45 protein-coding genes and 1 pseudogene (1 of these 46 running past the window's edge) are annotated in these 57671 nt (G+C 47.0%); 31 read left to right on the top strand and 15 right to left on the bottom strand.

Annotated features, from left to right (window positions below):
* From M2137_RS11800 to M2137_RS11785, 4 genes are all read left to right on the top strand, one after another.
* A protein-coding gene (locus M2137_RS11800; protein WP_280766646.1) for a TonB-dependent receptor crosses the window boundary here: on the top strand, positions 1-1461 show its 3' portion. 1434 nt of this gene lie to the left of the window's left edge; only the last 1461 of its 2895 coding nucleotides appear in the window; its start codon lies beyond the left edge, outside the window; its stop codon occupies positions 1459-1461.
* Positions 1462-1995: 534 nt separating this feature from the next.
* Positions 1996-3555 (top strand): HAMP domain-containing sensor histidine kinase, encoded by a 1560-nt coding sequence (locus M2137_RS11795; protein ID WP_280766645.1) that lies wholly within the window; start codon positions 1996-1998, stop codon positions 3553-3555.
* Between the two features lie 4 nt (positions 3556-3559).
* Positions 3560-4291 carry a response regulator transcription factor gene (locus tag M2137_RS11790; RefSeq protein ID WP_280766644.1) on the top strand — a complete coding sequence of 244 codons (732 nt, stop codon included), beginning with the start codon at positions 3560-3562 and terminating at the stop codon, positions 4289-4291.
* 170 nt (positions 4292-4461) lie between these two features.
* The gene (locus M2137_RS11785; RefSeq protein ID WP_280766643.1) at positions 4462-7977 is read left to right on the top strand and encodes a M12 family metallo-peptidase; all 3516 of its coding nucleotides are present in this window, start codon (positions 4462-4464) and stop codon (positions 7975-7977) included.
* 113 nt (positions 7978-8090) lie between these two features.
* On the opposite strand, the gene M2137_RS11780 is transcribed toward M2137_RS11785, so the two are convergent.
* The 7 genes from M2137_RS11780 to M2137_RS11750 form a co-directional block, all read right to left on the bottom strand.
* Positions 8091-8429, bottom strand: a complete 339-nt coding sequence (locus M2137_RS11780) for a T9SS type A sorting domain-containing protein (RefSeq protein ID WP_280766642.1) — start codon at positions 8427-8429, stop codon at positions 8091-8093.
* 81 nt (positions 8430-8510) lie between these two features.
* Positions 8511-9425: a ribonuclease Z gene (locus M2137_RS11775; protein WP_280766641.1), complete on the bottom strand. Its 915-nt coding sequence runs from the start codon at positions 9423-9425 to the stop codon at positions 8511-8513.
* Positions 9426-10058: 633 nt separating this feature from the next.
* The gene (locus tag M2137_RS11770) at positions 10059-11291 is read right to left on the bottom strand and encodes an acyloxyacyl hydrolase (protein WP_280766640.1); all 1233 of its coding nucleotides are present in this window, start codon (positions 11289-11291) and stop codon (positions 10059-10061) included.
* Positions 11292-11383: 92 nt separating this feature from the next.
* On the bottom strand, positions 11384-13078 hold the full coding sequence (locus tag M2137_RS11765; protein ID WP_280766639.1) for a beta-xylosidase: 1695 nt from the start codon (positions 13076-13078) through the stop codon (positions 11384-11386).
* Positions 13079-13171: 93 nt separating this feature from the next.
* On the bottom strand, positions 13172-15154 hold the full coding sequence (locus tag M2137_RS11760; RefSeq protein WP_280766657.1) for an OmpA family protein: 1983 nt from the start codon (positions 15152-15154) through the stop codon (positions 13172-13174).
* Between the two features lie 40 nt (positions 15155-15194).
* A complete protein-coding gene (locus tag M2137_RS11755) occupies positions 15195-16415 on the bottom strand; it encodes an S-adenosylmethionine:tRNA ribosyltransferase-isomerase (RefSeq protein ID WP_280766638.1) in 1221 nt (406 codons plus the stop codon).
* 590 nt (positions 16416-17005) lie between these two features.
* Positions 17006-17596 (bottom strand): TIGR00730 family Rossman fold protein, encoded by a 591-nt coding sequence (locus M2137_RS11750; RefSeq protein WP_280766637.1) that lies wholly within the window; start codon positions 17594-17596, stop codon positions 17006-17008.
* Positions 17597-17749: 153 nt separating this feature from the next.
* Between M2137_RS11750 and M2137_RS11745 the strand changes: the two genes are divergently transcribed.
* Entirely contained in the window at positions 17750-19465 is a 1716-nt protein-coding gene (locus M2137_RS11745) for an AraC family transcriptional regulator (protein ID WP_280766636.1), read from the top strand.
* A 30-nt stretch (positions 19466-19495) separates the two neighbouring features.
* Here M2137_RS11745 and M2137_RS11740 read toward each other — a convergent pair whose 3' ends face one another.
* The 3 genes from M2137_RS11740 to nhaC are packed head-to-tail and all read right to left on the bottom strand — an operon-like array spanning position 19496 to position 22625.
* Positions 19496-19939, bottom strand: coding sequence for a copper resistance protein NlpE (locus tag M2137_RS11740; RefSeq protein WP_280766635.1), 444 nt, complete (start codon positions 19937-19939; stop codon positions 19496-19498).
* 57 nt (positions 19940-19996) lie between these two features.
* Positions 19997-21190, bottom strand: a complete 1194-nt coding sequence (locus M2137_RS11735) for a dicarboxylate/amino acid:cation symporter (protein ID WP_280766634.1) — start codon at positions 21188-21190, stop codon at positions 19997-19999.
* Positions 21177-22625, bottom strand: coding sequence for a Na+/H+ antiporter NhaC (gene nhaC / locus M2137_RS11730; protein ID WP_280766633.1), 1449 nt, complete (start codon positions 22623-22625; stop codon positions 21177-21179). The genes M2137_RS11735 and nhaC overlap by 14 nt, the downstream gene beginning before the upstream one ends.
* A 583-nt stretch (positions 22626-23208) precedes the next feature.
* Here nhaC and M2137_RS11725 point away from each other — a divergent pair.
* From M2137_RS11725 to M2137_RS11645, 17 genes are all read left to right on the top strand, one after another.
* Positions 23209-23763, top strand: a complete 555-nt coding sequence (locus tag M2137_RS11725; protein WP_280766632.1) for a Pvc16 family protein — start codon at positions 23209-23211, stop codon at positions 23761-23763.
* 3 nt (positions 23764-23766) lie between these two features.
* Positions 23767-24432, top strand: a complete 666-nt coding sequence (locus tag M2137_RS11720; protein ID WP_280766631.1) for a hypothetical protein — start codon at positions 23767-23769, stop codon at positions 24430-24432.
* A gap of 15 nt (positions 24433-24447) precedes the next feature.
* The gene (locus tag M2137_RS11715) at positions 24448-25995 is read left to right on the top strand and encodes a phage tail sheath C-terminal domain-containing protein (RefSeq protein ID WP_280766630.1); all 1548 of its coding nucleotides are present in this window, start codon (positions 24448-24450) and stop codon (positions 25993-25995) included.
* Positions 25996-26034: 39 nt separating this feature from the next.
* Positions 26035-26487: a phage tail protein gene (locus M2137_RS11710; protein ID WP_280766629.1), complete on the top strand. Its 453-nt coding sequence runs from the start codon at positions 26035-26037 to the stop codon at positions 26485-26487.
* A 3-nt stretch (positions 26488-26490) separates the two neighbouring features.
* Positions 26491-26970: a phage tail protein gene (locus tag M2137_RS11705; protein ID WP_280766628.1), complete on the top strand. Its 480-nt coding sequence runs from the start codon at positions 26491-26493 to the stop codon at positions 26968-26970.
* Positions 26970-27134: a hypothetical protein gene (locus tag M2137_RS11700; RefSeq protein WP_280766627.1), complete on the top strand. Its 165-nt coding sequence runs from the start codon at positions 26970-26972 to the stop codon at positions 27132-27134. Before M2137_RS11705 ends, M2137_RS11700 begins: the two co-directional genes overlap by 1 nt.
* Entirely contained in the window at positions 27131-27769 is a 639-nt protein-coding gene (locus M2137_RS11695; protein ID WP_280766626.1) for a hypothetical protein, read from the top strand. Before M2137_RS11700 ends, M2137_RS11695 begins: the two co-directional genes overlap by 4 nt.
* Positions 27770-27777: 8 nt before the next feature.
* Positions 27778-29547 (top strand): type VI secretion system tip protein VgrG, encoded by a 1770-nt coding sequence (gene vgrG / locus M2137_RS11690; RefSeq protein WP_280766625.1) that lies wholly within the window; start codon positions 27778-27780, stop codon positions 29545-29547.
* 95 nt (positions 29548-29642) lie between these two features.
* Positions 29643-29942 carry a PAAR domain-containing protein gene (locus M2137_RS11685; protein WP_280766624.1) on the top strand — a complete coding sequence of 100 codons (300 nt, stop codon included), beginning with the start codon at positions 29643-29645 and terminating at the stop codon, positions 29940-29942.
* A gap of 18 nt (positions 29943-29960) precedes the next feature.
* Positions 29961-30356, top strand: coding sequence for a GPW/gp25 family protein (locus tag M2137_RS11680; RefSeq protein WP_280766623.1), 396 nt, complete (start codon positions 29961-29963; stop codon positions 30354-30356).
* Positions 30357-33659, top strand: a complete 3303-nt coding sequence (locus M2137_RS11675) for a hypothetical protein (RefSeq protein WP_280766622.1) — start codon at positions 30357-30359, stop codon at positions 33657-33659. It abuts the gene before it with no gap.
* Between the two features lie 11 nt (positions 33660-33670).
* Positions 33671-34366: a hypothetical protein gene (locus tag M2137_RS11670; RefSeq protein WP_280766621.1), complete on the top strand. Its 696-nt coding sequence runs from the start codon at positions 33671-33673 to the stop codon at positions 34364-34366.
* A 156-nt stretch (positions 34367-34522) separates the two neighbouring features.
* A complete protein-coding gene (locus M2137_RS11665; RefSeq protein ID WP_280766620.1) occupies positions 34523-35923 on the top strand; it encodes a hypothetical protein in 1401 nt (466 codons plus the stop codon).
* Entirely contained in the window at positions 35920-38085 is a 2166-nt protein-coding gene (locus M2137_RS11660) for a contractile injection system tape measure protein (protein ID WP_280766619.1), read from the top strand. The genes M2137_RS11665 and M2137_RS11660 overlap by 4 nt, the downstream gene beginning before the upstream one ends.
* Positions 38086-38310: 225 nt before the next feature.
* Positions 38311-38790 carry an LPXTG cell wall anchor domain-containing protein gene (locus M2137_RS11655; RefSeq protein ID WP_280766618.1) on the top strand — a complete coding sequence of 160 codons (480 nt, stop codon included), beginning with the start codon at positions 38311-38313 and terminating at the stop codon, positions 38788-38790.
* Between the two features lie 12 nt (positions 38791-38802).
* On the top strand, positions 38803-40593 hold the full coding sequence (locus tag M2137_RS11650) for a DUF4157 domain-containing protein (protein WP_280766617.1): 1791 nt from the start codon (positions 38803-38805) through the stop codon (positions 40591-40593).
* Between the two features lie 2 nt (positions 40594-40595).
* Positions 40596-41933 (top strand): ATP-binding protein, encoded by a 1338-nt coding sequence (locus M2137_RS11645; protein WP_280766616.1) that lies wholly within the window; start codon positions 40596-40598, stop codon positions 41931-41933.
* Here M2137_RS11645 and M2137_RS11640 read toward each other — a convergent pair.
* The 4 genes from M2137_RS11640 to M2137_RS11625 all read right to left on the bottom strand — a co-directional run bounded on the left by M2137_RS11640 (position 41896) and on the right by M2137_RS11625 (position 44549).
* Complete coding sequence (locus M2137_RS11640; protein ID WP_280766656.1) at positions 41896-42495, bottom strand: ribonuclease HII; 600 nt, start codon at positions 42493-42495, stop codon at positions 41896-41898. The genes M2137_RS11645 and M2137_RS11640 overlap by 38 nt on opposite strands.
* A 12-nt stretch (positions 42496-42507) precedes the next feature.
* Positions 42508-42933 carry a VanZ family protein gene (locus M2137_RS11635; protein WP_280766615.1) on the bottom strand — a complete coding sequence of 142 codons (426 nt, stop codon included), beginning with the start codon at positions 42931-42933 and terminating at the stop codon, positions 42508-42510.
* Between the two features lie 14 nt (positions 42934-42947).
* Positions 42948-44162, bottom strand: coding sequence for a cysteine desulfurase (locus M2137_RS11630; RefSeq protein WP_280766614.1), 1215 nt, complete (start codon positions 44160-44162; stop codon positions 42948-42950).
* Between the two features lie 108 nt (positions 44163-44270).
* Positions 44271-44549: a hypothetical protein gene (locus M2137_RS11625; RefSeq protein ID WP_280766613.1), complete on the bottom strand. Its 279-nt coding sequence runs from the start codon at positions 44547-44549 to the stop codon at positions 44271-44273.
* Positions 44550-44569: 20 nt separating this feature from the next.
* Between M2137_RS11625 and M2137_RS11620 the strand changes: the two genes are divergently transcribed.
* The gene (locus M2137_RS11620) at positions 44570-45628 is read left to right on the top strand and encodes a BF3164 family lipoprotein (RefSeq protein WP_280766612.1); all 1059 of its coding nucleotides are present in this window, start codon (positions 44570-44572) and stop codon (positions 45626-45628) included.
* Positions 45629-45982: 354 nt separating this feature from the next.
* On the opposite strand, the gene M2137_RS11615 is transcribed toward M2137_RS11620, so the two are convergent.
* Positions 45983-46993 carry a winged helix-turn-helix domain-containing protein gene (locus M2137_RS11615; protein ID WP_280766611.1) on the bottom strand — a complete coding sequence of 337 codons (1011 nt, stop codon included), beginning with the start codon at positions 46991-46993 and terminating at the stop codon, positions 45983-45985.
* Positions 46994-47382: 389 nt separating this feature from the next.
* Here M2137_RS11615 and M2137_RS11610 point away from each other — a divergent pair.
* The 8 genes and pseudogenes from M2137_RS11610 (at position 47383) to M2137_RS11575 (ending at position 57397) form a co-directional block, all read left to right on the top strand.
* Positions 47383-48282, top strand: a pseudogene (locus M2137_RS11610) (DUF1573 domain-containing protein).
* A 354-nt stretch (positions 48283-48636) separates the two neighbouring features.
* Positions 48637-48984, top strand: coding sequence for an NVEALA domain-containing protein (locus tag M2137_RS11605; RefSeq protein ID WP_280766610.1), 348 nt, complete (start codon positions 48637-48639; stop codon positions 48982-48984).
* Positions 48985-49037: 53 nt separating this feature from the next.
* Positions 49038-50120, top strand: coding sequence for a hypothetical protein (locus M2137_RS11600; protein ID WP_280766609.1), 1083 nt, complete (start codon positions 49038-49040; stop codon positions 50118-50120).
* A gap of 331 nt (positions 50121-50451) precedes the next feature.
* A complete protein-coding gene (locus M2137_RS11595; RefSeq protein ID WP_280766608.1) occupies positions 50452-52314 on the top strand; it encodes a hypothetical protein in 1863 nt (620 codons plus the stop codon).
* A gap of 8 nt (positions 52315-52322) precedes the next feature.
* Complete coding sequence (gene lepB / locus M2137_RS11590; RefSeq protein WP_280766607.1) at positions 52323-53210, top strand: signal peptidase I; 888 nt, start codon at positions 52323-52325, stop codon at positions 53208-53210.
* A gap of 421 nt (positions 53211-53631) precedes the next feature.
* Positions 53632-53955 carry an NVEALA domain-containing protein gene (locus M2137_RS11585; RefSeq protein WP_280766606.1) on the top strand — a complete coding sequence of 108 codons (324 nt, stop codon included), beginning with the start codon at positions 53632-53634 and terminating at the stop codon, positions 53953-53955.
* Between the two features lie 227 nt (positions 53956-54182).
* Complete coding sequence (locus M2137_RS11580) at positions 54183-55223, top strand: BF3164 family lipoprotein (RefSeq protein WP_280766605.1); 1041 nt, start codon at positions 54183-54185, stop codon at positions 55221-55223.
* Between the two features lie 203 nt (positions 55224-55426).
* On the top strand, positions 55427-57397 hold the full coding sequence (locus M2137_RS11575; RefSeq protein WP_280766604.1) for an O-antigen ligase family protein: 1971 nt from the start codon (positions 55427-55429) through the stop codon (positions 57395-57397).
* Positions 57398-57671: the final 274 nt, after the last annotated feature.

Below are 57671 nucleotides of genomic sequence, written 5' to 3'. Positions count from 1 at the left end.
ACCTATTATGCCAATCGGGCGGATGATCTGCGCGATGAAAAGATAAAGAACGATGTCAATGGAAGCAACTTCCGGGCGTATGTTTCTTGGGTGGAACCTTTGGGACGTAATAACTTTATCCAGTTGACCTATAATATCAGCCGTCAGCAACAGGAATCGCTGAAGAATGTTTACGTATTGGATGACTTTGGCAACTATACGGTGATCGATACGGCGCAAACACAAAACTATCGGAATGACTTCCTGACCCAACGTGCCAGCCTAAGCTTTAAGGCTATCCGGGAAAAGTATAATTATACGATCGGGTTTAATGTCGATCCTTCGAATAGTAAGAGTGTGAATTTCATCGGTGACTCCATCCTTTCGGAAGTGAAACAAAGCGTAGTGAACTTCTCGCCGACGGCACAGTTCCGTTATAACTTCAGTCGTCAGTCTAATTTGCGAATCGATTACGACGGAAGAACCTCCCAGCCGAGTGTTGCCCAGTTGCAACCGGTGCCCGATTACTCCAATCCGCGTAATGTAGTACAGGGTAATCCGGATTTGAAACCATACTATACCAACCAGTTCCGTGTGACATACCAGACATTCCAGCAGGAAAGCCAGTTTACCATGCGTGTGATGGGAGGCGGGAATTATGTGGTGAACAATATCTCTTCTTATGTGATCAACGAGAACGACGGAAGCGGTAACAAGACAACGACCTACCGCAATATGAACGGTAACTATAGCGGCGACCTGACATTGATGATTAATACCCCGCTGAAGAACAAAAAATTCTCGATCAACTCCATGACCCGTGGTTCTTTCAACAACAGAACCACCTATATTGGCGATAAAGTATGGTCGGATGATATGAATTTCACCATTGTCGACAGCAAGAATAAAAATACAAATCTTCAGATTATGGAAAGAGCTGGTATCGATTTCCGCTCTTCTTTCCTGGATTTGGGTGTGAATGGCTCGATCAACTACCAGAAGACGAAGAATACGTTGGAGACCAGCAATAATCAGAATCAGAACATCTACAATTATAGCGTCGGAGGCAACACTACGATCTATTTGCCGGCCAATTTCAAAATCGAAAGTGATATCGCCTGGCGGACAAGCACGGGTTACACCGATGGTTATGATACGGACGAACTCTTGTGGAATGCTTCTGCTTCTTATTCTTTCCTGAAGGGAAATGCGGCAACGCTTCGCTTTAAGATGTACGACATTCTGCAACAGAGAAGCAATGTGTCACGTACCGTAACGGCTAACTACACGCGTGACTCGCAATTCAATACGATAGGCAGCTATTTCATGGTTCATTTCATCTACCGCTTCAATATCTTTAAAGGCGGTGCTACGATGGATGATTCGCGTCCGGGTCGTGGACAGGGTGGACCGGGTGGACATGGCGGCGGTCGTGGTGGCTTTGGTGGTCCTCCTATGGGAGGCGGCGGTATGCCTTTCTAATAAAAAATAGAAAAGCCCGGTATCAGCAAAGTGATACCGGGCTTTTTTATAACACAACTATTCACCTGAAGCATTATAAAACGATCGAACGGGATGCAAATGCTCCAAAACTGCCATTGCGTCAGTCGATACGATGGCCACAAAACAGTAGAAACAGTAAAAACAAGGTGTAAGCAACAGACCGAATTTTCTAAGTAAATGGGGTAGTTGCACTTACATTCCGGTTTGTTAAAAAGTGTTTCTCCCGGGAGTTTGTCTCCAAAGTCCTACCTTTTCTCCAACATTCTCCTGCCGAAATATCAAAATGACATTTCGGCTTCTTTACAAAAATCCGTTTTTATCTTCTCGAAAAAGATTTTTTTATGACAAAATGGCGGAATGAGTAATTAGAGAATAAAACCCTAATTGTCTGCGATAAAAGATCGGAAAAACAGGCTTAATTAACATTTGAACCCCTCAAATTTTACTTTTTTTGTGTGAATATTAAACTAAAAGGAGCTTAATTTGTTTTGTTAAAAAGAGATTCGAAAAAGAATGAGGAAGTCAACGATATGGTTAGTAACAGGCGTAATGGTTTTCACCTTTGCGATGTTGCTTTATATGCAGGTAACCTACATTGCTGATATCACCCGGATGCGAGGCGAGCAATTCAACGAAATTGTGAAGAAAAGCCTGAACCAGGTGTCGAAAAACCTTGAAAAAGACGAGGCGAACAAATACCTGTTGGAAGACATGGAGTTGCAGCATTCCCACCTGCAGAGTTCCTCCTTGGACACAAGGAATGTGGAACAGATCATTATGCAATACAAAATACGCCAGGAGGAGGAAGGCATTGTGCAGAAATTAGAATTCAATGCGATTGCCAGCCAGAAAACAGATCCTCTCTCTTCGTTATCTACCCGCCAGCAACAACAGCAATCCGGCCATAACATCGTAAAGACATCTGCCGACCTGCAGCGGGAATATGCCCGCCGTTATTTGATCCAGTTGGAACAACTTCGCGAGGTTGCCCGGGATATGTTGCATACGGCCAACCTGAAACCTATTCAGGAAAGGGTCGACTTCAAACAGTTGAACAACTATCTGCGAACCGAGTTTGTAAACAATGGGCTAAATATTCCTTTTGTCTTTCAAGTGATCAACAAAGACGGCAATCCGGTATATCAGAGCGGGGAAATGCAGCGACAGATCAATGCTTCGGATATGGTAACCACGGTGTTGTTCTCGAACGACCCTCCCTCCCGGCAGAATTGGCTACGTGTTTATTTCCCGACCAAACAGGATTATATCCGAAGCCAGGTGCAGTTTATTGTGCCGTCGTTTATCTTTCTGTTCATCCTGCTTGTCACGTTTACCTTCACCCTCTTTATTATCTTCCGTCAGAAGAAATTGTCGGAGATGAAGAACGACTTTATCAACAATATGACGCACGAGCTGAAGACGCCGGTATCGACCATTTCGCTGGCGTCGCAGATGATGAAAGATACCGATATCACCAAAAGTCCGGACGTATTCAAGCACATCTCCGGTGTAATTGGTGACGAGACAAAACGCCTGAGCTTCCTGGTGGAAAAGGTATTGCAGATGTCGCTTTTCGAAAAGCAGAAAGCCAGCCTGAAACTAAAAGAGATCGATGCAAACGATCTGGTGGCGGGCATCGCCAATACGTTTGTATTGAAAGTGGAAAAATATGGCGGCACATTGGATATCGATCTGCGTGCAGAGGAGTCGGCTATTTATGCCGATGAGATGCATATCACCAATGTGTTGTTCAATTTGATGGATAACGCAGTGAAATACCGCCGACAGGATGTGCCGCTGAAGCTGATGGCGCGTACCTGGAACGATAATGGGCGGCTGTTGATCTCGGTGGAAGACAACGGGATCGGCATCAAGAAAGAACACCTGAAAAAAGTGTTCGATCGGTTTTACCGGATCCCAACCGGCAACGTACACGACGTGAAAGGCTTTGGATTAGGCCTGGCGTATGTGCGTAAAATGGTAGAAGACCACAAAGGCACGATCCGTGCCGAGCAGGGCGCCGGCAATGTTGGAACGAAATTTATTATTACTTTACCTCTTATAAAAAGTTAGACTTATGGAAGAAAAAATCAAGATCTTCTTTTGCGAAGACGACGAAAATTTAGGAATGTTACTCAGGGAATACCTGCAGGCTAAAGGGTATGTTACGGATCTTTTCTCCGATGGAGAAGCGGGATATAAAGGATTTACCAAGGGCAAATACGACCTTTGTGTGTTGGACGTGATGATGCCGAAGAAAGACGGCTTCACCCTGGCGCAGGAAATCCGTTCTATCAATCCGGATATACCCATCATCTTCCTGACGGCAAAGACCATGAAAGATGATATCCTGGAAGGATTCAAACTGGGAGCCGACGACTATTTGACAAAACCATTCAGCATGGAAGAGCTGCTGTTGCGTATCGAAGCGATCCTTCGCCGGGTGAAAGGAAAGAAAATGAAAGATATTCCTTTCTACAAACTGGGCGAATTCCTGTTCGACACACAGAAACAGACACTGACAATCGCTGACAAAGTGACGAAACTGACCACCAAAGAATGTGAACTGCTCAGTCTTTTGTGTGCCCATGCGAATGAGATACTGGAACGCAATTACGCCCTGAAGACAATATGGGTCGACGATAACTATTTCAATGCGCGCAGCATGGATGTGTATATCACCAAATTGCGTAAGCTCCTGAAAGAAGATCCGGGTATTGAAATTATCAATATTCATGGAAAGGGCTATAAGCTGATCACGCCTACCGGTGAAGACCAAGCGCGCGAAGAGGGCGTACAGGTGTTGTAAAAAAGAATATTTATCTATATTATCAAAAGGATGCCACACAATGGCATCCTTTTTTTGTGACTATGCTGCTACTTTTCTTTATATTTACGCCCAAATATGTAACATAAAGGGAGTCTCTATGGGTGAGATATATAACCTATCCCTAAATACTACCGCTATTAATACAAATAATGATGAATACTAATCTTCTCATTTTAGCCTTACGAATGAAGCTTGTCACAAAAACATGGAATTTAGGATTGTTCGTCTTCCTATTGATTTCCCAGGGATTGTTTGCTCAGCAAACGATAAATATCAATAAAGAAAGTAGTGGTCTGAGAAGCACCGGACAGCTTATGCCGGAACAAGCGGGCAATTATGCTTTAGGCAAACCGAAACAGGCACGTCTGTTTGACATCAATCCGCAGTTAAAGTCGCTTACTTCAGATAATAAAGGTGATATTCTGTTGCTCGACCTATTCGAAGACAAACAGTTTCGCGCTTCGGTTGAGCAGGTGACGCACGGTTATAACGGGATAACCGGCATCACAGCCAAGGTAGAAGGAATGGATTTTAGCTATTGCTATATCTCTGCCTCGGACGAGGGAACACTGATTCACGTGGATCTGGTAGAAAAGAATGCCTATTATATAGCTACCACAAATGCTGAAGGTGGTTATTTGCGTGCGTATAACAAAGAGGAATTAAACAAACAGCGGTTGGCCTGCCAGTCCGTTTTGCCTCCCGAACAGCCTGAAGTCATTTCATTCGAGCCACAGCAAATAAGTAATAGTCCACTTCAGACAGCCGCCGGTTTGACGACACGGGCTGATGAGTTGGAGGAGGTAACAATCAATGTGATGGTTGTTTACACGGAAAAAGCAATGCTATATGCTAAGACCCAGGAGGAGGCGAGTATTGAGAATATGATAACCTTAGCTATGCAAAAGGCAAACCAGGCATCGATTAATTCAGGAATTGGAATTATCTTCAATTTGGTGCATAGTTACCAGACCGATTATGTGGAGGTAAATAATAGTGCTGATTTGAATCATCTGACGAGTCCGACTGACGGAAAAATGGACGAAGTGCATCCTCTTCGAAGACAGTATGGAGCCGACTTGGTGATGTTTGTGCCGGAAGTTGATTTCACCGGAGGAGTGGGGTGGCTTATGACTAGCACGATAGGTAACCCGGCGTATGGCTTCGCCCTCTCACGCGTGCAGCAATTGAGCTGGACAACGACCATGGTGCATGAGATGGCGCACAACATGGGGTGCGGCCATCATAAAGATCAATCGAAACAACCCGGGCCGGGGCTTTATGATTATTCAAGCGGCTGGAAAGGAATTATCAATGGACAAAACCAATGTACGATCATGACCTATGGTAATGCTTATTATTGGGATGGTATCACCTCTTATGAAGAAATTCCTTATTTCTCCAGTCCGGATATTGACTATCAAGAATCAGGCGTCTATATCGGGGATGCCCAAACGGCTGACAACGCCCGGACACTTCGCCAAAACAAACATGCAACGGCGACTTATAAGACGTTGATCCGCAACACCCTATTGACCGATCTGAAGGTAGACGGTGTAACGATAGAGGGATTTGACCCTGATAAGGCGACCTATACCTATCGAACGGAAAAGGATACAGTCACCATAGAGGGCATCTCCTCTTCTACAGTAAAAGGCAATATCACAAAGGCCTATTTAGACCATGGGAATAATGTGTTTACCCTTTCGGTATCTTCTGCGAATAAGTATTACGGGAAAACCTATCAAGTGATCGTTAATCGCGTAGCAGTCGCTTGTGATTCCTCTCCAAGTGATCCCTCTTTTTCTGATAATGTGACTGCTCCTTCGGGAGATGATGACCTGAATCTGGACATGAAAGCGGGAACTCTTACAAAGCAAAGCCCTTATATCATAAGCTTAGTGGAAGGTCTTACTCCTATTTATGTGAGGGAAAATAGCTCGTCGACTAATTGTCACACCTATTCAAACGGAGGCAATTTTAATGTCTACTGGAAAGAATTAAGAATCAAAGTAACAAAAGATGGGAATTATACCTTTACCGGTAACGATAACCTTATCATGACACTGTTTAGTACCGAAACACCTTCTTGTACAGGCTTTCTTGACTCTTCGGGCTACTGGACAGGAAGCTCCAGCACCAGCACCGGTTATGGAAAAAGCGTTACGGCATCATTAAAAGCAAACACGACCTATTATCTGCGTATAATGCTCTATTCTCAGCCGACAACTCAATTTCGGATCACAGCATCCGGTCCCGGCACTTCGTATGCCGAAGCAGCCACTCCTGATGGAATGAGTTATACCTATATTGCCGTGGATCAGTCGGATAATAAGATTAAAAAACATAGTCCTACCGCTGATTTCAGGACTTTGCCGAACGGCAGCTATACGATATACGGTGTCCCCTATTCGTATGGAAGCCAGGCGAACAGCTTTATCGGGAAAACAGTAAGCGAGATTCAAAACTCCGCTTGCGTAATTCTTAGCCGTACTTCTATCAATATGACTGTTTCTGATCAACCCCCAACCTATGGAGTCAGTATAGGCAGTTTTGCCGGAGGAAGCGTCCGGGCTGCTTCGCCCGGTTCATCCAATGGTTCGGCTGTGCTTGCGGGAGAAACCGTGACCTTGACCATCAGTATCACCGACGGATATCAGTTGGATTCCATTGCCGCGTATAAGACCGGAAGCCAAGCTACGGGTGTATCGTTAAGCGGTTCAGGCAATCAGAATGGCGCAACACGCACATTCACCATGCCTAAATATGGCGTAACAGTCACTGCACTCTTTACGAAAACGCAAGAAAAACAGGATGAAGAAGCCGTTGAGGCGGCCGTTGAGGCGGTCGAAGGAGGCACCTATCGCGTGGCACAAACCGCCGGCAACACGGAAGAATCCCTCCGGACATGGCTTGTCAATACACTGAATAACCTATTTGGCAGTTCGCATAAGGTGGAGTTCCGTTCGTCGGGATCGTCCATGGTGGGGAATGTAGAGATACTCTCTTTCTCACCGGCCGTAGCCGGCACGAAAGAGTCTCCGGCAGGGCGTAACGGTTCGTTTACCTATACCGTTACCCTGATGCTTGGCGCCACCACGCTCTCTACGGAAACGACCTCAGGGACTATCCTGGCTATTCCTTATACTGAGACACCCGAAAAGCGCATCGAACTCTCCCTATTGAACGAATTGACGGTGCATATCCTGAACAGCGGCAACGTGGCGACCGGCGAACTGACCTTAGCTCTTTCCGGTACGAACGCGGATGTGTTCACGCTTCCGTCGGCCACCGTTGCCAGCCTGGCTATTGGCGCGGAAACAGATGTGACTCTTTCCGTAGATGATGATTTACCGATCGGCACCTATAAGGCGACCTTGACGGTTAGTGCTGAAGACCTTACCGCTGTGTCGCAGGCGATCACCTATGTTTCCACAGGAACAGCCCTCGATGGCTCGCAGGCGGAAACACTGAAGGCTGGCGTGCAAAGCGGCACGTTGTATGTCAGCGGATTGACCCCAGGTCAACCATGGAGTGTCTATATTATTTCAGGAATCCTTATCCATCATGGCTTGGCAGAAAGAGGGGAAGAAAGCATAACCCTTCCCGCCCGTGGTGTTTACATCATTACATCCGGCGATAACCGCATGAAAGTAGTTTATTAGAGCAAAACGGATCGATCCATATACTAAAAAGCCCCGACCATCATATTGGCCGGGGCTTCTTGTATCTCTTTATTGTTTGTTTTTCTATCAGAAGTGAATCGCTTGCCTCCTCTTTAGTGAATCAGCATTTTTCGCACAAAGGCGGGACCGATTCGTACCATATAGATTCCTTTTTCCAGATTTACATAGTATTCCCCCGATGGTTCTTTCATCTCTATTTCCTTCACCTTGGTGCCAACCACACTGAATATTTCCATCTTACTTCCGACAGGGGCGTTCGAAACGGAAATGCGGTTCTCGCTGACGGATATTTTAGGTTCATCCTTTTCTTCTTCAACTGTGGTGACATTTTGGGGTACAGCCACACCGGCGTCTGTTTTCTTTTCCTGTGCGGAAAGCCAAACGCCCGTTTGCAAAAGAAGCATTATGCCGATACAGTATACTATTCTCATCTTCTCGCCGCTTTATGCAAATGTAGGAAGATTTCCTCAATTGAGAAACATTTTGCGATTATTTCACGGATGGTAATGCAATCAAATGGGAATAACCATTCCCTCGTTTCCGGCAAGCGTGTCGGGGAAGATTTCCCGGGCCTCCGACAATAGTTGTGACATATCGTCGTAGCGCGCCGAATAGTGGCCGATAACCAGCTTTTTCACCTGGGCCTGCCGGGCGATTTCCGCCGCTTGCCGGGCTGTCGAGTGGTAGGTTTCCCTGGAGCGCGCCAGGTCTTCTTCGCCAAAAGTCGCTTCATGATATAAAAGATCGACCCCTTCGATCATCGGTATGATCTCTTCCGAATAGGCCGTATCGGAGCAATAGGCAAAACTCTTGGGACGAACGGCCGGGCGGGTCAACCGCGCATTGGGAACGACAGTGCCATCGGGCGTAACAAAATCGGCTCCCTGCTTTATATCCTTCATCATGCGCACCGGTACCTGATAGAAGTCCGTCATTTCACGAATGATATGCGCCTCCTTCTGTTTTTCTCGGAAAAGGTATCCACAGCAGGGGATTCGATGCTTCAGGGGAATGGTGTACACCTGTATGGAGCGATCCTCCATAATCAGGGCATGCTTAAACGGATCTACCTCCCGAAAGACTACTTTATACGGCAGGTGATGGCAGAACTGTGCAAGGACAGGAGTCAGATAGTCATTTACATCCCGGGGACCATATACGACCAGGTCTCCTATGCGTCCCAGCATTCCCAGCGTAGAGATCAATCCGGGCAATCCGAAACAATGGTCGCCATGTGCATGGGTGATAAAAATATGATTCAGCCGATTGAAACGGATGTGCATACGTCGCATCTGAAGTTGGGTGCCTTCCCCGCAGTCTATCATGAAAAGCTTTTCCCGTAGCCGGACGATTTGTGAAGAGGGCAGGTGGCGGGTCGTAGGCAGAGCAGAACCACAGCCCAGAATGTGCATATCGAAATCAGTCATGTATTCGTCCTCTCTTTGCCTGCAAAGTTACATAAAAACTTCTTTTTGGCAGGTACAAAATAAAAAACTTCCATAAAATGAGGCATATTCGCAAAGAATGTCTATATTTGTCCACAAATAGAATTATAATGCAAAAAAAGATTTACCTACCTTGTGTAAGTAAATTTTATAATATGAACCTTAACTAACTTTTTCTTTTTGTTTAAAACGGTTAAATGTGGAAACGGCCAGGCGTGAGCTTCGCCGTTTCTTTTTGTTTTCCCCCTATTTAAAGTGCTCGCAACCGTTTCGATTGGCAAACTACCCCCCTTACCATTCCTCTAAGTATATGACAAAACATTCATAACCTTCTTCCAATCCACGCTATTGTATGGTGTCAACTTTTATAGTAAACAGTGGCAAAAAGTGACAACCAATTTCAGGATAAGTCACAATTTCCCGCCAGATTTCTATCGTCGATGGGCTTCGACAGTACTGTCGAGGCGCATGGACAGAACTGTCGAAGGGCATGGACAGTACTGTCGATGCCCATCGACGATAGAATTTCCAGCGAACTAAAAAGGTTTACACGTAGTAAGCGAAGCAAAAAGCAGGGTAAAATGAGAAAGGGGGGCATTCCGGAAGGGGGTGATTTTAGCGCGGATTAGCTTCTCTTCGCTCTTTGATCGGCTTGCCGGGAATGGTATATCCAATGCTCCAATAGATATATTGCGCTTTACTAAACCGAGCCGCCCGGATGCCAAATGTCCCGAATATGTTCTCCTTTAGGTAGGCCTTCACCCCTACGATCTGATAGAAACGGAAGTCATAACTGTTGCCATGCAAAAGGTTGTATCCCAGATTGCAGAAAAAGGAGTGATGTGGGTAGGTCACTTCCCCCCGGAGAGAGATGCCCAATGAAAGCCTTTCGAAAAAGGAACCAAAGCGGATACGGTCGTAATATTTGCCATCCTCGGGGTGTTGCTGGCGCCAGGCGTGTGCTCCCGAGCTTTCATCATAGACAAACTCAATGCTCGGTCCCCAGCGGTATTTATAATTATTGGTGTACAAAGCCGAGAAGCTCAATCCGAATACTTTGAAGTTTTTGTCAATCAAACGGCTTGGCAGGTTCGTGCCAAGCGTATCCATCCAGATCTGTCGGGTGGTGGAGGTAAACGTAAGGTCGTAATTGAAATGCTCGTCAACCGGAGGCGGTGTCAGGTTCTTGTTGACAGACGGTTTTTCTGCATCATCCTGTAACTTATAAATCACCTCGATAAACGGAGCCGCCATGTTCAATCCTTTATTGGGCAATTGTTGTGCTCCGTTCGAGAAATGGGAAATGCCCAGGCCGTAACGCAGATCGACCCGCTTGGAGAGGGAGGTAGTCATATACAAGCTGGCGCCCACATGAATATTGACCGCCGACCCCAAGGCGATATTGTCCGGATTATCAAAGGCATCGTATGCTCTCCAGTTGAACGACATACCCAGGTTCAACTCGAAACCCAGCCAGGTTTTCCGGCTGAAATCCCGGATCCGGGCTCCTTGAAACAGATAAAGCGAAAAGGGATAACCCAGGGCTTTTTTATGGAAAAAGCGAGCTCCGTATAAGCCAATGCCATAGTAAGGCATCCCGTAAGCCACATCTTCCCAGCTGTCTCCCGAAGAGGAAAAACCATACTTCAGCGACAAAGCGCTATAAGCCGGCACCTTGTTTCCCTCTTTGATATAGGCATTGGTAGGAAGCACCACGCCTCCCATCGCATTGATGGCCAGAAATTGCGGGTCTTTTTTCTTGGTAAGGCTATCAACAATAGCCTCTTCCGCCAGCAGACCGCCGGCAGAAAGAAGCAATATCATCACCCATATACATTTTTGCCACATTTTATTTTTCAATAAGTAACGAGGCAAAATTAGTATTTTACACGCAGGTTGTGAAGCTATAAGCCTGTTTTAATTGGTTTGGATTGAATATATCACCAGGAAAGCGTAATAAGTGATACTCCCTGCCGTGGCAAGTCGAACACCACATCGATTCCTCCTCCCGACACGTTTCGCCATTCCGGCGACGAACACATCTGCAACTGGCCGCTGCGTTCCAGTAGAGCGTATTGCTCAGGCGTTGGATTCTGAGGTTCTCCCATGGCTTTCCACGCTTCATACGAGTTGCTGAACTTATCATCTATCCGGTAGTGATTCACCCGGACGTTTTTGCCTTTCAGTCCTTTTATATCCAGTTGAATATGAGCTGCTGCCGCTTTGATATCGTCATCGTGATAATTCCATACCATCACTGCTGCACTATGTTCATCTACACTGGCCAGGGCGTTTACGTCGGGCATCTCCCGCACGCTCTTCTGAGTCATCTCCTCTGCTGAAAGGGGTGCGGATGATTTTACGGCAACCAGGTCGCCTTTCATCATGCCGAACATACGGAACACATTCAACACGGGTTTATCCACCCCATTAGTCGCCAGATCCCGGAAGCCGGCAAACCACGCCTGGTCTTCAAACTCGAACGACCACGACACTGCTCCCAGGAAATTGACGCCGTATTTGCGAGCCAGTTCGTACTTGCGGGCAAAAGCGGCTGCCGTATAACTGGAATACATCGTGCCGTTACGGTAGGCATTCTGCGGATGGAAATCAATCGAACACGCGGCACATCCTTCCGGATCCGATTCACCAATAATAATGGGCAGATGCTTCAACTCAGGGAATGAGGCGACTATCTCAAAGCCGCTGGCTACGTTTAATAATTGGCGGCCGATATTCATGCGCACTTTTCCTTCTACCACACGCGGACTGCCTTTCGCATGAAAGCCGATATAGTCGAGCGGAGAGCCGGTTTTGCCGGTAGCATAGTTTTTCCCACGCAGGCAATGCTCTAAGAATTTCCGCAAATACTCGCTGGCCTTTTGGTTACTCGGATCTGTTGTGTGCGGGCCTCCGATGCGGGCGCGGGGGAAGGCTTTCTTCAGTCCGTCAGCCGCGTAGTCATACAGCATGCAATACTCTTCGAAGCTCCCCTGCCAATAACCGATATCCGGTTCATTCCATACCTCCCAATACCAGGAAGCCACCTCCTCTTCTCCATACTTTTCTACCGTATGCTTCACCCACTGATAGACCAGTTCACGCCATTTGTTGTAATCTTTCGGAGGATGCGTCCAGCCGGTAAAGATATTATTATAGGTACGCGACGGATGCCAGTCGTGCTGATAGGGCTGAGGGTTGACCGACAACGCCTCCGGCATAAAACCAATTTCCACCAAAGGCTTCATGCCTCGGGCGAGATAGGTGTCAAAGATGCTGTCGATGATGGTCCAGTTGTACACCGGGTTGCCCTGACTGTCTTCGGTATAGGCATTGGTCGATCCCCATTTCAGGGCAGCAGTGCCGTCGCCCGTCGTTAACAGGTTATGAGCGCGGACAAAGACTGGCGTATAGCTCAGTTCAGCCAGTTCGGTCAATAGTTTTTTACCATCCTTCATATAGGTATAGTTGGGTTCGTCATACCCAAACCAGGCCCAGATAGGACGCATCGGTTCGATTCTTTCTTGCAGATCGACCTCAATCGCTACCGATTGGGCGGCTGAATAGAAAGAGGCACTAAATAAAATACTCACAATAAACAGAGACTTGACAAAGGTAGTTTTTAGTTTTTCCATATCGCTATTTTATTAGTAGTCACACGATAACGCAACTAAGATACAGATTTACACTATATAAAACCGTTTGTTAAGTTTTTTTATCAGATAAGATCAAAACAGGTTATAATTCGTACGCACCACTTTAAATTCAGTTCGTCGATTGATCTGGTCGGCTATCTCCTGTTGTTCCGGGGTAAGTGTAAGGATAAACTCTTCGGTCAGTACTGTTCCCTCCTGCAGGAAGTCGTAGTTTTCTGCCATTCGTTTCGTGATCTCCTTGGGGGTGGTTTTGCCATATCCTTTGGCTTCCAGGCGTTCTTTGTCGATTCCTGCGGCAATCAGATAGTCTACGACCGATTGGGCGCGGCGCTGTGCCAGTCCTTCGTTATAGGCTTCGGTTCCTTTGCGGTCGGTATGGGCGCGCAGTTCGATGGTCACATTCGGATTATCATCCAGCATCTTGATCATCTCGTCCAACGCCTCTTTGGATTCAGGACGCAAGGTAGCTCGGTCGAAATCGTAAAATATGTTTTCAATAACCACCGGTTCATGGAGAGGTGAAAGGAAAAAGTCAACGATATAGGTCTCGTTCTCCTCCTCCGGCCCGGTCTTTAGTTCGAAATTCTGATTGAGATAGCCCCGCGCACTGGCCATCATCACATAACTGATGTCGCGTTCCAGCTCCACACGGTAGCTTCCGTCTTTGCGTACCGGCACACGCACATTCAAGCCGTCGCGCCCTACGATACGGATCACTGCCTCTTCGATCGGATACTCCTCCACATCCAACACAAAACCTTCGATCAATATGGTCACTGTCGGGTATTCAAACGAATAAAGGTGGTCGTAGCCCCGGGCATCGTTCCGGTTCGAGCTGAAGAATCCCCGCTCCTGCCGTCCGGCAAAGGTGATTCCGAAGTCATCCGCCATCGAATTGACCGGATATCCCATATTCTCTACCGTCCATCGTCCGGTGCTGTCTTGCGTGGCTTTGAAGAGATCCAATCCGCCCATGCCCGGATGTCCGTTGGAGGCAAAATAAATCGTAACCGAATCACGCACATAGGGAAACATTTCGTCGCCCGGCGTATTGATATCCGGCCCCAGGTTTTCCATCGGCCCAAAGCCTGTTCCAATGGCTCGTGCCCGGAAAATATCCTTGCCTCCGTAGCCACCTACGGCATCAGAGACGAAATAGAGATACTTCCCATCCGGTGAAATGGCCGGATGAGCCAGTGGGGTGACCGAGTCTTTCACCAATGCCACCTTCTCGCCTTTGCCCCATTGCGCGCTGCTTCGCTGTGAACGGTAGATCTCCGCCGTACGCGCATCGATCGGGTCGCTGGCACAGTAGGTGTAATACATGGTACTTCCATCCGCCGTAAACGAAGGGGTTCCCTCGTCGAACTCAGTGTTCACGCCTCCCTCCACAGGGATAGGCGCCAACCAGTTGCCGTTTTCATCCTGGGAAATTTCGTATAAATCGTTGCTGTTTGTGCCGGTAATAGCGCTTATCTGCTGATTTTCTAACGCCTTATTCGGACGGGAAGAGGCGAAATAAAGCTTGTCATAGTTCTCTCCCGTCAGCATCGGGCTGAACTCACCCCGCCGCGAGTTAAACTTATCCATCCGCTTCACCGTGTAACGGGTCGGGTTCTTCCGCATCTCCGGCGCCAGCTGGCTGCCTTTCAACCCGTTTTGTGCCAACAGATGGTCGGGGTAGCCGGTCAGGTATTCATTATAATACTTAATGGCTTCGTTGTATTTTCCCTCTTTCTGGTACATCTGCCCCAGGCGGAGATAGACCACACTGTCGGGATAATTATAGCGCAACGCGTTCATATAAGCGCCGGATGCCCGCGGCGTGTAGTTGATCAACCGGTTGCACTCCGCCATCCGGAAAGCCACATAGGCTCTGAGGTCGCGCTTTTGGGAAGATGTTTTCTGATAGACCTTGCGATAGATGGCCGCGGCTTCGTAATATTCCCCGATCGCCTGCTTCTCTTCGGCATCGCTTAATTTGGCCGTTTTGCAGGAAAACAATAACGAACCCAAGAGGAAGAAGAGTAGATAATATGACAAACGCGTTTTTATCATGACTAATTAACGCAGGAAATGATTGCTTATTGCCTTATTATAAGAGTAAAGAACTATCACCGTAACTCAGAAAACGGAAATCCTTTTCAAGCGCATAGTCATAGATGCTTTTCCAATCGCCCCCCACAAAAGCGGAGATAAGCAACAGGAGCGTGCTCTTAGGCTGGTGAAAATTGGTGATGATCCCACGTACGACATGAAACTGATAGCCCGGAGCAATCATGATCTGCGTGGCGGTGATCAAGCGGTCGCTTCCTGTCCGATCCAGGTAATCCAAGACATATTGCAACGCCTCCTCGGTTGTCAACCGGTTGGCCTCCTCGCGGTAGGGCATCCATTGATCGACCACCAGCGAATCCGCGTCGGCATCCGGCGTAGCGGCCAATTTCGTGCCGATGTAATAGAGGCTCTCCAATGTCCGGACGGAGGTAGTGCCGACGGCAATGACATGTCCGATGTTTTGTTTAATATGTTCGATGGCTGTGCGGGGAACGGAGATAAACTCCGTATGCATCTCGTGATCGGCAATCGTTTCGCTCTTCACCGGTCGGAAGGTACCGGCTCCGACATGCAGGGTCAACTCTTCGCGTCCGAAGCCTTTCCGGTCGAGATCAGCCAATACCTCGGGCGTGAAATGAAGCCCCGCGGTAGGCGCTGCCACCGATCCTTTGATGCGCGAATAGACCGTTTGGTAGCTATCCAGGTCGCTCTCCTCGGTTTCCCGGTGCAGGTAGGGAGGAATAGGCAACACACCCGCTGCGTCCAACAGATCGGCGAAAGTACAATCGGGATGATCCCAGGCAAACTCGATCTCGTGCGTATCGCCATACGTCGCTTTCTTTTCGGCTGTAAGTATGACCTTTTCACCATCAATAAGGATCTCACGCGTCAATAAACCCTCTTTCCATTTCTTCAGGTTGCCTACCAAGCATATCCAACTACAACGTTCCCGCTGCTGAAAAATCATCGCATAGTCGCGCGGCTCGGCCGGCTCTAAGCAAAACACCTCCACCCGGGCACCCGTTTCCTTCCGGAAAAGCAGTCGTGCCTGTATCACCCGGGTATTATTAAACACCAACAACGACTGGGGAGGCAGGTAATCGGGTAGGTTTTTGAAAACGGTTTCTCCCACCTTTCCCTCGTTGAAAAGAAGCAGTTTGGACTCGTCCCTTTTCGCTAAAGGGAACTTAGCGATACGTTCATCCGGCAACGGATAATCGTATGCATCAATAGGTATAGCCTGAATATCTGACAGCATAATTCAATAAGAATAGGAGGGCAAAGATACGGAAAGGTGAGGGTATATTCAAATCGGGAAGAATTTGAAGGTTTGTAGAAAGCACTATCTTGGCTCCCCTTCTTAGAAAAGAAGGGGGGGACCATCGCTTGCGATGGTGGGGTAGTTTGATGTATTAAGTTTGACGCATTAAAATCACACATTTGTTCTGTTTTGTGTATTTGTAACTATCAAGAAATAGGAAAAACATTTATCAAGAATTCAAACTACCCCACCGCTGCAAGCAGCGGTCCACCCCCTTCTTTTCTAAGAAGGGGAGCTTTTGGATACTTATTTCGGTATACCCTGTATCTTCCAATCTTCCTAAATTCGATCAACGGCAATCGTTGAACAACTCCCTGAAGGCATACGAAATATTAACAATAGTTAAAATGCTTCTTTTTCCACTCAAACCCCAACTTACGATTTGTAATTTCGGCGGGAGTTTACGCGCAAAAAGGCGGGACTTTGGAGACAAACTCCCGGGAGAAACATTTTTTAACGTATGGGTTTGTAAGCAAAAAGACGATTTTGCTTAAAATCTTTCATTTTAACAATTCTGTTTATCCGGACTATATCGCGGCGATTTTTCGTTGTCCTTTATCCCATAACGGCATGGAGTAGATCAGGTCTACTGCCTCCTCCGGGGTTTCGGCAACCGCCCACATCGTTTGATGCTGCGGACGCATAAATTGCTCGTCGACGGCGCGTTGCAGCATAGCAATCAAGGGGTCGAAATAGTGATTGGTGTTGAGGATCACAATCGGATTCAGGTAGAGCCCCAATTGCTTCCAGGTGATGATCTCCAGGAGCTCTTCCAGTGTGCCGCAACCTCCGGGCAGGGCAATAACGGCATCCGACAGGTCGGCCATCGTCTGTTTGCGCTGGTGCATGGTCTCCACCTCGATCATCTCCGTCAGGTGAGGGTGATGCCAGTTCTCCTTTACCATAAAATGGGGGATCACCCCGGTCACGCTGCCTCCGGCTTTCAAGGTGGCGTCGGATACCGCCCGCATCAAGCCGATAGAGCCGGCTCCGTTCACGACACGCAGCGTCTGCCGTCCCAACAACTCGCCCAACCGGGCTGCCGCTTCAAAATAAACCGGATCGATTTTAGTACTCGACGCGCAATAGACACAGACAGTTCTTATTTCTTTTATCATAATTATTGTTTACCGGCCGCTTGCCGATTTATTATAAACGTTTATTGAAGAACCAAAAGTAGAAAATTTGATTCAAAAGTGAAAGAAATCCAATTTCAGCGTTTATCTTTGTATGGTAGACCAATTGAATTGCAATTTACTCTTAACAAAGTGATGCCTGCTCGTAAACAACATATATACGTATTCCTGTTTCTATGGAGTATCCTCTTTTCAGCTTGTGAAAAAGAGAAAGTAGAAAACAGCCTGGCTCACGAAGCGTTCAACCCGGAGGAATTCCGGATCTACCAGAACGAGCTTCTGCCGGACTCTCTACTCCCCCTTGTTCTTGAAAAGAATAAACAGGCCAATGAAAATCACGATTTGGCATTAGAAATGATGCTGACCAATATCTTAGTCAACCGTTCGATGTTGAGTGGCGAGTATGAAGAAGGGTTAGGCCTTGCTAATCATTTTTTGCAGGGAGTGGTCCAAAAGGGAGATTCTTCGGCTATTTACCAGGCTTACTATAACGTTGGCAGGCTGTATTACGGCCAGGGATTGGCAGATATGTCGCTCGACTATTTCCTGAAAGCAGCTCAATACCCGATGACTGAAAAGGAGAAATGCCGTATTTATTACGCTATCGGGGAGGCATCGCGAAGCAGTAACACCGTTGAAGGGGTTAATTCCGAAGAATACTACAGCAAATCGGAAGAGATCGCCCATTCTCTCAACGATGCCGCCATGATAACGATCTCCTGCTTTGGGCAATCTCAGGTCTATTACGCCGGATTCGACGCCTACAAAGATATGCATCTCCCTATGAGTAAAGGGAAACGCGACAGCCTGCTTTATAGTACTGAGCTGTTGAAAAAGGGGTTGAGCTATGATCCGAATGCTAAAATATCACGCGCTGCGCTTGGGTTGAATTATTGTGCGTTGAAGGAATTGGACAAAGCGTGGGAGCATATTGAATACAGCGTGACAGAGTGCTTGAAAATACCGGATCAGACCCCTATCGGTCTGAATATTCTATCTTCCTATTATATCTGTGCCGGCCGCTATGATGAGGCCATTGCTACGTCGGAAGAATCGTACGCTTTTGCTGAAAAAAGAAATAAAAAGGGCGATATGTGTAATTCCGCCAGCCAATTGTATTATGCCTATAAGTATAAAGGAGATGCCCGGAAAGCGCTGGAGGCGCTGGAAACGGAGAAGCGGCTGGTAAAAGAGATTGAGAGCGCGGAGCGTTCTTTGAAAGTGATCGCCGGACAGATCGAGCACAATACGCGGTTGAAAGAAGAAGAGCTTTACCTGGCACAGGTCAAAGAGACTTTTTACAGGAGAATCAATCTCTTATTGTTTTCTGCCTGCCTTCTGTTCCTTCTTCTTCTTGTCTTCATTATCCGGTTGAATAATAAAAACCGCCACGCCTACAAGGAGTTGGTGAAGAGAAGCCGGGAATGGGCCGCCTACAACCACCCCCTACCCATAAGGGAGGAAAAAGAATCAGCAACCGAGCAACAACCACCCACGGAAAACGACCGGGATATCATTCAAGCTACCCGGGAACGAATCGTTCAGGATGAATTATATAAAGATCCTACACTCACTTTGGGAAGTATTTCCAAGTTGTTAAGCATTAAACGCACCACTCTTTCCCAGGCGATCAATCGGTCGACCGGGAATAACTTCAACTTTTTTATCAATGAGTTTCGTGTAAAAGAGGCCATCTTCCTGATGGAATCGGATAAAAATCACCCCCCTGCCAGCCGTATGTCCATGGAAGAAATTGCCTTCGATTCCGGATTCAACGACCGGGTTTCATTCTATCGTGCCTTTAAAAAGGTAACAGGGCTCTCACCTACCGATTTCCGAAAAAACCTGTAAGAGCCTGTTTTCTCCATTTTTTGTCTGAAATTACTGTTTCCGGAGGATATAGAGATCCGCCAGATCGCCGGTGATGCGTTCACCTTTTTCGTCGAGGGCGATCAAGCTGTTTTCACCTACCTGATATTGATCCCTGCTGTCGTCGTTCAGGATAATGATATTACCGGAATCATTCCAGCGATAAGCACCAGAGTCTTCAAAGGTATTATCTTCCTTACCCAGATAGACCCTTTTTCGTGTATATTGATCACCGGTCAAGGTAATCTCCACCTCTATGCCGGAGCAATCCGCACAAGGCATCGTTCCCGTATAGGTGCCTTCATAGTCTAAGGAGTTTCTGGAATTGTGTACATCAGCTACTACGGCGCTTTTCTCTTCAACAGGAGCCGCCTCTTTCTTTTTACTGTTACAGCCGGTCAGAGTAAACACAAACAAAGCGGCTGCCATTACTAAAAAAACACTTTTTCGTTTCATAATTCTTCTTGTTTCTATGTATAACAATAGAAAGGATGTTTTGGTTGCAATCACACTTTAGGCTGGAGACGAGGGAGACGAAGGAGCGTTGTTTCCGGCAATCTTATCTACCACCACGGCAATCGCGCCGTCGCCCGTCACATTACAAGCGGTTCCAAAGCTATCCATGGCGATATAGAGGGCTATCATCAGGGCTTGCAGTGTTTCGTTAAAGCCGAGCATGCTGTGCAATAATCCCAAAGCCGCCATAATGGCTCCACCCGGCACACCCGGAGCCGCTACCATGGCAATACCCAGCATCATAATAAATCCGCTGAAGCTCATCAGCGAAACCGGTTCGCCCGCCATGATCAGGATGGCCATGGCGCAGGCAACAATCTTCATGGTGCTGCCCGCCAGGTGGATCGTGGCGCATAAAGGCACGGTGAAAACGGCAATACTCTCGCGTACACCGTTCTTGCGTGTCTGTTTCAGCGTGACCGGGATGGTGGCTGCCGACGATTGGGTGCCCAAAGCCGTTGCGTAAGCCGGCAACATGGTGCGAAGCAGGCGGAAAGGATTCTTCCCGCTGACGCCTCCCGCGATCAGGAACTGGATAATCAACAGAAGAATATGTAATACAAAGATCACTAAGATCACCTTTACAAACATGGAGATAATATGCATCACCTGCCCGCTCACCGTCATATTCAGGAATATACCGAAGATATGAAGCGGTAACAGAGGCACGATAACCACCTCGATCAGTTTGATCACAATATCTTTGAAGTCGTTGAACGCCTCGCGCAAGGTCGATCCGGCAATATTGGAGAGCCCCAATCCGATGGTGAAAGAGAGAATCAATGCCGTCATCACCTCCATCAACGGGGGCATAGCGATCGTGAAATAGGGCGTCAGCATGAAATCTTCCGGATTATCCAACGCAATCAGTTCCACATTCGCCGGAATAATCGTGGGGAACACCGCCGAACAGCTGAAATAGGTAAAAAAGCCCGAAAACAGTGTCGAGCCATAGGCAATCAATGCCGTAATAGCCAACAGTCTGCCCGCTCCTTTTCCCAGGTCGCCAATAGCCGGAGCCACCAGCCCCAGGATAATAAGCGGAATGGCAAACGACAGAAAATTGCCGAACAATGAATTAAACGTCACAAAGATACGCGCCAGCCAATCCGGAAAGAACTGACCGAAAATCATACCGGAAACAATGGCAATCACTACCTTGCCTAAAAGGGAGACTTTAATCTTTTTCATGGATTCGTTTTATTTTATAGCCGATGGCGGCAACAAGGATACTCATAACAGGACTGATCAGGTTGAAGAAGCAGTAGGGCAGATAGGTAAAGGTGGAGACACCCAGTACGGTTGCCTGCGTCATGCCGCAGGTGTTCCACGGGATCAAGGCCGAAGTAACGGTTACCGCATCCTCCGTCGTCCGGCTCAACAGGCGCGATTCGAATCCCATCTTATGATACATATCTTTGAACATATTGCCCGTCAGGATGATAGAAATATATTGATCGGCGGTGCATATATTCAATAAGAGGCCTGAACCCACCGTAGAGGTCACTAAGCTGGTACGTCCTTTTACAAAGCGTTTCAACTCATTCGTCAGGCTTTCCAGCATGCCCGAAGCCGTCATGGCACCACCAAAGCACATCGCACTCAGAATCAACCAGATCGTATCGAGCATGCCGCCCATGCCGCGGGTGGAGACCAAACGGTTGAGTGTTTCATGCCCCATCTCGATCTGCGTACTTCCATACAGGCTCATCAGCATACCCTTGAAACCCATATGTATGTTTTCGCCCTCCGTTCCGGCTATCTCCTGCAGAAGATGCGGTTGGAAGAACAATGCCAAAAGGGCGGCCAACAGGGCTGACAGAAAGAGTGTAACCAATGGAGGAGCCTTGCGGGCAATCAATATGCCCGTCACCACCGGCACAATCATCAGCCACAAAGAGATATTGAACCGTTCGGAAAGAATCGAGGAGAACTCCATCACCTGATTCGTATCGCTCCCCGTATGACTGAAACCAGCGATGGTGAATATCACTAACGTAATTAATAAGGTAGGAATGGTCGTGTAGAGCATATAGCGGATATGCGTAAACAGCGGCACATCGCTCACGGTTGATGCCAAGACGGTGGTATCCGACAGGGGCGACATCTTATCGCCAAAATAGGCGCCCGAAATAATTGCACCGGCGGTCCATCCGGCCGAAAAGCCCTGTGCCTCGCCAATGCCCATCAGGGCGATGCCGATGGTGGCAATGGTTGTCCAGGAGCTGCCCGTCATAATCGAAACAATCGCGCATATCACACAACTGGAGACCAGGAAGAAATTCGGATGAAGTATTTTCATCCCGTAGTAGATCAGTGTCGGCACCACCCCGCTTATCATCCAGCTTCCCGCCAGGGCACCGATCAATAACAGGATCAGGATCGCAATCGATACCCCCAGGATATTCCGGCTGATCGCCTTTTCGATCTCTTTCCACTTAACCCCACAAAAAGCAATAGCCAGACAAGCGCAGATAGCCGCGGCAATCAGTAAAACAATCTGGCTCGCTCCTCCCAGAGAGTCGCTGCCGAATAGGGAAATTGTGAAGTAAAGGAGGATTATCAACACCATCAGGGGAATGGCAGAAAGCCATGGTGAAGGTAGTTTGCGAGGTGTATCTTCCATTTAGACAGGTGTTTTCTTTTTTAGCTAATACAAATATATAAAGTATTTATTTACATTTTATAATTTCTGCCCCAAACGGATGAAATAGTCACACTGTATGGAGAATTCTATCGTCGATGCGCCTCGACAGTACTGACCATGCCCTTCGACAGTACTGTCCATGCGCTTCGACAGTACTGTCGAGGCGCATCGACGATAGAATTCTCCGTATGATTTTAAAATTTTGGCAATCGAAGATCGCTTAGCGACAGTGTAAAGCAATTACCAATCGCTTAGCGACAGTGTAAAGCAATTACCAATCGCTTAGCGACAGCGTAAAGCAATTACCAATCGCTTAGCGAAAGTGCATAACAAACAGAAGAAATGACCGATTCATCCTTTCCGTTTTAACGATCTGATAAACAACTCCATAAACACTTCGCAGACAAACAATCTATGTGTTGGTCAATGATATTGTCTATCTAATTTGGGTAATTATGGTTTTTTCAGCAATAGGTTTTGACGTACTGACCACTTAACGGAAATAATCTTCCTTAGCTTTGAATATCGGTATGAAAGAACAAAAATACACCCTCAATTACCTATGATATACACTTGCCTTTCACATGTATCCAACCTACTGAATGAGTATTTGGACAGCTACTACGAAACTATGGAAAACCAAGCGGAAGTAGGAGCAATCCGGTCGTTTTCTACGGTCGAGATCCCGAATAAAATCTTATTCTCACTAATAAATATGGAACGCGAGACTGGTATCGGAAAGGCAGTATCCTATCGATCGGCAGGCGAGAACCAGATGGTGCAAAACGCCACTTCCTGGTTCTTCAACCTGACCTTCTTGATGGCAGCGGTGTTCGACGAGAAACGATATATCGAATCGCTGGAAAAACTGTCGACATCGGTCGCCTTCCTTCAACAGAACAGCACGATCCGCCTCAACGACAATTTCCGGTTCACCATCGAACCTATCACCCTGAACATACAGGAATTGAGCAACCTATGGGGTATCATGGGCGGACACCATTACCCGGCTTTCTTCGGGCGTATACGCCTGATATCCTTCGACAGCGACCAGATCGACCGGGTAGCAGCCCGTATTCTTCAACCGGATACGCAAACGACTCCAAATAAGAAATAGACGATGGAAAAATATCAGATCATAGCAAAGGTAACCATCACACATACCTATTTCCCGGATGGGGTCTGCCGATCGCTCGACCTCTACCCTACCCCGGAGAGCAAACAGCTGTTTCTGCGCCGTCAGATGGTCTGTAAAAAGATGAAACCCAACGAATGGGTATTCCTGCAGGCACCCTCCTCCGACGGATCGTTCCGCGACGCGGAAGAGCGCTTCACCCTGGTACTGGAATCGACCGACCCCTCTTTCCTATTATACACCCGCCTGGAAGAGCCGGTAGCAACAGGACGCATCGTCAAACAACTGGAGATCACCCTGCCCGCCGTTCAAAAAAAGGCGATTGAGATAACCCATGCTTTCGAGACAAAAGAGATGTTCTGGAAATACGCCCTGCTTCCGCGTGTAGCTACCGGCGGCAAGCGAAAGATCAAACTGATGGAACTATCCGGCAAACTGGCATTCGACAAAAAGGAAGAGGTGGTGTATGAGCGGACAGCGACGACGTTTCGCACCAAACAGCCGGTTTCGCTATCCACGGCCTACCCGTTTCAGCTCCGCCTCTATGAGGAGAAAGAACATGGCGACCGGCTTTTGAGCCAATGGATCCCCTTCCCGCAGCCGGAAGACACGAATAAAAGCGATGAAATCATTAAATACATTTATTACTAACTAAAAGAACAACCTATGGCAATCATGAAGACCCCAGGCGTTTATATCGTTGAGAAAAACGCTTTTCCAAATTCGGTGGTAGACGTTCCGACGGCTGTACCGGCTTTTGTCGGCTACACCGAAAAATCAATGCAGGGCAATGAATCTCTGTTGAACAAACCTTTCCGCATCAGCTCGATGGCGGAATTCCACTCATACTTCGGAGGCGCTCCGACACCTGTATTCAAAGTGGCTAAGAAAGCAGCCGACACACCGTCGGATGTGGTGATCAGCAACACGGACTATATGCTGGTAGCGCCCGCGAAACAATACACCTTCTACTACAACCTGCTTCTCTTCTTTGCGAACGGAGGAGGCCCGTGCTACATCGTCTCTGTAGGCAGCTACAAAGACAACGTAAGCGCCGACGCTTTCCTGGCCGGTATCGAAGCGTTGAAACGCGAACAGGAACCCACTATGCTGGTGATTCCCGAAGCGGTCAACCTGCCGATCGACAAATGCACCCTGGTACAACAAACCATGTTAATGCATTGCGGTTATGAAATGAGAAACCGGGTGGCGATCCTCGACCTGAAAAACGAAAAAGAGCCGGTGAAAACATTCCGCGAAGGCATCGGTAACAACCAGTTGGGATTCGGCGCAGCTTACTATCCCTGGCTGAAGACATCGATTATTGGCGATAGCTACATCAGCGTGCGCAACCTCGAATACGATGACATGCTGAAAGAGGTGTTGAAGATTGAGATCCAGGACTGGGACGACGAAGAGGTATCGGCGTTGGTAGACCGCATGGGTTCAGCGAAAGCCGCTGCCCCGGTAAAAGCACCTGCTAAAGAGGGCGAAGAAAAAGAAAAGGCGACTCCGGCTGCCAAGCCTGCCGACAATAAAAAGATCACAGAGGAAGAAAAATATTACCTCCACCTGATCCTGTTGCAGAATTCAGCCATCTACAAAAACATTTTCGCCATCATCAATAAACAGCTCAATTTCCTTCCTCCTTCCGCCGCCATGGCCGGTCTCTATACGATGACCGACAATACACGCGGTGTATGGAAAGCCCCGGCGAATATTTCAATCAACGGAGTGGTAGCTCCGGCTGTCAACATCTCGAATGCCGAGCAGGAAGACCTGAATGTGCCATTGTCGGGGAAAGCTGTCAATGCCATTCGCACCTTTACCGGCGAAGGGCTCAAAGTATGGGGCGCCCGCACCCTGGATGGCAACTCATTGGATTGGCGCTATATCAACGTACGCCGTACGATGATCTACCTGGAGGAATCGGTTAAGAACGCGGCACGCGCTTACGTATTCGATCCCAACACCGCCAACACCTGGGTGAACATCAAGAGCATGATCGGCAACTTCCTAAACAGCGTATGGAAACGCGGAGGGCTGGCAGGTGCCACGCCGGAAGATGCTTATAGCGTACATGTTGGTCTGGGCGAAACCATGACGTCGGAAGATATCCTGGAAGGGATCCTGCGGGTAACGGTTCTGGTAGCCATCTCCCGTCCGGCCGAATTCATCGAGATCACCTTCCAGCAACAAATGCAAAAGAGCTGAGAAAGAAAACAGAATTATATACATTAAAAAATAACAACTATGGCAGAAAAAGATAATAGCAATCAATGGCCCATGCCGGCCTTCTATTTCAAAGTAGAGATTGGCGATATTGGCGAAATAGCCTTCAAAGAGGTTTCCGGACTGGGAACAGAGGCACAGGTCATCGAATACCGTCATGGCAACAGTCCCCAGTTCTCAACCGTTAAAATGCCGGGACTGAAAAAGTCGGGTAATGTAACCTTCAAGAAAGGGGTTTTCAAAAGCGATAACAAACTCTATGATTGGTTCAACTCGATTAAGTTGAACACCGTAAACCGCCAGCCGGTGACCATCAGCCTGCTTGATGAAGAGGGCAACCCGACTATGGTGTGGAAGCTCAACAACGCGTGGCCCGCGAAAATCACCGGGGTAACCCTCAAGTCCGACGGCAACGAAGCAGCTGTCGAAGGCATGGAAGTGGTACACGAAGGTTTGACGATCGAAAACGCGTAACGCATGGCTTCATCAGGATCATCCGGTAAAGACGCGGCTTGGACTCCGCCAGTGGCTTTCTATTTCAAGGTCACTTTCCATGGAGACCCGGCCATTCCCGATACCAACTTCAAGGAGGTATCGGGGCTTACCGTCGATATGGATGTGGAAACGGTAAAGGAGGGTGGAGAAAACAACTTCACCCACCAACTGCCGCTTCGGCTGAAGCATAACCGCTTGGTACTCAAACGAGCCTTAGAGAATATGGATAACGCCTTGGAGAAATGGGTGAAAGACAACCTGGAGAACGGGTTCTCTATCGGATTTACGCCGCGTAACATCACCATTACCCTGTTGGACAACAAAGGCGAACCCTTTAGCCAGTGGTTGTGCAACAATGCCTATCCCGCCAAATGGGACCTAAATACGTTGGATGCCGAGAAGAACGCATTGGCCATTGAGACCCTGGAACTGAACTATAATCTCTTAAGCCGAACGAAATAATGACCATTGTAATCAAAGAGATCCGAGTGGTGACCCATATTGAGAAGCGAAGAAGCGAAGAGGTAGCGCTTTCTCCGGAATGGATGAAGAAGATTCAGCACATGATTGAGGAAGAGAACCTGCGGCTTGTCCGGAAGAATAACGATCAAAAACGGGAACGATGATAGCAAAACTGACCATAGAGGTATACAAAAACGAGAAATTCGACAATAAAGAGCGTACGATCGAGCTTCAGATCAACCCGGAGGATTTCAAAGAAAAGAAATCCATCCACTACGAGCAGAAAGACAATATGCCTCCTGTCTACCAGCACCACGAACGCAATACGCTGTCGATCTCTTTCATGATCGACGGAACCGGTGTGGTTCCATCGGAAAGTCCGGTTGTTGTCAGCGCGAAAGTGAAAGAGCTGGAAGAATATCTCTATGAACCGTTCACCGTAAGCGATACGACCCAGACCTACTTTGTTCTCCTGAAATGGGGAGATCTGCATTTCAAAGGAAGACTGACGAAGATGGACGTGCATTATACCCTTTTTAAACCCGACGGAGAACCCTTGCGAGCCAAGGTGACGCTCGAGTTTATACAGACAGGGATGCTGGCTAAGGCTACTGCAAAAAAGAGAAACCCGCCACCAAAGAAAAAACAGGTAAAGACGCAGGAAGGTGATAAACTGATCTACATCTGTTATCGCGAAACAGGAGAGACCACCAACGACACCAAGGTGGCTCGCGAAAACAACATGACCAGCATACGAGGGCCATTGGATTCCAGTCAAAATGTGTCTATACCCCAATAATAAAACAAATGACAAACGACACCATATCCACTTGCGTAATCTATAGTAACGGAACGAAAATCCCTGATTCATTCCAACTTTCCCGCGCCTCCATACGCACGGAGGTAAACCATATCGGAAAAGCAACCCTCCGGTTGTATTCCGGAGAATCGGAAGTTAATCCGTTCGTGATGAGTGATGCGGATACATTCAAACAGGGAGCCGACATCCGGATCGGCATACAACGCGAAGAGAAAGAGGAGATTCTTTTTGAAGGGTTTGTCTTGTCCACAGAGATACAGGTCAGCAAAGAGCAGGGGCATATACTGACGGTCGAATGCCGCCATTATGCTTACCTGGCTACCCTCGGTCGCAAAAACGCGATCTTTGAGAACAGTAAAGACAGTGATATCATCAAACGCATATTCGCCAACTACAGCGACATCTCCCTAAAAACTGCCAATACACAGATAAAACATATAGCCCTCACGCAGTATTATTGCACGGATTGGGACTTTGTGCTCTCACGGGCAGATGCGAATGGGTTGATCGTGATCACCTCCGGCAAAGAGGTGGTGGTGGAAGAGCCCAAAATTACCGACAAACCGGTATTGGAAGTGTCACACGACACGGACTTTTTCGATTTCAACGCGACGCTCTCCCTCTCTGATCAATACGCGGAGGTGAACACCGTTGCCTGGAACCATACCGAACAAAAGATCATTCAGGAGAAGGCAAAACCGGCGGAATCGAACAAACAGGGAGACCTGTCGCCCAAAGCGCTTTCCGCCTTCAATAAAAACAAGCTTACTTATCAAACCAATGCAAGCGTAGAAAAGGAATCACTTAAGACCTGGGCGGACGCCCTGGCGCTGAAAGCAAGCCTGTCGCGCTATAAAGGACACTTCACGATCAGCGGGAACGCGGAGGTGAAACCGGGCAAGCTAATCGCTATAGATGGCTTAGGCAAACGCTTTGACGGAGATGTCTTTATCGGTTCGGTGGAGCACACCCTCGATGAACACCACTGGACAACGCGTGTTGGCATCGGGCTTCCCCGCTATCTGATCACCGAACAACCCGACGTAACCGCCCCGATGGCTTCCGGCTTCCTGCCGGGCATTCAGGGGTTGCACATCGGGAAGGTGAAACAACTGATCAAAGATCCGACACAAGAGTTTCGTTTGTTGATCGAGATTCCGCTCCTCAACGGGGAGAAGAACGAGATATGGGCGCGGTTTGCCTCTCCCTATGCCGGCAAAGAGCAGGGAATTCTGTTTGTTCCGGAGGTCGAAGACGAGGTGTTGATCGGCTTTTTGAATAATGATCCCTGCTATCCGGTGGTGTTAGGCAGTTTGTACAGCAGCAAAAACATGCCGCCGGTGGAGTTAACAGAGAAGAACGACATAAAAACAATCGTTACCCGCGAGAAGCTGACCATTGAAATGAACGATAAAGACAAGATCATTACCGTTCATACGCCGGCTGGTAATAAGATAGAGATCAACGATAAGGATAAGTTTATTCAGATCGCGGATCAGAACAAAAACAGCCTGTTGATGGACAGCAACGGCATCACAATGCAATCGGAAAAAGACATCATCCTCAAAGCCAAAGGAAATATTCAGGTGGATGCTGTTTCCAAAATAGATATAAAATCATCCTCTTCGGATATCGCGATGGATGGAACAAATGTAAAAGCCAATGCCAAAGTAAACCTGACACTGAAAGGAAATATGGCAGAGCTTTCCGGTTCCCTCAAGACAACAGTGAAGGGGGGGATGGTAATGATCAATTGATAATGGATAATTGATAATTGATAATAAACAATAGATGATTGATAGTGGACTGTAAATAATTATCCATTATCAATTATCAACTAACAATTAAAGAAGTGCCTCCAGCAGCCAGAATAACAGATATGCATGTATGCCCGATGCAAACACCGGGTGTACCTCCCATCCCCCATGTGGGCGGACCGGTGGTAGGCCCCGGCGTGGCCAATGTATTGATAGGGAGCTTGCCCGCTGCCGTAGTGGGTGATTCCTGTATATGCACAGGCCCTCCCGACACCATCGTAAAAGGGTCGGCTACCGTGATGATCGGAGGCAAGCCCGCTGCCCGTTTAGGCGATATGACGGCACATGGCGGCAGCGTCGTTCTCGGTTGCCCTACGGTGATGATCGGAGGTTAAAACGAATAAACAGCACACATGGAGAATAATAGGAATACATTCACGGAGAAAAGCTGGGGCTTCCCCCCCGAATTTGTAAAAGGGGAGAACCCGACACGCATGGTAACAGGCGACGAAAATATAAAGCAAAGCCTTTATATTCTCTTCTCTACTCTTCCTTTGGAAAGAGTACATCGCCCTGACTATGGCTTTTCCTTCAAAGAGATGCTGTTCGAGCCTGCTTCGCTCACGACCCGGGTGCATATTGAAAAAAATATCGAAGAGGCAATCCTCCTGTATGAACCCCGGATCGAACTGGAGCGGGTAAGCATCCGGGAAGCGGAGATCCTCGACGGGGTCTGGCAGATACAAATCGATTACTGGGTACTGGAAACCAATACAGCAGACAGCTTTATCTATTCATTAAAGGTGTAAATGAAGAATAAATTATATTATATAGACAGTCCCGGTCGGGAAGAGTATATCGACAAAGCCTGCGCGCCAGAGCCTGTCGAAGTGCTGGATAGCGACTATTCCCGGTTGTTCGCCTCCCTGATGGAATACGCGAAGTCGGTTCTTTTCCCACTGACAAATGGCGAAACGGCTACGTTTCCCGAGCTGATGCGCTATCAGGCACTGTTTATTCTCGAACAGATCAAAACACAACCGACAACCGGTGACCCCGAAGAGATCGGACAAAAACTGAACGATTGGTACAAACTCCTTCGCCATAACCCGGATCTGAAATTATATCAGGTACTCGCCCATTTGCATAAAAGCCATCAGCCGCCTGTCGAATCGCTTATTATTTTGCAGTCGGGCTATGCGGAGTTTCGCTATGAGATCGAACAGGCAGGCATCACCGATCCGGCATTGGCCACCCTGGATCTCTTTATCCGCCATTATAGCCAGATCGTTTCCCAATTCAACCCGATCTGGAAAAGGCTTTCTGAGTTTTATGTATGGAACATCCTGCATAAAAGACCTTATCCCGCTATCCCGGATCAAACCTGGGTGGTGGTTAATAAACGGGAAGAGGCTGATGACATCATTATCCCCGAACAGACCCCTTTTGTGGCTGGCAAGAACGACGATGGAACCGACTTTTGCTACTATAGCACGGAAGAGGTTGCTATCACCCGCCTAAAGTTGGAATCTGTCTCTTCGATCCTCTTCAAGCAGGAAGAGATGTATGTCGACAACCAAAAGCTTCGCTTTGTCAACACGATTCTGAAGAAAAGTATTCATACCGATGCCTACCAGGAACCGGAAACGCTCTTCGACCTTCATGCGAAAAGGGACGAGAAGCATTTCTTTGTCACCTCGGGACTGCGGGTCGAATCGCCTATGTTCCAGTTACAGGAGGGCTACCGTACCGTATCCGTCAACCTCTATCTGACGCCCGACTCGGTTCAGTTCTTCCGCCAGTACGCGACCGACTTCTCCGGAAGCATCGAGCGGGAGAGGAATATCTATTACCGCCTGCTTAACAAAGCCTTCTACTTAGAGATCAGCACGGAAGAGGGCTGGAAGAATATAGCAGCCTACGAACTCAAATATGTATCCGAAGACCGGGAGGACTATCTGGCGCTCTCTTTTGTGTTGGATTATGATTTTCCCATCCCGCAGCCGTGTGTGGAACAGCGGCACGGGGTCGACAGCTGTATGCCTGCGCTGAACATTCTGATCAACCGTGACGCACCAATATTTCCCTATTCCTGGGCCAGCAAACTCTATTTCTCCCGTCTCTGTATACAGAACGAAGTCAAAGGGATCACCTCCTTAGAGGTATATAACGAGAACGGGCAGCAAAACCCTCACTCCTCTTTCTTCCCCTTTGGCGTGCAGGCGGAAAGAGGTTCCTGGATGATTGCCGGATATAAAGAGGCATTCTGCAAACCACTTACCGAGGTAGCGATCACCTGCAAATGGCAGCAACTGCCTGATATCGACGGAGGATTTGAAAGTTATTACGCGGACTACGGCAAACGCATCACCAACGAGTCTTTCCGTGTACGCACCGAATACCTGAGAAATAAGAACTGGACAGCTACCTCTTCGGAAAATACGCCCCTGTTTGCTTTGTCGTCCCGGCATCGGAATCTCCTGCCTGAGAGCCGGATCAGCTGGAACCTGAATAAGAATATGCCCGTATTGACCGGAATATCTGCCGACAACTACCGATATGGTAGTGTGAACACCGGTTTTATCCGCATGGTACTGGACGAGCCCGACTGCGGGTTTGGCGCTACGCTCTACCAGAACCTGTTCGTCAACAACCTGATCAAACGGGGAAACAAGGAAGAGATCACGCTATTGCAACAGCCGTTCACCCCAACGATCGACAATATGGAATTGCAATACCAGGCGGAAGAATCCATCACGCTCTCCTCCCGGGAGATAGCGGGCAATACACGGATATACCATATCAGCCCGATCGCCACCAAAAACAACCGGCCGATCAAGGGCGACTCTTTTGTGTTGGTCGATGGTCCCCAGGAAGAGGGATTCCTGCAATTCGCCTTTTCCCATGCAACGGGGTATGACACGATCCGCCTGTTTGCCGAATTGATCCCTTCCAAGGAGGAATTCGATAAGCAAAGCCTCTCTTCTATCAGCTGGTTCTTCCACGATGGGAGGCAGTGGGTGCAGTTGAGCGATGAGGCAGTCGTTCGCGATTCAACCGGGAATTTCCTGAACAGCGGTATCATCGAGTTGCGCCTGCCGAGCAAGATACAATCCGCTTACTTAGATAAAGAAGGGCTTTTCTGGCTCTATGCCGCTTTTCCCAAGAATCACTTAAACTACCCTACCATATATGGCATCTTTTTGCATGTGATCCCTCTCCGAGCCGTATTGAGCGATCTGCCGGAAAGCCCGTCTGGAACGGAAAGCATTCCTGCCGGAACCATCCAAAATACGCAGCGGACAATCCCGGGGATCAGCAGTATCATGCAATTGAGAAGCAGCCTGGGCGGAACGGAAAAGGAGTCCCTGAACGGGATGTTGTTCCGTTCGTCCAACCAGGCGCTGTTCCGGAAAAAACCGGCTACCGCGGAGGATTACGAACGCTTTGTGTTGGAACTATTTCCCTTCCTCAGCAAAGTAAAATGCTTCCCGGCCTGCGATACGAAAAACAACGACAGAAAAGGGGTGGTCACCTTAGTCGTCATGCAGCAACAGCCCGACGGCAGGCTTCCTTTATGCCCTTACAACCAGTTGTTCGACATCGAAGATAAGCTCCAGCAACATGTAAATCCTTTCGTGACCATCGATGTGATCAATCCGGTTTTCGAAGAGGTCATTGTCCGGTCTAATATCACCCTGCGCCCCGGCACCTACCAGAGCCCCTTCTTGAAAAAGCTGCGCAGCATGCTCAATGCCTATATCGCTCCCTGGCTGGAGAACGGGACATTGCCGGTGTTTGGGCATACCATTTCTGTGCATGAAGTGAGAGAACTCTTGGAAGATCAACCGGAGATCGAGACCGTACATCAGCTATCACTGATTGTTGTCATGAACTCCATCATAACGAATGGCCTGGAAGGCTCCGAAAACAGAAAAATACTCGAATTCACCGAAGAACAGGCTCATGTTCCTATCCGGGCATCCCATCCCTGGTACATACAGGTGCCGTCGAAAGAGCACCTATTGTTTACCTGCTCGCCCGAAGAGTATACCAAGGAGTTTGGAACCGGCGAATTGGAAATAGATAATACATTCATCATTAAAACATAAATTCAACTACAATGAAAGATTTCACCAAACAAAAAACGCGCGATGAGCTAAAAAAATACTTCGGAGCCGGCCAGAAGCCTACCTCTGAGGACTTCGCGGATCTGATCGATTCGATGGTCAATATTGTTGACGACCATATCGCGGGAAAATTAGAATTAGCCACAGAGCAAGAAAACGATGCCGCCATTGAGTTTAAGAAAAGAGTTATCGACAAACAGCCGGTCTGGAAGATTGCTATGGACAAAAATGAATGTCTGATCATCCGGGGTGGCCAAGACGACTGCAAAATCCTAACCCTCCATCCCAATAAGAAAATCGAGCTGGGAGCGGGTAATGACGTGATTGTCAACGGAACCATCTACGCGAACTCCTTCCTCGGAAAACATTCCGGTTCGAGCAAGATCGCGGCCGACGGACAGTGGCACGATATCATCGCCGGTTCAAAAGGGCCGAAAGCCTATGAGATTATTGCCGGATGCGAAACCTTCAACAATTTTAATTTCGCACTTACGAAGGTGATCGCCACTCAGTATGACAACAGCCCTATACGGGTGCGCAAAAAAAATTACAGTTGGAAAACGATCGGAGCTTCCAAGATTCAGGTCAAATGGTTTCCAAAAGAGGGTGGATGCGTGTTACGCATTCGTTCACACAAGAATCTGGGGAACAATATCATGATGGATGTTCATGTCAATGAACTCTATTAAAAGGCGAGAAACCGATTTGACAAAATGTAAGCAAAATCGCCATTTTGCTTTACAATATGATACGTTAAAAAATGTTTCTCCCGGGAGTTTGTGAAAAAAGTCCCGGGAGTTCGGAAAAAAACTCCCGCGTTTTTGACAATTTGATATTTCAATAATATGATAGACATCCGACAGGAAGAAAGTGCCGAGCATTTGTATCCTATTCTGCAGAAGGATACCCTGGAGAGACTACAAGATCTTTCCGGGAAGATATGGACTGATTTTCATGCCCACGACCCGGGTGTGACACTGAATGATGTCCTGAATTATGTATTAACAGATGTCGATTATAAGCTCCATTACAACCTGGAGGACTATCTTAACACGGAGCAACAGTCCTTTTCTCCCGATGAAATTGGGCTGTTAAGTTCCGCCGCCATATCTGATTCCGACCCCATCACGCCAACGGAGTACACGCAATTATTCTTAAGACATATACCCGAGCTTTGCAAACTAAAAATGACTCCTGCCCGATCCGGTCGCCGGGGCATCTATGACATCAAAGCAGAGGCGCATCCGTCGGTTCCTCCCGGTGAGTATGAAAAGATCCGGGAAAAGATAAAAGAATTGTATTATAACCACCGGAATCTATGCGAAGAACTGGATGTGGTCGAAGTTTCAGTGACTACCCGAACCAATGGGCGTCAACACCTGTCGAATATCAGTGACTACCTCGACGATCATCTCTCGGATTATCCGGCCGGCTCGTTCCGGGCTATATTCAATCACTACCCGGCACGGCATGACCTGCCCCGGATTTATGGCGTAAACGACTGGGGTATTTCCAAAGACAGTCCGCCCGAACGCATACGGCAGGCGGAACAACTGAAGGCATACCTCGGTTTGTTCGATAAATTGGTCGAAATGGGCCTGCAAGAGTTGCAAGATGCGCCTCGTTGGTTCCGGCTGAACACGGAGCTGCCCCACAAAAGAGGGGTCGAGCTTAAGAAGAAATTATTGAATAACCTGGATAAATTATACGGGGTAAATAGCCATCCCGACTTCATATTGACACCGGAAGGCGAACCGGAAGAGGAGGAGAAAGCACTCATACGCCGGACAGAGTTCCTGAAACAGGTGCCTCAATGGGGCAGAGACAAACACAAGGCCTCTTACCTGAACCCGGGGGAATATTGGGGATTGGAGCGATACATCCGCACATTACTTGGTTTGACCGATCGGGAAGAGCTCACTGTGGTGGAACATATCTTCTTTCGCCACCTGACAGAGCCTATCCGGAGCGAGAATTACGTGCCGCCGGTGTTTCCTATTGAACTAAGCCTCACCGTATTGGTCTATGGGGCAACACCCCGTATGATGGACAACCGGTTCCGGGAAGGGTTGGAAACATTGATCTACCAACGCATCCCGGCACATCTGGATGTCACCGTGCAATGGCTCGACAAGGAGGAGTCCGCCCGGTTTAAGTCCTTGTATGAGGGCTGTAAAACCGGCTTTGCCGAATGCGATGCGGAGAATTTAAAAGAATTTATCATACAGATGCGGGAACGAAAATGATTACGATCGACACACTTTCTATGGATTTTCGGATGGAAAACCGATCCTTCGCCCATGAACTTTATGGGGGATGGGATTCTTTTTGCCGCCATTCCGTGGAAAAAGTGATCGATGACATATTGGACAGGTACGACAGTGAACAGGAGGTAATGGAGATTAACGGCCTCGATCTGGAGATAGGGCCGATTGCCGAAGAGGAGTTTTACGAGAAATTTCCAATTCTTTTGGCTCGTGCCTTGCAAGAGAAATTCACAGCTCTCCTATACAAACAACAGGATCCTTTCCAGCAGGAGATACGCATCATACCACAAAGTTTCCATGAAAAGGAGCTATTCCTGTTTTTCCTTTTGAATGGTTATTTCCCATCGGGCATGGTTGCTTCGGCCAACGAAAAGCGGTCATCCACGCTTCTGCGATCCATCCTGCAAACCCAAGAGAAGCCGGGCATACGGGAGATCCTTGCCGAGCAATGGCATCATACCACCTTCCGGAGGCGCTTTGTGATGCAGTATGCCGATCAGGAGCTGGAAGATGTCACCGAACAGCTTCTGCCAAGCGAGAGTTCTTTCATTGTTACATACACCCGGACGGTGATTCAGACGCAACCCACGTCGGAATATCATCAGATAGCGCAGAGCGATTACCGGACGGTCGTCTGGTTGTTCGTTCTGTCTTACCTCTTGTATGATGGCAGTAGCAGCTTCTCGCGCAAACAATTTATACATAAAACGCTTTCCGACCTGGCGGCTCATTACAACTTAGACAAAGAGATCTTACTGCGTTCCCTGTTTCTTTACCTGAAAAAGGCGGGTGAGACGGAAAGTCATCACAGTTTATTGATGCTCTTGTCCGATATCCAGGAGGAGTTATCAGCCGGTGAAAGTCCATTTTCCGCGAATTCACCGGACGAAAAAGCTATTTTCAGCAAAGAAAAAGAGAACTTGGAAGAGTTGTCTTTGCTACGGATAAAGCAACAGCAACAACAACGGGAAGAAGAAGAGAGGTTTCTCGAGCAAGAAAGGGAAAAGGCAAGAATGGCTGGAAGCAATATCGAAGAGGATAACAAACAACAAAAGGAACCAACTACCTTGTCCGAGAAACAGAATAGCGGAACCGCTTCGCCAACTGTTTCTACGCCGGATTCAAAGGCAGAAGACAGAGAACAAAAGAGTCAGACACCGGATGCTCAAATTATAGATAGAGCAAATAAGATAGCCGGAGAGAGGGATACGGAAGATATCATACAAAAACAAGAGAGCCAAGAGACTCCTTTCGCTGCGAAGGCAGACGGAGAACGTAAGGAGTTTACAGAAAACGAAGAACAGGAATCTCCCTTATCGGTAAAGGATCTTATTAACACGGACGATCCCGACGAGGAGAGAGAAAAGAATATCGGGGCGAATAGCCTACGTAAAGAAGAGATTGAAGAGAAAGAGGCTATCCATCTCAAGGAAATAGAAGGAGAGAAGCATCCTGGCAGTTCCCCATCTTCAGAAGAAGGTGAAGAGACTGCTGCCAAACAACTCGAAAAGACAGCCGGAAAAACAAGCCGCCTGGCCTTCGGCCGGGAGGAGATAAAGGACAAGAAGGCATTCAAATGGCATGCTTCCCCTTTGTTGAATACGGAAGAAAGCAAGCAAGCAGTTGAAAAGGACAGACGTATTCATATTGAAAATGCCGGCTTGGTATTGCTTTCCCCTTTCTTTTCTCCCCTGTTTAAGCGATTGCATTATATTGAAGAGGGGCAATTCGTCCATATAGAAAAGCAGATACAGGCGATCTTTCTGTTGCAACATCTGCTCTATCCGGACGAGCAGAAATGGGCGGAGTATGCTCTTCCACTCAACAAACTATTGACCGGCTTCCCTCTTACGGCGGAGAGTCTGCCCGCATCGGTGGAGATTTCCCAATACGAAGCGGAGACTTGCGAATCATTGCTTGCCGCATGCGGGCAACAATGGCAGAAAATGAAGAACACCTCCCTACAGTCTTTGCGCGAAGCCTTTCTGATACGCAACGGTGTATTAGAGCAAAAAGAGAACGGATGGCATCTGACAGTCGAAGAAAAGGCCTACGATATGTTGTTGGATACGATCCCTTGGAGTTATACACCTATTCGCTTTCCCTGGATGGAAGCGCCTATCTATGTGAAATGGAGATAATAAATAAGTAAACAAATGAATAACAAATTAAAATTAAGCACAATGAAAAAAGTATGTATTCTATTAAGTATGTTGTTTCTGTCGCTGTCACTGTCAGCACAAAACACTGTTGAGGCAAACCAACAACAAGAACCGACGGTTCTCAGTTGCAGGGCGAAGGTCATTTATCCCCAAAATTCTAGTGAAGATTGGCCTGTCTCAAAATTGTTTTCATGCGAAACCGCCGTGTTGGAGGATGATCATTGGGCGGAGAAAGGACCAAATCCCGAGTTTATTATCGACCTGAAAAAGATGTGTATGATTTCCGAATTCCGGATCATTGACTCCAAAGCGTTGCGTCCGAAATTTCCAAATATCGCAGACTATTTCATTTCTGTATCTGAAACCATCAATGACGAAAACCCCAGGCAGTCGGATTGGATTCAAGTGGTAACCGCCGAAGGGCAGGACGAGAACTATAAACGCAACAGCATCGATCCTATCAAAGGGCGTTATGTTCGCTTTATAGCTAAATTACCTGCTAAAGAGACCGTCCGTTTGTATCGTTTCGAGGTGTGGGGCGTAGAATATGTCGCGCCTGTAGAACCAAGAACGATTGATAAAATAAAAAGCAATAACAACTGGATATGGATAAGCCTCCTGGTACTGATTCTACTTGCCGGAGGAGGTTATTTCTTTTTCAAGCGGAAAGAATTCCGTTTCTAAAACCATCGCCTTATGAAAACCCAGGAGAAAAAGCCTGAAGCGGTTTCACATACGTTGCAGGCCAAGAGCGGAAAGACCCATCAGCCGCCTGCAACCGCTGTGTTGCAGGCCTACAAAGAGGGTATTATCCAACGCGAAGCAGACGAGGAGGAAGAGCCGCTGCAGATGAAGCCCCAACAATCCCCTGCAAATGCTGCGGTATTACAAGCCTACAAAGAGGGTGTTGTCCAGCGTGAAACAGAAGAGGAGGAAGAACCTCTTCAGATGAAGTCCCAACAATCCCCTGCAAGCGAGGCCGTATTACAAGCCTACAAGGGAGGTGTCGTCCAGCGTGAGGCCGAAGAGGAAGAAGAGCCTCTCCAAATGAAAAGCAACCAGACCGGCCTGCCCGACAACCTGAAGTCGGGCGTGGAGGCTCTCTCGGGGTACAGTATGGACGATGTGCGGGTGCATTTCAACTCCTCACAACCCGCCCAGTTCCAAGCCTTGGCATACACCCAAGGCAGCCATATCCACGTAGCCCCCGGTCAGGAACAACATCTCCCCCACGAAGCCTGGCACGTTGTCCAGCAAAAACAGGGCCGCGTGCAGCCGACAATGCAAATGAAAGGCGTACAAGTGAATGATGATCAGGGGCTGGAACGCGAAGCAGATGAGATGGGAGGAAGGGCTCTCACCTACCATCCGACAAGGCAAAAAGCAGTTAATAATTATGAAATAACGCTGAATTCCCCTATCCAAAGAAGACCCATACCCTTAGGAACTAATGATAATTACTTCAATGCCTTTGCATCCCAAAGTTATAAAAGGGGATATAAAAATATAGCCGGACATTTTTTAGTATCCTATACCCCTATGGCCAAACAATTGCTAATTACTCTTCCAGTTTTCTTTATCCCGAAGGAGTACTATGCAAATAACACCGTTAATTTCAGAACACAAAGAGCGTTATCCGATAATGAAAGAGAGCTGTTTAAACGAGTTGTTCATCAAACTTGGAGTAATAAACACGCCTTTAAGACAACGGCAACGACCCATAAGGCTCGAGAGAATAAATGGGATTGGCTGAATAATGTTTCTGTTATGGTTCGAGTTGAAGAGACTCCGGATGCAGCAAGCGCATTCTTTAGAATGACAGGGAATAATAAACTTAGTAATAGCTCCGTGAACCCATTTGCCGGGCACGTGACTCTATCAAGTAGCGCATACAATGAGACCAAACACTATTTGGGTGAGAACAACAACTTACTTCCGAATAGTGATACCGATAATTCTTCTCGAACACATTTCAATAACCAGTATAATGTATATGCACACGAAGCTGGTCACATGTTAGGATTAGATGATGAATACCAAGTTACAGTAGAAAGCTTTTTCCGGCGAATCAGAAAAAGAGGATTTAAAGTGTATGATGTGGTAGCAAATAAAATGGTTTCTAATGATGGTCGTAAGAATTTTAAATTTATGTATGCAACGTACCGAATTCATAATGGGGTGTTTCAGTGGTATAACAAATATGAGAAGAAGTGGGGTAATTGCGCCCCTTTACGTGCGATCAAAGGTACTGCAACGACTCATTATGAGCTGACAAGACATTTCCTAGGCGAAAAGTACGCAGATACGCATGCTGTGATGAATAATGAAACCAGTGGAGAGACAATCATGGGGGCTGGTAACCAGGTGAAAAAACATCACTACGTTACATTCCTTCACGCATTGATTGTCGCAATCCAAACAGTCTATGGAACAAATCCGAGTTTTAGAGCTCCTAATCAGACTAAAGACTGGACATTTGCAGATTAATCATGCACCCCCACATCCTCTACCTCCACCGCATCTTGCACACTTCCCTGTCCCTTTATCTGGGACAGGAGAGTGAGTATGCCGCTATCCGCGATATCCCGTTGCCGGAGAGTCGGTGGTTGGAGGAGGTGTTGCAGGGACAGAAGGTAAACTTTGAGGAGCGAGTGGTGGTGTTGCTTGCCCTGATGCCGCATATTCATCCGCAGACATTGGATCTGTTTTTTATGCAGAACAAAACCTTCGATCGTCCCTTTACCGAGTTTGGCGGATGGAAAGGGCTCTCGCATGGCGGCTTCCTTCCGACCGGTGAAACCGTGGTTTTTCTGCTTACGCATAAGGAATTGGAGAAGCGCGGGGAGGTGATGCGGTTGTTTGATAAGGATCATTGGTTCTACACCCGCGACATCCTGCGTCTGGAGGGACATGCGCCGGGCGAACCGTTACTGAGCGGGCGGTTGGTTGTTTCGGACGATTTCCTCTCGCGCATACACTACGGACGGGAGTTTCATCCCGATTACAGTACGAACTTCCCCGCCAAACGCATCACCACCCGGCTGGAGTGGGACGATCTGGTGCTTCCGTATAATCTTTGCGAAGAGTTGAATAACATATCCACCTGGCTAAAGAACGAAGAATCTATCCGTCAGCGGTGGCAACTCGACCGCATCATCAAACCTGGTTTCCGCTGCCTCTTCTACGGTCCTTCGGGAACGGGAAAGACACTAACCGCCACCCTATTGGGCAAGCGCAACGCGATGGAGGTCTACCGCATCGATCTCTCGATGGTTGTCTCTAAATATATCGGTGAGACCGAGAAAAACCTCGCCGGCATATTCGACCGGGCGGAACACCGCAACTGGATCCTTTTCTTCGATGAGGCCGACGCCCTGTTCGGGAAACGCACCCAGACACAATCATCCAACGATCGGCATGCCAATCAGGAGGTGGCCTACCTCTTGCAACGGGTGGAAGATTATCCGGGCATGGTGATCCTGGCCACTAATATGAAAGAAAATATCGACGATGCCTTCCTGCGCCGTTTCCAGTCGGTACTTTATTTCCCCGTGCCCGACGAACGCTTGCGTCTGCAACTCTGGCAAAAGATGATACCGGCGGAATGGATCGGGAAGAACGAAGAACTACTTTCCTACGCCGCCTCTTTTACGCTTTCCGGCGGCAGCATGGTCAACGTCATTCAACACTGCGCCATCAAACTCAGCCAGCACCCCTCCCCGCTCCTTACAGCGGAGATACTGCGCGCAGCGATCGTCAAAGAACAAGCGAAAGAGGGGAAGAATATTCCTAAAAATCCAACGTCAACTGCTCCGGCAATAGGGTGAATGTTTTCCGGTGAAATGGGGAAATTCCGATGCGTCGGATCGCTTCGCGGTGGGCGCGTGTAGGGTATCCTTTATTCTTATCCCATGCATATCCGGGGTATTGCTGCGCCAATTCCTCCATATAATCATCGCGATAGGTCTTAGCAAGAATGGAGGCTGCCGCGATCGGCAGGTATTTGCCGTCGCCCTTGACCACCGTTGTATGCCCGATGCCCGGATAGGGCGTAAACCGGTTGCCATCGATCAATAGATGATCCGGCTTGAGACTTAATTGCTCAATCGCCCGGTGCATCGCCAGAAAAGAGGCATTCAGAATATTGATGCGATCGATCTCCTCCGGTGTGACCACCCCGACAGCCCAGGCCAATGCCTGCTCTTCGATGATCGGCCGCAGGGCATAGCGTTTCTTCTCGCTCAATTGCTTGCTGTCGTTCAGTTCTTCGCAGACGAAATCCTTCGGCAAAACCACCGCAGCGGCAAACACCGCACCAGCCAGGCATCCGCGTCCGGCTTCATCACAACCGGCTTCAGTTCTTAGGGGGTCGATGTAGGGGAGAAGCATATTCTTCATTCTTTATTCTTCATTGCTCTGCGCTTTGCTAAGCGATCTTCGATTCTTCATTAAAAGCGGCCTTATAACATACCAAGCTATCACCGTTGCCGTAAGCACCCCTGTGCTATTCGCCAGAAAATCGAGCCATTCGCCGCCCCGGTAATGCGTGAGGTATTCCTGGCCGATCTCCACCAACCCGCTAAACAGGATAGGGCAGAGTGTGGCACCGATCAGCCCCCGGTGAAAACGCACCTTCTCCTTCCGGTGATTCCAAAGGAACTCCAGCCATAAAACACCCGATAGTCCGCCATACATACAGAAATGCACCAGTTTATCGATCCCCGCGAAAAGAGGAATCGTGAGGCTGGGCGGCTTAAAGAAGGAGAGGTAGACCACTACCAGAATGACAGCCAGCGAGAAAGGATATGTACGGATATAATACCACATCGCAGGGGGGAGCCTTAAAACATTTTACGCACACGTTCAATCCCTTCCGCCAGGGCGTCTATCTCCTCTTTCGTATTGTAGAACGCGAAAGAGGCCCGCACCGTGCCTTCAATGCCGAAACGTTGCATCAACGGTTGCGCGCAATGATGCCCCGTACGCACGGCTATGCCCAATCGGTCGAGCAACATACCCATATCGTAATGATGAATATCACCAACTAAAAATGAAATCACACTGCTCTTCTGCTCCGCCTCTCCGAATAGCCGCATGCCGTCGATCTCTTTCAGGCGTTGGGTCGCGTAGGTCAGTAATTCATGTTCGTAGGCAGCGATCTTGTCGATGCCGATAGCCGACACATAATCGAGCGCTTCGGCCAGGGCCGTGCTGCCGATATAATCGGGTGTGCCGGCTTCAAACTTATAAGGCAGTTCATTGAATACCGTCTTTTCGAATGTCACCGTCGCGATCATTTCTCCTCCTCCCTGGTAAGGGGGAAGACGATCGAGCCATGCCTCCTTGCCATACAACACACCCATGCCAGTCGGGCCGTAGATCTTATGGGCAGAAAAGGTATAAAAGTCAGCATCCAAGTCCTGCACATCAACCGCTATATGAGGCACCGACTGTGCCCCGTCGATCAGGACAGGCACCTCCCGGCTATGCGCCTCCGCAATGATCTCTTTCACCGGATTGATCGTGCCCAACACGTTGGAAACATGGGTGACCGATACCAGGCGGGTGCGCTCGGAGAAAAGCGCGCGATAGGCCTCCATATCCAGTTCGCCCCGGTCATTGATAGGTATCACCTTGATCGCAATCCCTTTGCGGGCCGCCTCCAACTGCCAGGGCACGATATTGGAATGATGCTCCATGGTGGAGATAATCACCTCATCGCCGGCCTGCATACATCCTTCGGTAAAGCTGGAAGCCACCAGGTTGATCGCCTCGGTAGTTCCCCGGGTGAAGATGATCTCATTGGAAGAGCGGGCATGTAGAAAATGTTGCACCGTGCGACGCGCCTCCTCATGGGCTTCCGTCGCCTCCTGGCTCAGGAAATGCACGCCCCGGTGTACATTGGCATTGACATTGTAGTAGCCGTTTTCGATCTTTTCAACCACCTGCCGGGGCTTCTGCGTTGTTGCCGCATTGTCCAGATAGACAAGTTGTTTATCATAGACTCTCTTATTAAGGATCGGGAAATCTTCCCGTATTTCATTTATATTCAACATCTTTTCTATTGATTAGGCCAACAAAGATAGCTATTCTTTGACTGAATGTGAAAACGGGAATAAGATTTATTAATCCTCGTTCCTATTAAACAACCTCCGATTCTCTCCTTAAGGGAGGCTTAAAAAGGCATCAGCAGGTAAGGTAGGGTAAGATGTAAAGAAGTATTGGGGAGAGGTCTCTTTTCCTGAATTGTTAAAATCGCGATTGTAAGCAAAATGCCCGTTTTGCTTACAAATCCATACGTTAAAAAGTGTTTCTCCCGGGAGTTTGTCTCCGAAGTCCCGCTTTTTTGCGCGAAAAGTCCCGCCGAAATTACAAATCGTAAGTTGGGGGTTCATCAACCCGATACGGAATTGTTTTGTGTTTTTTCTTACATTTGTCTTCATCTATTAAATTCTATTACTTTATGAAACAACCGATTTTCTTCCTGCTGTTTTTGGGGTTTCTGGGCAGTTGCTCTCCGGGCGAGGGCAATAAATCAGGAAAAGAGATCGCTTTCCCCGAGGAAATCCGCCTGCAGGCAGAGGCGATCACGTTGGACACGGCTCTTTTTCGTTACCCCTACCGCATCTCCATTGTCGATGATATAGCGGTCGTGATGGATCTCCACAATATCGATCATTACCTCCACGCCTTTTCCTACCCCGCCTGGCAACATATTGCCTCGTTCGGTCGCCGCGGTGAGGCGCCCGAAGAGATGCTCTCGGCGGAAGCTATCCGTTTCTTTTCGGCCGACTCACTCTGGACCATCGATGCCAACAAGATGGAGATCACCCGCTGGCGCATTGATGTTGCTGAAGGTATGGCTCATCGGGAGGAGGAGGTCGCTATTGATAAAACATTGATCCGCGCCCTCGACTTTCTGCCGGTGGAAACGGGCTTTTTCATTCCCGACTATTCCGGCGAACACCGTTTCCATCGGATCGACCGGACAGGAGCCTGTCAGGCCTCTTACGGCACAATTCCTGCGCACGAACAGTTTGCCGACCTGGCACGTCCCGCCCTGGCGCAAGGGTGGCGCAGTTTTATGGGCTACCACCCACAAGGGCTGGTGGTTATGGCGACCCAACTGGGCGAAGTGATCGAGATCTATTCCGACAGCGGTGAATCACAAGCCATCATCAAAGGCAAGCAGGGCGATCCGCAGCTCCAGATTGCCGAAGGGCGCGCCATCCCGCAGGGCATTATGGGCTTCAGCGACCTGCAGGTGACCGACCGCCATATCTATGCCTCTTTCAGCGGCATCTCCTTCGACGAGAAGATTGCCGCCCTCCGACGCAACGAAGAGACGGAAACAGGCTGTCGCATGATCTATGTATTCGACCTAACAGGCCTCCCCTTGCGCAAATACATCCTCGACCACCCCATCGAAGGCTTCCATGTCGACGAATCCCGGGGCCTCCTCACCGCCATCGATGTCAACCGCGACGACCCCATTATCCAGTTCCGCCTCCAGAAGTTTTAAAAGGGGCAGATTCAAGTAGTGTAAAATGTGAAGATTTATAGAAAGAACTATCTCGGCTCCCCTTCTTAGAAAAGAAGGGGGTGGACCATCGCTTGCGATGGTGGGGTAGTTTGATTTATATATATTTGTTTTAGCTTGTATATTGTCGTATGTCATAAAAATAAGGAATAATCATTTATAAAGAATTCAAACTACCCCACCGCTGCGAGCAGCGGTCCTCCCCCTTCTTTTCTAAGAAGGGGAGCTTTTGGATACTTATTTCTATGAACCCAAATAAGAATGACCCACCTTCAATTTCTTTCCAATCTGAACCCGGCACAAACGAAATCGCAGAAGAAACAGTTACTACTTGCTCTAAATAAAAACTTGATACCCCTGTCCTCTGATATTTTTAATATTGATATGGGAAACTTTTTTCAAATCTTTGTTTAATCGAAGAATGAGTTGGTTTAGTCTTTTCTTTTTTACCTGAAAAGATGCCGGATCATCCCAGCAGGCATCAATCAAATTCTTATGTGATACAAAAGAACCATGCCCCTTTAATAAAGATTCAAACACTTTTGCGGGTGTAGGGTCAAAATTATAGATACTTTCACTACTTAAGCGGAGACATTTCATATGACGATCATAATACAGGTCATCCACAAGCTGGATTTGTACCACATCATTCTGTAATGCCTCCTGCAGATCTGAGACAGGTATATAGTTTACTATTTTCTTTTTATAAAAAGCATAATAAACGAAGCAGGCGATTAATGCGAGGCAAGCGATTGTAAGGGGGATAAACGCCGCTGAGCGGAAAAGGGCGGTAAAGCGAGATACTTTTACAAAACCCTGTACAGTCACCTCCTGAGTTGTCCCTGATGTAATAGGCTCTGTTGCGTAGGCAGACTTATAAAAGCCTACATCCTCCCGACTTTTATACGTTTGCTGTCGGGGATTATCGGTGTAAACAACTGCTGTTCGTGCTTTAATCTTTTTATCGATCAAATAACTATGAAAAAGACTATCCAGTATGGTAACATTAACCGGATTTTTATAATACAAATAAGAATGTAAAAAGTTATCAACTTTTTGCTTAAAAGACAACGTATCCTCTTCGCTTGCCTTTTTGTGATAAGTAGTCGTGTCATTTTGGCTTTTACTGATCTGGTCGCTTTGGGTATTTGACTTTCCGATATGTATATTTTCTTCATCATCCGGAATACGTTCCTCAAAATCTTTATCGACAGATTGTAGAAATGCCCATTCCACCTGTTTATGCAAATCTGGTAATTCATTTTCTATAATCACTCGAAGGCTGAAAACATATAAAAAACACACTCCTATTATCACAAGGATCCATACAAGTTTCTTCTTTTCCACACACATCTTTCTACTTTTTAACGTTTTTTAATCCACAAATTGGCAACATAGACCTTTTTATATGCTATGTAGCAAATATATAGCAATTATTTTTTGCTGACAAACAGATTGGAACATTTACATTTGTCAGAAATATAAATTTAGTAATATTATAAAACAACGAACAAAAGTAATTTTAATAGGGATATGCCTTATTCTTTGCTGCACTATGTTTAAAAAGAAAGACAAAAAGGACTTGAGTGAACTCGCCTTGGTAAATGTTGAAGCCTTAGCAGAAAATGAAGGTATTTCCAGATATTTTTGTATAGGTATAGGCACAGTAGACTGTCACGGCCACAAAGTTGAGTTCATGATCGACAATTACAGCTTAAAGTAATCCATCCCGGCTGATGAAAAGATACTTTTTTATTCTACCCTTTTTTCTTCTCTTTCTCTCCTGCCACGAATCGGACAAGCAGCGGATCACCCGCCTGGTGACCGAGTGGCAGGGGAAAGAGATCCTTTTCCCCGATGAAATGGTGTTTTCTCGATATGCTACCGACGCGGTGGAATGGCCAGTTTGGGAAGCTGACTATAAGGTGTTGGTTTATGTGGATTCGCTGGGGTGTATCAGTTGCAAATTGCAATTGCCCAAATGGAAAGAGTGGATCACACAGGTAGATTCCATTACAGATGGCTATGTGCCTTTCCTGTTTTTCTTTCAATCATCGGATCAGAAAGAGATTCGTCACCTTTTGAAACGAGATGACTTTGATTATCCGGTTTGCCTCGATAGGGAAGACCAATTAAACAAATTGAATAACTTCCCTTCCGATATCACCTTTCAGACCTTTCTATTAGATAAAGACAATCGGGTGGTTAGCATCGGTAACCCCATCCATAACCTGGCGGTAAAAGACCTTTATCTAAAGCAGATTATAGGAAGCCTCACCCCCTCTACATCGAACCAACCCATCCGCACCACCGCCGAAGCGGAGCAAACAGAGATCAATCTGGGATCTTTTGAAAAGAACGAAAGCAAGACCGCGGTCTTTACCCTCCGAAACACCGGAGAGAAGCCGTTGGTGATTATGGATACAGCTACCACCTGTGGCTGCGCCTCACCCAGTTTCGAATTGAAAATCGCTTAGCGAAGCGTAAAGCAAAAACACCCGGCGCCGCCGGGAGAGACATTGCAGGTAAAGGTAGTTTATACACCCAAGGAGAGTGGTTTCTTTAACGAGACCATCACCGTTAAGTGTAATACGGAGAAGTGGATAAAACTAACGATCTTGGGACAAGTACTTTGATGAAAAAGACCTTTGTGCGACTTAGAGCTACTTGGTGGTAAAAAAACTCGTTATGGTATTATTACCACGAAGTCACACAAAGGCGCACAAAGTATAGAATAAATTAAAGTAAAATCAGGGGATAGGTAAAAAAAGAGGGAGAACTGCCCTAAATCTTGAAGCATAGAAGCAGTCTCCCCGGCTTGTCCCTCCAAACCATAAAAAAGGAAAGGAGGAAGCTTATGAAGAACAAAGATAGTGAAAGCTGAACATAGAACCAAGCTTATTTGCTTTACGCTTGCGCTAAGCGACCGATGGTTGAGTTATGTTGAGGTGCATCCTATCTTATAAAAATGTAGTTAGAAATAACGAGATATGCAATCGGCTGAAGGAGGCTGGGTTGCAAATAGAGTTTTAATAAAATTTGTGTACATATTATTAATTAAAATCATGAATAAAAAGTTTTTCAGCCTTATTTTAGTTGCAGTAATTGCTTTAACTGCAGGATGGAATATATACCAAAGTAAAAATAAGCTTATGTTATCAGAACTGGGTTTACTGAATGTGGAAGCATTAGCGAACACTGAGTCAGGAAATGAACTTGAGTGTTGGGACTCAATAAAAACAGAAAGTCTTAGCAAAGTATTTTTTTGTGGAGAATGTAGATATATTGACAATTCAGCCAAGTCATTTTGGGCAAAGAAGAAAAAATGTAATCCATAATTAAAGCGCTACTCCATGTTAAGGCATGGAGTAGTAAAAAAAAGAAGAAAAACATGAAATATCACATTTTCATATTGCTTTTATTATTTCTCACCCTATTAGGTGGTTGTGGAGGAACATCCTCTAACTATATGGCATTTGATGAAGTCGTCTATGTTGAACAATTTCCTCATACTTTTAGCTTATCCAATGAAACAGAATTTGAATTAAGCATCATTGGGAATAAGGATTTTATTATTTATGACACGCTACTAATTGTAACAACCAGCCAACAAACAGGCTTTTGGGCTTTTTACTCACTACCTGATCATAGGGAGTTGGGAGAGTTTAACAGAAGAGGTAACGGCCCCAATGAGTTCGCAGAAATTCCATTTGTGTCACAAGCAACCCTGTTTAAGGAAGGAAACACCTTATTTGCAGGAATGCGTGATTTCCCGACAGGGAAGGTCTACAAAATGAATATCAATGAATCCCTAAAAGAAAACAGACTAAACATCTCTCTTCTAAACGATTCACTACCACTAAATCTTTTCAATTTTATTTTATTAAATGACTCTACGTTTTTTTGTAGAGAAATAAGTTATGATCGTACTCAGCAGATACGATATCTATTAAAAAATAGAGAGAAGATTATCCCACCCTCCTTTGAAAAATTAAATCAAGTTCATATTGAAGCAGGAGAGGATTTCAATCTTTTGTCAACAGGGGCATTGCGCAATGTTGCCGGGGATCGAATCGTAGAAATACCGATTCGCCTGAATCATATTAATTTATATTCGATCGACGGTTCGTTTTACAAAACAATTTGTGTGGAAAAGGAGATTGACAACATCAATAAAATACAATACAGATTTGAGTGGGATAGAAAATGTACCTATGCAGACATCCGCGTATACAAAGATTTTTTCGGAGCCTTATATATAAACGAAAATATGGGCACACGGCAGATTAAACGAAAGAAACTACCTTGCATACAGCTATTCAATTGGGAAGGAGATCCCATCGCTGAATTTAAACTGAACCGTCATATTACCTCCTTTGACATAGACTTTGTTCATGGTCACCTTTATACGTTTGATCTTGAGACAGATGAATTTTGCAAATATGATATACAAGATATTTTAGAGGCGATTTAGTCACCTTCATTTACACAAAGGCGCACAAAATGGGAGATAGACCTAAAGAAAACAGTTTCTTTAACGAGATTATCACGTAAGGTGTAATACACGTGAATGGATTGAAGTTAAAAATCAGGGGACAGGTATTTTTAAAAGAAAACAAAAGGGAGTGAATAGGTATCATTTGATAAATTTTATACTTTTGATTCGACGAAAATAAGTCTTTTCTCCGATATACTGAGTGGAGCCGGTCGCGATACAATAATATATATATATGAAAAATTATCCAATTCCCACTAAAGAAAAAGACAATGTCCTTTCTCGGAATGTGTATACTCCGAAGGTTTTTATGATAGTTTGGAGTACCTTTTTCACTTTCCTCATTATCTCTTGTCAGCATTCCCCTGCTCCCTTAGATTTCGCTCTCCAATCCGCCGGTTCTAACCGGCCGGAATTGGAGAAGGTGTTGGCTCATTACTCCGCTGACAAAGCCGATTCGTTGAAATATAAAGCGGCTGTTTTTCTGATCGAAAATATGCCCTGGCATTATAGTTATGGGGGGGAATGTGTGGAAGAATACCGGCGTCAGATAGACCGGCTCCATCCTGACTTACCCTTGGAGATACGATTAGTTCTTTATACCCTGCCGGGGCATTATAACCCTTCCGACTGTACACTGGAAGTTGTCCGGGATATCGAGGTTATGACGGCCGACTTTCTGATCCATAACATCGACCAATCCTTTGCCCAATGGGAAAACAGTTATTGGCTGCGTGACCTTTCTTTTGAAGATTTCTGTGAATACCTATTGCCCTACCGAGTGGAAAACGAACCCCTGATGCATTGGAAAGACTCCTTGCCGGAAAAACATAAAATGGAATTAGCCGATCTGACCGATCATTTTGCGAATGTGCAGAAAGATCCTTATGGCATTTATAAATTCCTGAAAGACTGCCTTTCGAATGAACTATTGGAGACCTATATTTTCCGGAAGTTTGAACTCCCCAACGGCGAAGAATTTGAATTCGATTGCATGGCCGCCGTGTTGGCTGAGACCTTTTTCTGGCGGATGTGTGGCATTCCTGCTGCCAAAGATCTGATCTCCGTTTGGGGTCATGGGAATAACGGGCATAGCCTGGTCAGCATCATTGATCCCCGGAGCACCCATGGATCTATTTCCAGCGAAATACACCTGTATGCGCCCAAAGTTTTCCGGCGTACATTTGCTGCCGACCGATCTAAATATCCGCTCCCGAATAATCATCCCTATATTCACCACCCATTGTATAAAGATGTCACCTCCAAACACACCCGGGGCATCAACCTATCCCTTTCCGTCGGAAACAGGAAAGGGAAGGCGGAACACCTGTATTTAGCTGTTTTTAGCCGTGGCTGGAAACCGGTGGCCGTCACAGAGATCAAAGGAGGTAAGGCGCATTTCGAGGAGGTGGGAGTGGGAGTTGTATATATTCCGTTCTATTACGAAGGCAATCAACAGGTGTTTATCTCAAACCCCTTTTATCTGCGCGCCAATGGGGATTGTGTTTACTTCGATCCCGACAAGGAAAACACGCAACAGATAGAAGTGACAAGAAAATGCCAATTGCATGATTATAAGATATGGTGGAGCAAATTGTTCGTAAACGGGCGTTTCGAGGCTTCCGGAAACCGGCAATTCAACGATTCGGTCATGCTTCACAAGGTTGAGAGCCGTACCTACTGTGATAAGGTGACTATTGACACGGATCCGGGTCAGCCGTTCCGTTATTATCGTTTTATCAATAACGGGTGGCCTACCGATCTGGCAGAGATTCATTTTTATGACGCGGACGGAAAGGAGATCCGGGGGGAGGTTATAGGAGATACGATTACTTTATCGAATGAAAACCTGTTGGACATAAACGACAACGATATGCTTTCGTTTGCCGCCATTGAGTCGTGGGTCGGGTTTGACTTTGGGCGGGAGGTGCCGGTCAGCCGGATCGAATACCTGCCGAGGAATGATACGAATGGTATTTATCCGGATATGGTTTACGAATTATGGTATTTTGATCAGCATGAGTGGTCATCCCTTGGAAGAAAGAGCGCAACGGATTATTCGATCCGATTTGATGATGTGCCGAAGGGGGCTTTGTTGTGGTTGCGTAATCTCTCGGAAGGAAAAGAGGAGCGGATATTTACTTATGAGAATGGAAAACAGTATTGGTATTAAATAAAACAATGAAAAGAGTCAAACCTATACTCCGCAGAGCGGCGCATACCCTGGTCAACCTGGTCTTCTGGTCGATGATGGCGGGGCTTGGCTGGCTCTTTTTGCAGGTGTTTGTGTTTAGCTCGTTTAAGATACCGAGCGATTCGATGGAACCGGCATTGGAGCCGGGAGACAATGTGTTGGTATGGAAAGGAATTCCCGGGGCACGGTTGTTTAATATCTTCGAGACACTTAAAGAGGAACAGGTGGAGATCTACCGCCTACCGGGCATACGGAAGATACGCCATAACGATGTGGTGGTGTTTAACTTTCCGCATCCCAACCACTGGGGAAAGGTGGAGATGCATATTATGAAATATTATATCAAGCGGTGTATAGGGCTTCCGGGTGATACGATCGCGATCCGGAACGGTATCTACCTACTCAATGGCGAAGCCGGAAAGGTGGGCAACGAGGCATCGCAAGAACGTATCTCCCGAACAGTCGAGGCGGATTATGCTCCCGGTGTGTATCATTCTTTCCCGTTTGATTCGGTGATCGGATGGAATATCCGCGCGTTCGGACCGATCTATATCCCGCGAAAGGGCGACCGGATTGCCATGAACCGAACCCATTATTTTCTCTATCACAAGCTGATTGCCTGGGAACAGGAGGGAGAGGTCACCTACCGGGACTCAACTGTCTTCCTGAATAATAGTCCTCTCGAGGCCTATACCTTCCAAAAGAACTATTATTTCATGGCAGGCGATAAGGGGGAGAACTCGCAGGATTCGCGCTACTGGGGACTATTGCCCGAAGAATATATCGTAGGTAAGGCCTGGATCATCTGGAAAGCCAAAGATCCGTATACCGGGAAGATGAGGTGGAAGAGAACGCTTAAAATAATTGATAATTGATGATTGATAATTGATATCCCCCTACTGCCTGAGGAGGGGTGCCCGTAGAGCGGGGTGGAGGGAGAGCGAAGGCGTAAAGCAATGAATAATAAAAAAACTTGGTGCGACTTGGTGATACTTCGCGGTAAATAGAAGAGATATTGTGGGAGTATTAACCAGAAAGTAACACAAAGGCACAGCAAGTAAAGAAACAGAGAAAATAAAGAGATAATATAATAACAAAAAGAGGTAAAACTCCATAATACGCGGAAGTATTGCTGTTTGAGCAGCGAATGATGTTTCTCCCCGGACTTGTCCTCCAAAAGGAAGGAGGTGTCAGGCAAAGGTAAGTAATTTAAAGCAAACAGCAATCGGCTGAAGAAGAGTAGGAAAGTTGCCTATAACGATTTTAAATCAAAAATGTAAATTAAAAAAAATGAATATGAAAAAGAAAATAATAGGATTGGTAATGGTTGCAGCTATAGCAGCAGCGGGATGGAATGTTTATCAGAGTGGGAGTCAAGTTTCCTTATCTGAACTTGGACTGGCAAACGTGGAAGCATTGGCACAAGACGAAACTGAATTGGAAGATGGAATAAAGGGAGAATGCAGAAGCTCGTTAGTAATTGTTGTCGATTGTCAAGTGAGATGTCCAATATGCGGTACAATTTGGAAAACAGATCCTATTATACCAAAAGCAAATGCTGTAAGTGTATCAGGGAAATGCTCTAAATGCGGCAATACACATTGGGGAGCATATAATTAGACTTAAGGAAAGCATTTTTACAAAAAAATGGCAGTATTAGAAACTGTTTTGATTTTTATTGGAGCTTATTTAGTCTTCTTTTTCGCTTAGTTGTGTTTTTTTGAGCATAGATAGCTATGCATATATGTAAATAGGTGGAAAAGAAGACTGAAGAAGCCTAATAACAAATGAAAATAAACTCTTTCATAGATTCAAAACAGTTTCTTAATTTAATAAATAGAAAAGCTATGAATAACAAGTGCCACCTGCTGCTTCTTTTAATGGTTTTCCTGCTCTTTGGATGTGGGGAGAGATCCCAGCTGGTATATGACCCTCCTGTTTTCAAAAATAAATATCAGGCAACGACAGAGATCTTTAATGACAGCTTTATCTTCACCACATGCAAGAAGATTCTTACGACGGAAGAGTGGGTTATTTTGATTGATCATACGATGGATCATATGATTCATCTGTTTGACAAGAAGACGGGCGAGCTTAAATTATCGACAGGAACAAGAGGCAATGGACCGGGCGAACTGATAGCGCCTGAAGAATTTTCTTTAGACAGGAAAAGGAATATTCTCTACATACATGATTCTGCCAAAAGGAGGATTCTAAAGTATGCTCTCGACAAATTGATCTGCGGCGAAAAGGACTTCTTTGAAGAGATCTTAATAGGAGAAGAGATCATTGATTTTGTTACAATTCACTTCCTGAAAGATTCTTTGTTTGTTGCTAACGGAGATGAACATCAACTGAATATCATAACACCCAACACCATCGTGTCCTCCAGCTCAGAAGACTCATGCACGGAACCGTTTGAAAGTCAGAAAGAGTGGAATGCGTTTGTAAATATGTATGCGGCAAAATCAGTCAATCCATCAGGCGACAGGGTCGTAAATGCAACCATGTTTGGTGGAGTTATGCAGTTCTATCGTCTGTCAAAAGATTTAGACAATGTGACATTTTATAAGAGTTGCTATTTCTATCCGATAAGAGGGCAGAGAACAAGTTTTAACTTCATACCGAATGAGGAGACCACCTATGGATTCTTTTATATTGATTCGACGGACAGCTATGTCTATGCAACGGCTTTTGGCATAAAGAACCCGGTTCATACCCCGACAACAATTTGGCAACTGGACTGGGAGGGCAATCCGGTGGCTGCTTATGAAACCGGATATCATATTGCCAACTTCACGGTAGATGAAGCGACAAACCATATATATGCTTGTGTTTACAAAGACGATGAACAGGTATTGGCTGTAATTGACTTAAACAACAAATAGGAGTAAAATGAAGAGAGATGGTCTGTTTTGAGTATTATTATGATGATTGTAGCATAGAAAACGTGTCAAGAGTAACTGAAGAACAAGGTATGGCTGATTTATGGAACTAAATATCAATAAATTCGACAATCCTATACTAATTATGGGAACTATTTAGTGGTTGAATAATAGCTATCAATATTTGCTTGGTAAAAGTATAATTTATGAAGAATAAAGAAAAAATAAAAGACCTCTTTGCCTCGGTGCCTCTGTGTTCGATATGTTTTCATATCGTCTTTGCCGTATGCGCTGCACTGATTCTCTTTGGCGTATTCCGGACAGATGCGACGATGGTAAATGGGATAGTGATGGGGAAGGTAAGCTGGTTTCATCGAGCCATGGTTTTGTTGGCTGTCTGCATGGCTCTTTCACTTTTCTTTCGCAAAAGACCGGTATTCGATCCCTATGCGGCAGATGTATGTATATTGCTTCTAAGTAGTATTGTTCTATTCACCTATTACTGGTTTTTGGATCCTGAACCGGAGAAACGGCGATTTGCCATTCAATTATTGCTGTTATGGTTTCTACTTCGTTATATTTTGCAATGCTGCCCCCGCCTGGCGGCGGTCTTTTTATTCTTGTTGATGGCAACCGCCCTTGGCGAAGCCTTGATTGGCATGCGACAGTTATATGGTTATACCTCCTCCTCCCACGCGATGTTCCGCCTGACCGGCACGTTCTATAACCCGGGACCCTACTCCGGCTACCTGGCAACACTGCTTCCTGTCTGCATTGGGGTCTTGTTTGCAACAAGCAAATCAAAGGCACAGTTGGTAGAGATCAGATACGATCCGGAGTTAGATGATCCGAAGTCGCTCTATCTCGTTTATAAAAAGGAGCTACGTATCCGCCGCATTGTCATGGCTGTCATCCATTACTTTGCCTGGGTTTGCGTGATTGCGATTGTGGTGATACTGCCCGCGGGCATGAGCCGTTCGGCCTGGATCGCGGCAGCGGTGTCGAGTGCCTGGGTGTGGTGGAGGTATGCCATCGGATGGGGAAGAACAAAAGCGATATGGCAAAGTTATAATCGTTGGCGATATGCCGTATTCGCAGGTGTTTTGATTGTATTTGCCGCTGCCCTCGTAGGGATTTACTCACTCAAAAAAGATTCGGCCGACGGCAGACTACTGATGTGGAAGGTCACGGCGCACACCATCGCAGAACGTCCGTTTATCGGTCACGGCCTGGGAGGCTTCCCGGCGGCGTATGCCGAGGCACAAGCCGCCTATTTTGCTTCGGGCAAAGCGACCGATCAGGAGAAGCGGGTTGCCGGATGTCCGGAATATGCGTTTAATGAATATCTGCAGATCGCCTCCGAGTTGGGGATACCGGTTCTGCTTTTCTTCCTGACCTGGTTGGGACTCTCTATCTATGCCGGCATCAAGAACCGCCGGTTTGGGGTGGTGGGAGGCATCATGGCGTTAGGCATCTTTGCCCTATCCTCCTACCCGCTTCAATTACCCTCGTTCTGGATCGTATTGGTGTTTCTTTCAGCGCTGGTGTTGGTACCGAGAATCAAAAGAATAGAGACACAGCCGTGGGGTATGTTTGAAGAAGAGAATGTGCCTCCTTTTATGAACAGGATAAATAAGTTTTTCTTTTTTATGATGTTAGTCACTTCATGTATTGTTTTCTGGATGCAAAGGGACACGGATGAGAACTACCGCAAGTGGAGCAACGTGCGGATGATCTATCATACGAAAGCTTACGAGGCCGCCATCCCGGGGTATAAAGAGCTGTATAACAAACTAAAACACAAACCGGAGTTTCTGTTTGAATACGGGCAATGCCTGAATAAAACGAAAGAATATATCGATGCGAACTGGATGTTTAAACAGGCAACCTGGTTGAGTGCAGATCCCATGATTCATTATATGCAGGCTAAGAACAGGCAGGAACAACAGAAATACGAAGAGGCGGAAGCAATCTATCTACATGCCCTGAATATCTTGCCGGATCGGATCTATCCCTATTACCTGTTGGTCAAGTTGTATAATGAACCCGGGTTCCTGCAACCGGAGAAACGGCAAGCTGCCGCCGACTCGGTACTCCGGAAAGAGCCGAAGGTGATGACAACAGCAATCCGGGAGATGCGGGAAGAGGTGGAAGAAATTATGAATGATGAATTATGAATTATGAATTTCCCTAATCCTGTTCGGTGGGGTGGTGGGAGAGCAAAACGTAAAGCAATGATGAGTCATAACCCCGTAAGGGGTAAAACATGGATAACCCCGGGTGCAACCCGGGGTGCGAATCAGCTTCTTGCGGAACCCCGAAGTGGGTTCAACAAAGTTAATATAGGGAGAATTCTATCGTCGAGGGGGGGGGGGGGGGGGGGGGGGGGGCGGGGGGGGGGGGGGGTGGGGGTGGGGGGGGGGGGGGGGCGGGGGGGGTGGGGGGGGGGGT

The sequence above is a fragment of the Parabacteroides sp. PFB2-10 genome (genome assembly GCF_029893085.1).
Lineage (GTDB): Bacteria > Bacteroidota > Bacteroidia > Bacteroidales > Tannerellaceae > QVMG01.
The sequence above is the reverse complement of the archived record's forward strand: the minus strand, read 5'-3'. Positions and strand labels throughout refer to the sequence as shown.

Bases quoted from the DNA above. Each gene is read 5' to 3' on its own strand.
- lepB (WP_280766607.1), top strand. From the start codon at position 52,323: ATGAAAAGAGTCAAACCTATACTCCGCAGAGCGGCGCATACCCTGGTC.
- M2137_RS11620 (WP_280766612.1), top strand. From the start codon at position 44,570: ATGAAACAACCGATTTTCTTCCTGCTGTTTTTGGGGTTTCTGGGCAGT.
- M2137_RS11715 (WP_280766630.1), top strand. From the start codon at position 24,448: ATGGCAATCATGAAGACCCCAGGCGTTTATATCGTTGAGAAAAACGCT.
- M2137_RS11580 (WP_280766605.1), top strand. From the start codon at position 54,183: ATGAATAACAAGTGCCACCTGCTGCTTCTTTTAATGGTTTTCCTGCTC.
- M2137_RS11695 (WP_280766626.1), top strand. From the start codon at position 27,131: ATGATAGCAAAACTGACCATAGAGGTATACAAAAACGAGAAATTCGAC.
- M2137_RS11575 (WP_280766604.1), top strand. From the start codon at position 55,427: ATGAAGAATAAAGAAAAAATAAAAGACCTCTTTGCCTCGGTGCCTCTG.
- M2137_RS11640 (WP_280766656.1), bottom strand. From the start codon at position 42,495: ATGCTTCTCCCCTACATCGACCCCCTAAGAACTGAAGCCGGTTGTGAT.
- M2137_RS11600 (WP_280766609.1), top strand. From the start codon at position 49,038: ATGAAATATCACATTTTCATATTGCTTTTATTATTTCTCACCCTATTA.
- M2137_RS11675 (WP_280766622.1), top strand. From the start codon at position 30,357: ATGAAGAATAAATTATATTATATAGACAGTCCCGGTCGGGAAGAGTAT.
- nhaC (WP_280766633.1), bottom strand. From the start codon at position 22,625: ATGGAAGATACACCTCGCAAACTACCTTCACCATGGCTTTCTGCCATT.
- M2137_RS11735 (WP_280766634.1), bottom strand. From the start codon at position 21,190: ATGAAAAAGATTAAAGTCTCCCTTTTAGGCAAGGTAGTGATTGCCATT.
- M2137_RS11755 (WP_280766638.1), bottom strand. From the start codon at position 16,415: ATGCTGTCAGATATTCAGGCTATACCTATTGATGCATACGATTATCCG.
- M2137_RS11660 (WP_280766619.1), top strand. From the start codon at position 35,920: ATGATTACGATCGACACACTTTCTATGGATTTTCGGATGGAAAACCGA.
- M2137_RS11795 (WP_280766645.1), top strand. From the start codon at position 1,996: ATGAGGAAGTCAACGATATGGTTAGTAACAGGCGTAATGGTTTTCACC.
- M2137_RS11665 (WP_280766620.1), top strand. From the start codon at position 34,523: ATGATAGACATCCGACAGGAAGAAAGTGCCGAGCATTTGTATCCTATT.
- M2137_RS11585 (WP_280766606.1), top strand. From the start codon at position 53,632: ATGAAAAAGAAAATAATAGGATTGGTAATGGTTGCAGCTATAGCAGCA.
- M2137_RS11775 (WP_280766641.1), bottom strand. From the start codon at position 9,425: ATGACTGATTTCGATATGCACATTCTGGGCTGTGGTTCTGCTCTGCCT.
- M2137_RS11650 (WP_280766617.1), top strand. From the start codon at position 38,803: ATGAAAACCCAGGAGAAAAAGCCTGAAGCGGTTTCACATACGTTGCAG.
- vgrG (WP_280766625.1), top strand. From the start codon at position 27,778: ATGACAAACGACACCATATCCACTTGCGTAATCTATAGTAACGGAACG.
- M2137_RS11625 (WP_280766613.1), bottom strand. From the start codon at position 44,549: ATGAAGACAAATGTAAGAAAAAACACAAAACAATTCCGTATCGGGTTG.
- M2137_RS11630 (WP_280766614.1), bottom strand. From the start codon at position 44,162: ATGTTGAATATAAATGAAATACGGGAAGATTTCCCGATCCTTAATAAG.
- M2137_RS11740 (WP_280766635.1), bottom strand. From the start codon at position 19,939: ATGAAACGAAAAAGTGTTTTTTTAGTAATGGCAGCCGCTTTGTTTGTG.
- M2137_RS11645 (WP_280766616.1), top strand. From the start codon at position 40,596: ATGCACCCCCACATCCTCTACCTCCACCGCATCTTGCACACTTCCCTG.
- M2137_RS11790 (WP_280766644.1), top strand. From the start codon at position 3,560: ATGGAAGAAAAAATCAAGATCTTCTTTTGCGAAGACGACGAAAATTTA.
- M2137_RS11680 (WP_280766623.1), top strand. From the start codon at position 29,961: ATGGAGAATAATAGGAATACATTCACGGAGAAAAGCTGGGGCTTCCCC.
- M2137_RS11705 (WP_280766628.1), top strand. From the start codon at position 26,491: ATGGCTTCATCAGGATCATCCGGTAAAGACGCGGCTTGGACTCCGCCA.
- M2137_RS11750 (WP_280766637.1), bottom strand. From the start codon at position 17,596: ATGATAAAAGAAATAAGAACTGTCTGTGTCTATTGCGCGTCGAGTACT.
- M2137_RS11745 (WP_280766636.1), top strand. From the start codon at position 17,750: ATGCCTGCTCGTAAACAACATATATACGTATTCCTGTTTCTATGGAGT.
- M2137_RS11710 (WP_280766629.1), top strand. From the start codon at position 26,035: ATGGCAGAAAAAGATAATAGCAATCAATGGCCCATGCCGGCCTTCTAT.
- M2137_RS11780 (WP_280766642.1), bottom strand. From the start codon at position 8,429: ATGAGAATAGTATACTGTATCGGCATAATGCTTCTTTTGCAAACGGGC.
- M2137_RS11770 (WP_280766640.1), bottom strand. From the start codon at position 11,291: ATGTGGCAAAAATGTATATGGGTGATGATATTGCTTCTTTCTGCCGGC.
- M2137_RS11635 (WP_280766615.1), bottom strand. From the start codon at position 42,933: ATGTGGTATTATATCCGTACATATCCTTTCTCGCTGGCTGTCATTCTG.
- M2137_RS11605 (WP_280766610.1), top strand. From the start codon at position 48,637: ATGCAATCGGCTGAAGGAGGCTGGGTTGCAAATAGAGTTTTAATAAAA.
- M2137_RS11670 (WP_280766621.1), top strand. From the start codon at position 33,671: ATGAAAGATTTCACCAAACAAAAAACGCGCGATGAGCTAAAAAAATAC.
- M2137_RS11725 (WP_280766632.1), top strand. From the start codon at position 23,209: ATGATATACACTTGCCTTTCACATGTATCCAACCTACTGAATGAGTAT.
- M2137_RS11700 (WP_280766627.1), top strand. From the start codon at position 26,970: ATGACCATTGTAATCAAAGAGATCCGAGTGGTGACCCATATTGAGAAG.
- M2137_RS11785 (WP_280766643.1), top strand. From the start codon at position 4,462: ATGATGAATACTAATCTTCTCATTTTAGCCTTACGAATGAAGCTTGTC.
- M2137_RS11720 (WP_280766631.1), top strand. From the start codon at position 23,767: ATGGAAAAATATCAGATCATAGCAAAGGTAACCATCACACATACCTAT.
- M2137_RS11595 (WP_280766608.1), top strand. From the start codon at position 50,452: ATGATAGTTTGGAGTACCTTTTTCACTTTCCTCATTATCTCTTGTCAG.
- M2137_RS11765 (WP_280766639.1), bottom strand. From the start codon at position 13,078: ATGGAAAAACTAAAAACTACCTTTGTCAAGTCTCTGTTTATTGTGAGT.